Source organism: Caulobacter hibisci (assembly GCF_016135805.1).
Classification (GTDB): domain Bacteria; phylum Pseudomonadota; class Alphaproteobacteria; order Caulobacterales; family Caulobacteraceae; genus Caulobacter; species Caulobacter hibisci.
This window is the reverse complement of the sequence record NZ_JADWOX010000005.1, coordinates 110,611-166,582: the sequence shown is the minus strand read 5'-3', so window position 1 is coordinate 166,582 and position 55,972 is coordinate 110,611. Positions and strand designations below refer to the sequence as shown.

Annotated in this window: 49 protein-coding genes, 2 tRNA genes and 2 pseudogenes (2 of these 53 running past the window's edge); 28 read left to right on the top strand and 25 right to left on the bottom strand. The window is 68.4% G+C overall.

Annotated features, from left to right (window positions below):
* Together I4Q42_RS09750 and I4Q42_RS09745 are read right to left on the bottom strand one after the other, a co-directional pair.
* Positions 1-431, bottom strand: partial view of a hypothetical protein gene (locus I4Q42_RS09750; RefSeq protein ID WP_198575869.1) — the 5' portion only. It extends 85 nt beyond the left edge of the window; only the first 431 of its 516 coding nucleotides appear in the window; it begins with the start codon at positions 429-431; the stop codon falls past the left edge of the window.
* A gap of 105 nt (positions 432-536) precedes the next feature.
* Positions 537-1,157, bottom strand: a complete 621-nt coding sequence (locus I4Q42_RS09745) for a TetR/AcrR family transcriptional regulator (RefSeq protein WP_198575868.1) — start codon at positions 1,155-1,157, stop codon at positions 537-539.
* A 145-nt stretch (positions 1,158-1,302) separates the two neighbouring features.
* Between I4Q42_RS09745 and I4Q42_RS09740 the strand changes: the two genes are divergently transcribed.
* Entirely contained in the window at positions 1,303-2,802 is a 1,500-nt protein-coding gene (locus tag I4Q42_RS09740; protein WP_198575867.1) for a bifunctional aminoglycoside phosphotransferase/ATP-binding protein, read from the top strand.
* Between the two features lie 175 nt (positions 2,803-2,977).
* On the opposite strand, the gene I4Q42_RS25960 is transcribed toward I4Q42_RS09740, so the two are convergent.
* Together I4Q42_RS25960 and I4Q42_RS25955 are read right to left on the bottom strand one after the other, a co-directional pair.
* Positions 2,978-3,358: a response regulator gene (locus I4Q42_RS25960; protein ID WP_232793019.1), complete on the bottom strand. Its 381-nt coding sequence runs from the start codon at positions 3,356-3,358 to the stop codon at positions 2,978-2,980.
* A gap of 139 nt (positions 3,359-3,497) precedes the next feature.
* Positions 3,498-4,070, bottom strand: a pseudogene (locus tag I4Q42_RS25955) (sensor histidine kinase); the annotation flags it as partial.
* Between the two features lie 922 nt (positions 4,071-4,992).
* Between I4Q42_RS25955 and I4Q42_RS09730 the strand changes: the two are divergent.
* Positions 4,993-7,923, top strand: a complete 2,931-nt coding sequence (locus tag I4Q42_RS09730) for a long-chain-fatty-acid--CoA ligase (RefSeq protein ID WP_198575866.1) — start codon at positions 4,993-4,995, stop codon at positions 7,921-7,923.
* 118 nt (positions 7,924-8,041) lie between these two features.
* Here the strand turns inward: I4Q42_RS09730 and I4Q42_RS09725 are convergent, their stop codons facing one another.
* Entirely contained in the window at positions 8,042-9,583 is a 1,542-nt protein-coding gene (locus I4Q42_RS09725; RefSeq protein WP_198575865.1) for a GNAT family N-acetyltransferase, read from the bottom strand.
* Positions 9,584-10,067: 484 nt separating this feature from the next.
* On the opposite strand from I4Q42_RS09725, the gene I4Q42_RS09720 reads away from it, so the two are divergent.
* Entirely contained in the window at positions 10,068-11,093 is a 1,026-nt protein-coding gene (locus I4Q42_RS09720) for a heme-binding protein (RefSeq protein ID WP_198575864.1), read from the top strand.
* Positions 11,094-11,127: 34 nt separating this feature from the next.
* On the opposite strand, the gene I4Q42_RS09715 is transcribed toward I4Q42_RS09720, so the two are convergent.
* Positions 11,128-12,300 (bottom strand): DUF1624 domain-containing protein, encoded by a 1,173-nt coding sequence (locus I4Q42_RS09715; RefSeq protein ID WP_198575863.1) that lies wholly within the window; start codon positions 12,298-12,300, stop codon positions 11,128-11,130.
* Between the two features lie 51 nt (positions 12,301-12,351).
* Between I4Q42_RS09715 and I4Q42_RS09710 the strand changes: the two genes are divergently transcribed.
* Positions 12,352-14,397 (top strand): TonB-dependent siderophore receptor, encoded by a 2,046-nt coding sequence (locus I4Q42_RS09710; protein WP_198575862.1) that lies wholly within the window; start codon positions 12,352-12,354, stop codon positions 14,395-14,397.
* A gap of 156 nt (positions 14,398-14,553) precedes the next feature.
* Here the strand turns inward: I4Q42_RS09710 and I4Q42_RS09705 are convergent, their stop codons facing one another.
* Entirely contained in the window at positions 14,554-15,453 is a 900-nt protein-coding gene (locus I4Q42_RS09705; protein ID WP_198575861.1) for an MBL fold metallo-hydrolase, read from the bottom strand.
* Between the two features lie 69 nt (positions 15,454-15,522).
* Here I4Q42_RS09705 and I4Q42_RS09700 point away from each other — a divergent pair, with 69 nt between their 5' ends.
* The gene (locus tag I4Q42_RS09700) at positions 15,523-15,675 is read left to right on the top strand and encodes a hypothetical protein (RefSeq protein ID WP_198575860.1); all 153 of its coding nucleotides are present in this window, start codon (positions 15,523-15,525) and stop codon (positions 15,673-15,675) included.
* Between the two features lie 3 nt (positions 15,676-15,678).
* Here the strand turns inward: I4Q42_RS09700 and I4Q42_RS09695 are convergent, their stop codons facing one another.
* Positions 15,679-16,089 carry a TIGR01244 family sulfur transferase gene (locus tag I4Q42_RS09695; protein ID WP_198575859.1) on the bottom strand — a complete coding sequence of 137 codons (411 nt, stop codon included), beginning with the start codon at positions 16,087-16,089 and terminating at the stop codon, positions 15,679-15,681.
* An 85-nt stretch (positions 16,090-16,174) separates the two neighbouring features.
* Entirely contained in the window at positions 16,175-16,699 is a 525-nt protein-coding gene (locus I4Q42_RS09690) for a hypothetical protein (RefSeq protein ID WP_198575858.1), read from the bottom strand.
* Between the two features lie 454 nt (positions 16,700-17,153).
* Here I4Q42_RS09690 and I4Q42_RS09685 point away from each other — a divergent pair, with 454 nt between their 5' ends.
* Positions 17,154-20,021, top strand: a complete 2,868-nt coding sequence (locus tag I4Q42_RS09685; RefSeq protein WP_198575857.1) for a TonB-dependent receptor domain-containing protein — start codon at positions 17,154-17,156, stop codon at positions 20,019-20,021.
* 989 nt (positions 20,022-21,010) lie between these two features.
* Here I4Q42_RS09685 and sppA read toward each other — a convergent pair.
* Both sppA and I4Q42_RS09675 read right to left on the bottom strand, forming a co-directional pair.
* On the bottom strand, positions 21,011-22,789 hold the full coding sequence (sppA, locus tag I4Q42_RS09680; RefSeq protein WP_198575856.1) for a signal peptide peptidase SppA: 1,779 nt from the start codon (positions 22,787-22,789) through the stop codon (positions 21,011-21,013).
* Positions 22,790-22,970: 181 nt separating this feature from the next.
* A tRNA-Pro gene (locus I4Q42_RS09675) sits at positions 22,971-23,047 on the bottom strand.
* A gap of 187 nt (positions 23,048-23,234) precedes the next feature.
* On the opposite strand from I4Q42_RS09675, the gene I4Q42_RS09670 reads away from it, so the two are divergent.
* Together I4Q42_RS09670 and I4Q42_RS09665 are read left to right on the top strand one after the other, a co-directional pair.
* Positions 23,235-23,308: transfer RNA gene (locus I4Q42_RS09670), tRNA-Gln, on the top strand.
* 394 nt (positions 23,309-23,702) lie between these two features.
* The gene (locus I4Q42_RS09665) at positions 23,703-24,140 is read left to right on the top strand and encodes a MucR family transcriptional regulator (RefSeq protein ID WP_110120897.1); all 438 of its coding nucleotides are present in this window, start codon (positions 23,703-23,705) and stop codon (positions 24,138-24,140) included.
* 225 nt (positions 24,141-24,365) lie between these two features.
* Here I4Q42_RS09665 and I4Q42_RS09660 read toward each other — a convergent pair whose 3' ends face one another.
* The 4 genes from I4Q42_RS09660 to I4Q42_RS09645 all read right to left on the bottom strand — a co-directional run bounded on the left by I4Q42_RS09660 (position 24,366) and on the right by I4Q42_RS09645 (position 29,086).
* Positions 24,366-25,766: a hypothetical protein gene (locus I4Q42_RS09660; RefSeq protein WP_198575855.1), complete on the bottom strand. Its 1,401-nt coding sequence runs from the start codon at positions 25,764-25,766 to the stop codon at positions 24,366-24,368.
* 75 nt (positions 25,767-25,841) lie between these two features.
* Positions 25,842-26,189 carry a hypothetical protein gene (locus tag I4Q42_RS09655; protein WP_198575854.1) on the bottom strand — a complete coding sequence of 116 codons (348 nt, stop codon included), beginning with the start codon at positions 26,187-26,189 and terminating at the stop codon, positions 25,842-25,844.
* A gap of 49 nt (positions 26,190-26,238) precedes the next feature.
* Complete coding sequence (locus I4Q42_RS09650) at positions 26,239-26,793, bottom strand: GNAT family N-acetyltransferase (RefSeq protein WP_198575853.1); 555 nt, start codon at positions 26,791-26,793, stop codon at positions 26,239-26,241.
* Between the two features lie 112 nt (positions 26,794-26,905).
* Positions 26,906-29,086: a S9 family peptidase gene (locus tag I4Q42_RS09645; RefSeq protein ID WP_198575852.1), complete on the bottom strand. Its 2,181-nt coding sequence runs from the start codon at positions 29,084-29,086 to the stop codon at positions 26,906-26,908.
* A 104-nt stretch (positions 29,087-29,190) separates the two neighbouring features.
* Here I4Q42_RS09645 and I4Q42_RS09640 point away from each other — a divergent pair, with 104 nt between their 5' ends.
* Together I4Q42_RS09640 and I4Q42_RS09635 are read left to right on the top strand one after the other, a co-directional pair.
* Complete coding sequence (locus I4Q42_RS09640; protein WP_198575851.1) at positions 29,191-30,051, top strand: trypsin-like serine peptidase; 861 nt, start codon at positions 29,191-29,193, stop codon at positions 30,049-30,051.
* A gap of 90 nt (positions 30,052-30,141) precedes the next feature.
* Positions 30,142-30,344 (top strand): annotated as a pseudogene (locus tag I4Q42_RS09635) (CsbD family protein).
* Positions 30,345-30,379: 35 nt separating this feature from the next.
* Here the strand turns inward: I4Q42_RS09635 and I4Q42_RS09630 are convergent.
* Positions 30,380-30,829: a MaoC family dehydratase gene (locus I4Q42_RS09630; RefSeq protein ID WP_198575849.1), complete on the bottom strand. Its 450-nt coding sequence runs from the start codon at positions 30,827-30,829 to the stop codon at positions 30,380-30,382.
* A gap of 187 nt (positions 30,830-31,016) precedes the next feature.
* Entirely contained in the window at positions 31,017-32,555 is a 1,539-nt protein-coding gene (locus I4Q42_RS09625) for an acyl-CoA synthetase (protein ID WP_198575848.1), read from the bottom strand.
* Between the two features lie 210 nt (positions 32,556-32,765).
* On the opposite strand from I4Q42_RS09625, the gene I4Q42_RS09620 reads away from it, so the two are divergent.
* The 5 genes from I4Q42_RS09620 (at position 32,766) to mopJ (ending at position 38,463) form a co-directional block, all read left to right on the top strand.
* Positions 32,766-34,100, top strand: coding sequence for a cytochrome P450 (locus I4Q42_RS09620; RefSeq protein ID WP_198575847.1), 1,335 nt, complete (start codon positions 32,766-32,768; stop codon positions 34,098-34,100).
* Positions 34,101-34,160: 60 nt separating this feature from the next.
* Positions 34,161-35,045, top strand: coding sequence for a crotonase/enoyl-CoA hydratase family protein (locus I4Q42_RS09615; RefSeq protein ID WP_198575972.1), 885 nt, complete (start codon positions 34,161-34,163; stop codon positions 35,043-35,045).
* A 129-nt stretch (positions 35,046-35,174) separates the two neighbouring features.
* Entirely contained in the window at positions 35,175-36,386 is a 1,212-nt protein-coding gene (locus I4Q42_RS09610; protein ID WP_198575846.1) for a DUF2336 domain-containing protein, read from the top strand.
* Between the two features lie 934 nt (positions 36,387-37,320).
* Positions 37,321-37,740: a MucR family transcriptional regulator gene (locus I4Q42_RS09605; RefSeq protein WP_198575845.1), complete on the top strand. Its 420-nt coding sequence runs from the start codon at positions 37,321-37,323 to the stop codon at positions 37,738-37,740.
* 225 nt (positions 37,741-37,965) lie between these two features.
* The gene (gene mopJ / locus I4Q42_RS09600; RefSeq protein WP_198575971.1) at positions 37,966-38,463 is read left to right on the top strand and encodes a motility/cell cycle regulatory protein MopJ; all 498 of its coding nucleotides are present in this window, start codon (positions 37,966-37,968) and stop codon (positions 38,461-38,463) included.
* Positions 38,464-38,888: 425 nt separating this feature from the next.
* Here the strand turns inward: mopJ and I4Q42_RS09595 are convergent, their stop codons facing one another.
* From I4Q42_RS09595 to I4Q42_RS09585, 3 genes are read right to left on the bottom strand one after another with little or no spacing between them, the layout of a single operon-like run.
* Positions 38,889-39,800: a ribokinase gene (locus I4Q42_RS09595; RefSeq protein ID WP_198575844.1), complete on the bottom strand. Its 912-nt coding sequence runs from the start codon at positions 39,798-39,800 to the stop codon at positions 38,889-38,891.
* 42 nt (positions 39,801-39,842) lie between these two features.
* Entirely contained in the window at positions 39,843-40,640 is a 798-nt protein-coding gene (gene fliP / locus I4Q42_RS09590) for a flagellar type III secretion system pore protein FliP (protein ID WP_198575843.1), read from the bottom strand.
* Positions 40,640-40,951 (bottom strand): flagellar biosynthetic protein FliO, encoded by a 312-nt coding sequence (locus tag I4Q42_RS09585; RefSeq protein WP_198575842.1) that lies wholly within the window; start codon positions 40,949-40,951, stop codon positions 40,640-40,642. The genes fliP and I4Q42_RS09585 overlap by 1 nt, the downstream gene beginning before the upstream one ends.
* A 110-nt stretch (positions 40,952-41,061) precedes the next feature.
* Between I4Q42_RS09585 and flgB the strand changes: the two genes are divergently transcribed.
* From flgB to fliE, 3 genes are read left to right on the top strand one after another with little or no spacing between them, the layout of a single operon-like run.
* Positions 41,062-41,505 (top strand): flagellar basal body rod protein FlgB, encoded by a 444-nt coding sequence (flgB, locus tag I4Q42_RS09580; RefSeq protein WP_198575841.1) that lies wholly within the window; start codon positions 41,062-41,064, stop codon positions 41,503-41,505.
* Positions 41,506-41,516: 11 nt separating this feature from the next.
* The gene (gene flgC, locus I4Q42_RS09575; protein WP_198575840.1) at positions 41,517-41,936 is read left to right on the top strand and encodes a flagellar basal body rod protein FlgC; all 420 of its coding nucleotides are present in this window, start codon (positions 41,517-41,519) and stop codon (positions 41,934-41,936) included.
* Positions 41,937-41,947: 11 nt separating this feature from the next.
* Positions 41,948-42,253: a flagellar hook-basal body complex protein FliE gene (gene fliE, locus I4Q42_RS09570; RefSeq protein ID WP_198575839.1), complete on the top strand. Its 306-nt coding sequence runs from the start codon at positions 41,948-41,950 to the stop codon at positions 42,251-42,253.
* A gap of 117 nt (positions 42,254-42,370) precedes the next feature.
* Here the strand turns inward: fliE and I4Q42_RS09565 are convergent, their stop codons facing one another.
* Positions 42,371-42,556, bottom strand: coding sequence for a hypothetical protein (locus tag I4Q42_RS09565; protein ID WP_198575838.1), 186 nt, complete (start codon positions 42,554-42,556; stop codon positions 42,371-42,373).
* Between the two features lie 109 nt (positions 42,557-42,665).
* Here I4Q42_RS09565 and I4Q42_RS09560 point away from each other — a divergent pair, with 109 nt between their 5' ends.
* The 7 genes from I4Q42_RS09560 (at position 42,666) to cckA (ending at position 51,696) form a co-directional block, all read left to right on the top strand.
* Positions 42,666-43,430 (top strand): ATP-binding cassette domain-containing protein, encoded by a 765-nt coding sequence (locus I4Q42_RS09560; RefSeq protein ID WP_198575837.1) that lies wholly within the window; start codon positions 42,666-42,668, stop codon positions 43,428-43,430.
* Positions 43,423-44,967: a glycine betaine ABC transporter substrate-binding protein gene (locus tag I4Q42_RS09555; RefSeq protein ID WP_198575836.1), complete on the top strand. Its 1,545-nt coding sequence runs from the start codon at positions 43,423-43,425 to the stop codon at positions 44,965-44,967. Before I4Q42_RS09560 ends, I4Q42_RS09555 begins: the two co-directional genes overlap by 8 nt.
* 58 nt (positions 44,968-45,025) lie before the next feature.
* Positions 45,026-46,699 carry an alkaline phosphatase PhoY gene (phoY, locus tag I4Q42_RS09550; protein ID WP_198575835.1) on the top strand — a complete coding sequence of 558 codons (1,674 nt, stop codon included), beginning with the start codon at positions 45,026-45,028 and terminating at the stop codon, positions 46,697-46,699.
* Positions 46,700-47,329: 630 nt separating this feature from the next.
* The gene (fliQ, locus tag I4Q42_RS09545) at positions 47,330-47,593 is read left to right on the top strand and encodes a flagellar biosynthesis protein FliQ (protein WP_198575834.1); all 264 of its coding nucleotides are present in this window, start codon (positions 47,330-47,332) and stop codon (positions 47,591-47,593) included.
* 13 nt (positions 47,594-47,606) lie between these two features.
* Positions 47,607-48,362, top strand: coding sequence for a flagellar biosynthetic protein FliR (gene fliR, locus I4Q42_RS09540; RefSeq protein WP_198575833.1), 756 nt, complete (start codon positions 47,607-47,609; stop codon positions 48,360-48,362).
* A gap of 9 nt (positions 48,363-48,371) precedes the next feature.
* On the top strand, positions 48,372-49,454 hold the full coding sequence (flhB, locus tag I4Q42_RS09535; RefSeq protein WP_198575832.1) for a flagellar biosynthesis protein FlhB: 1,083 nt from the start codon (positions 48,372-48,374) through the stop codon (positions 49,452-49,454).
* Between the two features lie 178 nt (positions 49,455-49,632).
* Positions 49,633-51,696, top strand: a complete 2,064-nt coding sequence (gene cckA / locus I4Q42_RS09530) for a cell cycle histidine kinase CckA (protein WP_198575831.1) — start codon at positions 49,633-49,635, stop codon at positions 51,694-51,696.
* A 140-nt stretch (positions 51,697-51,836) separates the two neighbouring features.
* On the opposite strand, the gene I4Q42_RS09525 is transcribed toward cckA, so the two are convergent.
* Positions 51,837-52,379: a GNAT family N-acetyltransferase gene (locus I4Q42_RS09525; RefSeq protein WP_198575830.1), complete on the bottom strand. Its 543-nt coding sequence runs from the start codon at positions 52,377-52,379 to the stop codon at positions 51,837-51,839.
* 71 nt (positions 52,380-52,450) lie between these two features.
* On the opposite strand from I4Q42_RS09525, the gene I4Q42_RS09520 reads away from it, so the two are divergent.
* On the top strand, positions 52,451-52,831 hold the full coding sequence (locus I4Q42_RS09520) for a YybH family protein (protein WP_198575970.1): 381 nt from the start codon (positions 52,451-52,453) through the stop codon (positions 52,829-52,831).
* Positions 52,832-52,948: 117 nt separating this feature from the next.
* On the opposite strand, the gene I4Q42_RS09515 is transcribed toward I4Q42_RS09520, so the two are convergent.
* Positions 52,949-53,152 (bottom strand): hypothetical protein, encoded by a 204-nt coding sequence (locus I4Q42_RS09515; protein ID WP_198575829.1) that lies wholly within the window; start codon positions 53,150-53,152, stop codon positions 52,949-52,951.
* Positions 53,153-53,576: 424 nt separating this feature from the next.
* Between I4Q42_RS09515 and I4Q42_RS09510 the strand changes: the two genes are divergently transcribed.
* Positions 53,577-54,623 (top strand): cell wall hydrolase, encoded by a 1,047-nt coding sequence (locus I4Q42_RS09510; protein WP_408611062.1) that lies wholly within the window; start codon positions 53,577-53,579, stop codon positions 54,621-54,623.
* Here the strand turns inward: I4Q42_RS09510 and I4Q42_RS09505 are convergent.
* Both I4Q42_RS09505 and I4Q42_RS09500 read right to left on the bottom strand, forming a co-directional pair.
* Complete coding sequence (locus I4Q42_RS09505; RefSeq protein ID WP_198575827.1) at positions 54,586-55,383, bottom strand: SDR family oxidoreductase; 798 nt, start codon at positions 55,381-55,383, stop codon at positions 54,586-54,588. The two genes, I4Q42_RS09510 and I4Q42_RS09505, sit on opposite strands and share 38 nt — an antisense overlap.
* Before the next feature lie 75 nt (positions 55,384-55,458).
* Complete coding sequence (locus I4Q42_RS09500) at positions 55,459-55,641, bottom strand: YegP family protein (protein ID WP_198575826.1); 183 nt, start codon at positions 55,639-55,641, stop codon at positions 55,459-55,461.
* Positions 55,642-55,783: 142 nt separating this feature from the next.
* Here I4Q42_RS09500 and I4Q42_RS09495 point away from each other — a divergent pair, with 142 nt between their 5' ends.
* Positions 55,784-55,972 carry the 5' portion of a DUF1003 domain-containing protein gene (locus I4Q42_RS09495; protein WP_198575825.1) on the top strand. The gene runs 366 nt beyond the window's last position, so 189 of the gene's 555 nt are visible here — the first part of the coding sequence; its start codon is at positions 55,784-55,786; its stop codon lies off the right edge, out of view.

The following is a 55,972-nucleotide window of genomic DNA, read 5'->3' as shown; positions in this document are numbered from 1 at the left end:
GCGGCGGCGTCGCGGCGCGTCTCGGCGTCATAGCCCTGGGCCTGGAGGTCGGTGTCGACGCAGCGGGCCGAACCATCCTCCAGCGCCACGGCCAACCGGGCCAGTTTCGTCGTCTCGCGCGCCTGGGCGACCTGGCCCGCGCGCGCCTGCAGATAGGCGATCTGCGGCAGCAGGGCGTAGTTGGCCGCCTCATGCAGAGGCAGGCGGTCGGCGGCCCGCAAATCCTTCAGCGCCTGGTCGGCCCGTCCGGCGTCCAGGGCGTCGTAGGCCCGGGCGATGGCGGTGCCGTAGCGCGCGTCGTGCGCGCCGGCCTCGCGGCGCGCGAACAGGGCTTCGTCGGCGCCGGCGGCGGCCGGTACGAGGCTCGAGGCCAGGCCCGCCATGGCGAGCAGGGGAGGGGCGAGCAGGGTGGTGACGAGGAGGCGGCGCATGGGCGTCCTGCGGTGGGAATTGCCGGGATCGACGAACCGGAGACTAGCACCACGCGCCGACCCTTAAGTTGTACCGACGCCACGCTCTCGCTTTATTTCGAGGCGCTATCGCGTACCGTATCGCGCCAGGAAGGTCTCGACCGCGTCCTCGGCGATCTGGGCCACGGGTCGGTCGGCCTGCACCTCGTCGCCGGCCGACAGGCCCAGCACCAGGGTGGCGTGGTCGAGCATGCCCATCAGCTGGCCGGCCGCCCACGAGGGCTTGTCGACCCTGAGGTCGCCGGAAGCGCTCAGTTCCTTGACCACCTGGATCGTCGCCCCGCCCAGCGACTCCCGCGCCGCGCCCAGGAAGTGGTCGGCCACGCCCTCGAAGCGCCGCCGCTCGGCCGTCACCATCCGGAACATCGCCCGCGTTTCCGGGGTGGCGAAGAACTCGGCATAGGCGCGCGACAGGGCGACCAGCCGCGCGCGGGCGTCGCCGACCGCCTTGGTGCTTTCGCGCACCGGCTCGGCCATGCTGCGCACGCTGTCCAGCACCACGGTGCGGAACAGCTCGGCCTTGCTGGGGAAGTAGGCATAGAGGGTGGCCGTCGAGACCCCCGCCGCGCGAGCCACCGACTCCATGCCGGAGTCGGCATAGCCCTCCTTGAGGAAGATTTCCCGCGCCGCCGCCAGGATCTCGGCCTTCTTGTGCTCGGAGCGCTTCAGGCCAGAGCCGATCAGCATGGGGGCCTCAACATCAGACTGTGATTTTCAAACGCTACTATCGTCTAAGTAGACCATGCAAGCGTCGGCGGCGACTTACACCGAAGTTTGCGCTATGGGACGCCCCCGGCGCCGTCGAATGGGCGGCTGAAGACGAGGTTTTGGCGTGATCAAGGACGCGGAAGCGACGCGCGAGCAGGAAGTGGCGGCCTGGTTCGGCACGAGAGCCGACCAGACGATCGAAACCTCATGCGCGCGGGTGTTCCTGGTCGGCGAGTCAGCCTGGAAAGTGAAACGTCCGGTCGACTTCGGTTTCTTGGACTATTCGACCCTGGAACTGCGCCGCTGGTCGCTGCAGCGCGAATTGAGCTTCAACCGCGCCGCCGCGCCCGACATCTATCGCGCCGTCCGCCAGCTGACCCGCGCCGAGGGCGGCGGCATCGAGATCGACGGCGAAGGCGAGATCGTCGAATACGTGCTGGAGATGCGCCGTTTCGACGGCGAGGCCGTGCTGGCCTCCCAGCCCTGGGCCATCGACGACGCCCTGGAAGACTCGCTGGGCCGCACTGTCGCCCAGTTCCACGCCGGCGCGTCGCTGCGCCCCGAGGGCGGCGGCGTCTCGGCCCTGGGCTACACCATCGCCTCCAACGCCAACCTGCTGCGGGGCCTGGCCCCTCGTCTGGGCGCCCAGGCGGTCGAGCGGCTGGTCGAGGAAACCGAGATCGCCTTCAAGCGCCTGGGTCCACAGCTGGACTCCCGCGCCGCCGAGGGCTTCGCTCGCCACTGTCACGGCGACCTGCACCTGGGCAACATCCTGATCGAGGACGGCAGGCCGATCCTCTTCGACTGCATCGAGTTCAACGACGCCCTGTCGGATATCGACGTGCAGTACGACCTGGCCTTCCTGCTGATGGATCTCGACTTCCGCCGTCGCCGCGACGCGGCCGGCCGGGTGCTCAACGCCTATCTCGACGAGGCCGCCCGCACCTTCGGCGAAGGGCTGTGGACCGGGCTTGCCGCCCTGCCGCTGATGCTCAGCGTCCGCGCGGCCGTCCGCACCCACGTCTGGGCCTATACCGGCGACGACGAGTCGGCCCGCGCCTATCTGGCCGCCGCCATCGAGCATCTGGCGCCCAAGCCGGTCAGCCTGGTGGCCACCGGCGGCCTGTCGGGCTCGGGCAAGTCGACCTTCGCCCGCGTCTGCGCGCCGGGCCTGGGCGCGGCCCCCGGGGCGGTGGTGCTGCGCACCGACGAGATCCGCAAGCGCCTGTGGAACGTGCCCTCGCTGGAGCGCCTGCCCAAGGAGGCCTACACGGCCGAGGTCAGCGACAAGGTCTATGACGAGCTGTTCCGCGACGCCGAACTGGTCCTGAAGTCCGGCCGCTCGGTGGTGGTCGACGCCGTCTTCATCAAGCCCGAGCAGCGCGCCCGCGCCGAGGCTCTGGCCAAGTCGCTGGACGTCGCCTTCCAGGGCGTCTGGCTGGAAGCCCCGCCCGAAGTCCTCCGCGCCCGCGTCGCCGCCCGCGTCAACGACGCCTCCGACGCCGACGTCGCCGTCCTGGAAAGCCAGCTCTCCCGCGACACCGGCGACATCGATTGGCGCCGCGTCGACACCGTCAGCGCCTTCGAGGACGAGGCCCGGGCGCTGGCGGAACAGATGGGGTGATTTCCCTCTCCCCTTGTGGGAGAGGGTGGCCTGCGAAGCAGGTCGGGTGAGAGGTCTCTCAGAACTGAAAGTCGCATACAGCGATCCGACTGGGTGAAGTGTCTCGCATCTGAGAGACCCCTCATCCGTCGGCCTTCGGCCGCCACCTTCTCCCGCAAGGGGAGAAGGGGCCCGGCTACCCCACCGCCGCCTGGGGCGGCGGCGTGCGATCCAGCGTCGCCACGATCGCGTTGATCAGGTCCATCGGCTTGACCGGCTTGCCCAGGTGCTCGTCGAAGCCCAGCTTCAGGAAGCGCTCGCGGTCGCCGGCCATGGCCGAGGCGGTCAGGGCGATCACCGGGGTGTCGGAGGGGCCGGCCGCGCCGGAGCGGATTTCCGACAGGGCCGTGACCCCGTCCATCACCGGCATGTTGATGTCCATCAGCACGCAGTCGAAGCGCGAGGCGCGCAGGGCGTCCAGCGCCTGGCGGCCGTCCTCGACCACGGTCAGGTCGACGCCGGCGGCCTCCAGCATCAGCCGCACCACCATCTGGTTCATCGGATTGTCCTCGGCCATCAGCACGCGGGGCGTGGCCTCCTCGTCCTCGAGGGCCTCGGCGTTGGCGGCGGGCAGGGGCGGGGGGCGCGGGCCGGGGCGCGCGGATCTGGAACAGGAACCTCGCTCCCCGCGTCGCCGGCTCCAGGGTCAGGTCGCCGCCCATCCGCCGGGCCAGGGCCCGGGCGATGGTCAGGCCCAGCCCCATGCCGCCATGGGCGCGGGAAATGCTCTCGTCGGCCTGGGTGAAGCTCTCGAAGATCTTGTCGGCATAGGCCGGGTCGATGCCCGGACCGGTGTCGGCGATCCGCACCTCCACCCGCTCGACGCCATCGGCCGCCGCGCCCAGGCCCGAGACCTCGATCCGCACCCCGCCCAGCCGCGTGAACTTCAGGGCGTTGGACATCAGCCCGCCCAGCACCTGGCGGATGCGGGCCGGGTCGGCGTGCAGGCTCTGGGGCGCCGACGGATCGATGCGCACATCCACCGTCAGGCCCCGGGCCATGGCCATGTCGGTCCAGGCGTCGGCCACGGCGTGGACCAGATCGTGCAGGTCGAAGTCGCAGGCCGTCAGCTCGGTCTCGCCGGCGTCGAGGCGGGCGATGTCGAGCACGTCGGTCAGGAGCTGCATCAGGCTGTCGCCCGAATGCAGCATCAGGTCGACATAGTCGCGTTGACGCTCGTCGAGCTTGGTGGCCTTAAGGGCGTGGGCCAGGCCCAGCAGGCCGTTCATCGGCGTGCGCATCTCGTGGCTCATGGTCGCCACGAACACCGACTTGACCTGCGAGGCGGCCAGGGCGCGCTCCTTTTCCAGCCGCAGGCCGCGGGTCAGGTCGTCCATCCGGCGGGCGGCGGCGCGATTGAGCAGGATGGTGTTGACCGTGGTCGCCACCACCATCAGCAGCGCCCAGCGGTTGGTCGCCGCCTCGCCGCCGTGCTGGACGCTGGGGAACAGCGGAAACAACAGCAGGCAGGTCAGGGGCGGGGCGGCCATGAGTATCAGCAGGCTCAGCGGCTGGTGCCGGAAGTTCAGCGAGAAGATCACCTGGCCGGCGCAGACCGACACCGCGGCGATCCGCAGGTCCTGGTCGGGAAACAGCCACAAGGCGCAGGCCAGCCAGCTCCAGGCGCCGTTGATCGGGATCGAGCCCAGCACGAACAGCGCCCGCAGCCGGTCGGAGGTCTTGGCGGGGCCGCCGAACCGCCGGGTGATCAACCGGGCCAGCCCCTCGCCGGCGACCAGGGCGCAGAACCAGAGGGTCGCCTTGAGCGGTCCCAGGGCGCCGCCGATCACCACGGCCACGACCGCCGCCGTCGCCAGGCGCGTGACGAACAGGCGGTGGGTGTCGCCCGCCACCTCGTTCAGCCGTTCATCGGCGCCTAGTGCGTCGAGCCATTTCAAGGCTTACGCTCCCGGTTTCCGTTCCTGCCTGGGCGAACCAGGCTGCGCTGAAGCTATCTGCAAAACGCCGTTTGGGGAGTGAACGGTCGGTGCGGCCGATCAGCGCGGCCGTGTGTCCAGCCCTGAACTCTACACTTGCGTGCAGGCGGGCGCAAAGCGCGCTCGCCCAACGGGAGGCATGCGTTGCGCCCCGGGGCGGGCGCCGCTAGCCTCTTCTGAACAACGATAAGCAGGACGCGGGAGAGCGGGTTCGATGCAAGGATTGATGCAGCACGGCGCTCTGACGCTCGACAAGATCATCGACCACGCCGCCCAGTGGCACGGCGGCCGCGAGGTGGTCACCCGGTCGGTCGAGGGCCCCATCGTCCGCACGACCTATCGCGAGATCCACGATCGCGCCAAGCGGGTGTCGAACCTGCTACTGGCCCTGGGGATCAAGCCCGGCGACCGGGTCGGCACCCTGGCCTGGAACACCGGCCGCCACATCGAGACCTGGTACGGGATCATGGGCATCGGGGCGGTCTGCCACACCCTGAACCCGCGCCTGTTCCCCGAACAGATCGCCTGGATCGCCGACCACGGCGGCGACAAGGTCATCTTCACCGACCTGACCTTCCTGCCGATCATCGCGGGGATCATTCCGCGCCTGCCCAATGTCGAGCACGTGATCGTCTTCACCGATCGCGACCACATGCCGGAAAACTTCCAGCTCGCCGGCGAGGCCCCGCACTTCAAGGGCCTGCTCTGCTACGAGGACCTGATCGCCGAGCAGTCGGCCGACTGCGTCTGGGGCGGGTTCGACGAGGGCACGGCCGCGGGCCTCTGCTACACCTCGGGCACGACGGGCGACCCCAAGGGGGTGATGTACTCGCACCGCTCCAACTTCCTCCACACCTTCATCACCATGCAGCCCGACGTCATGGGCCTGTCGCAGCGCGACGTGATCCTGCCGGTGGTGCCTATGTTCCACGCCAACGCCTGGGGCGTGGCCTTCTCGGCTCCGGCCACCGGCGCCAAGATCGTCATGCCCGGCGCGCGCATGGACGGGGCGGCGATCCACGAACTGCTGGAGACCGAGGGCGTCACCTTCTCGGCCGCCGTGCCCACGGTCTGGCAGATGCTGCTGCAGCATCTGGAAAGCACCAACGGCACGATCTCGACCCTGAAGAAGGTGGTGATCGGCGGGGCGGCCTGTCCCGAGACCATCATCCGCGCCTTCCAGGAGAAGTACGGCGTCGAGGTGGTCCATGCCTGGGGCATGACCGAGACCTCGCCGGTCGGCACGCTGTCGACCATGACCGACGCGCTGGAAAAGCTGCCCTACGACCAGCAGATGCCCTATCGCCTCAAGCAGGGCCGCCCGCCGATGGGCGTGGAGCTGAAGCTGACCGACGACGATGGCAAGGCCCTGCCGCACGACGGCAAGGCCTTCGGGCATCTCAAGATCCGCGGGCCCATCATCGCCGCCGAGTACTTCCGGGGCGCCGGCGGCAAGATTCTCGACGAGGACGGCTTCTTCGACACCGGCGACGTGGCGACCATCGACGAGATGGGCTTCATGCAGATCACCGACCGGGCCAAGGACGTGGTCAAGTCCGGCGGCGAGTGGATCAGCACCATCGAGATCGAGAACATCGCCGTCGGCCACCCCAAGGCCGCCCTGGCCGCCGTGATCGGCGTGCCGCATCCCAAGTGGGACGAGCGGCCGATCCTGCTGGTCAAGCTCAAGGAAGGCGAGACCGCGACGAAGGAAGAGTTCCTCGACTTCCTGCAGGGCAAGATCGCCAAGTGGTGGATGCCCGACGACGTGGTCTTCGTCGACGAGATCCCGCTGGGGGCCACCGGCAAGATCGACAAGAAGGTCATCCGCCAGCGGATGAAGGACTACGTCCTGCCCACCGCCGTCGCGGCGGCTGGCGCCGCGACCCTGGCCGCCGCCGACGGCGCCGCCGCGCCGGTGCTCTACGCGCCCGAGCCGGCTTCCGAGGAGATCGGCGAGCCGGACGAGCCGGTGGAAGAGGTCGCCGCCGAGGCCGAGCCCGTCCTCGAACCGGCGCACGAACCCGAGGTGGTCGCCGCCCGGATCCTCGCCTCGGAAGCGGTCGCGACTGAGGCCGCCGAAGCGGAGGTCAGCGAACCGGAGCCCGCGTCCGAACCCGTCACCGCCGAAGCCCTGGCCGCTTCGCTGCCCGATCCCGAACCGGTCGCCCAGGCCGTGGCGCAGGATCCGGAAGACGTCTTCCCGCACGCCCCGCTGGTCGAGCCCGACGCCAAGCCCCTGGCCCCGACCCCGGAGGCGGCCTTCGACGCCCCGCCGGTGTTCGTCGCCGAGGAGGCGCCGCTGGCCATGCCGATCCAGCCGGGCCGCAAGGCCAAGGCGGCAAAGCCCGACAAGGCCGCATCCGGCGGCAAAGGCGACTGGGCCTCGCCGATCCTTCTCGTCGCGGTGCTGGTCGCCGCCCTGCCGGCCGTGCTGATCGTCGGCGCGGCCCTGGGCGCGCGGTTCGGCGGGCTGGACAAGGCCATCGCCTATGACCTGCTGACCCGGGACCTGGCCCCGCGCATCGCCTGGCTCAGCTTGGGCACGGACGTGCTGGCCCTGATCGTGGCCATGATCGGCGGCATCGGGCGTCACTGGAAGCGGGCCGTCCTGGCTCTGGGCATGACCGCCGCCACCCTGGGCGTGCTGCTGGTCGCCACCAGCCTGGGCGGCCGCGCCGCGCCCGTCGGCGATGTCGCCACCGACTGGAAGGCCCCGCTGGCCTTCTCCGAGGCGGTGATGAACGCCCGCGGCGAGGCCGCCGCCCCGGTGCTCGACGATCCCAGCCTGCCGGTCGGCTCGGAGCTGTTCGCCGGCCGTCGGGTGGCCGAGGTCAATGCCGAGACCTGCCCGGCCGCCCGCACCCTGGTGCTGGAACGCTCGCCCGCCGACGCCTACGAGGCCGCCAAGACCGCCGTCCAGGCCAAGGGCCTGAAGCTGGTCACCGACGATCCGATCGACGGCCGCCTGGAAGCCGGCGGCGAGAGCTTCTGGTTCGGCATGCGCGACGACCTCGTCATTCGCGTCCGTCCCGATACCGCCGGCGCCCGCGTCGACATCCGCTCGGTCGCCCGCGACGCCGGCGGCGATCTGGGTCGCAACTGCGGCCGGGTGAGCGGGATCCTCAAGGTGATCGGCGGATAGGGAGCTCTTCTCCCTTCCCCCTTTGATGGGGGAAGGGTCGGGGATGGGGGTGACACGGCGGCTCAGCCGGCAAAGCCGCACCACCCCCACCCAACCCTCCCCCATCAAGGGGGAGGACTTAGAGCGCCAGATGCAGGAACTGGTTGAAGTCGCTGGCCACATAGTCCCCGAACGCCTCGCCGTCGACGAAGCCGCGGCGGCGATAGAGCGACAGCGCGGCATCGAAGGCCGGGCCGCTTCCGGTCTCCAGGCTCAGCCGGTTCAGGCCTTGGGCTCGCGCTTCGTCGATCACACGCTCGAGCAGGGCGGCGGCCACGCCCTTGCGCAGGTGATCGGGGTGGGTGCGCATCGACTTGACCTCGCCGGTCCCGTCGTCGAGCCGCTTGAGGGCGCCGATCCCGATGATCGTCTCGCCCGACCAGGCGCTCCATACGCTCACGCCCGGCGCTCGCAAGCCCGACAGGTCGAGCGCGAAGACGTGGCCGGGCGGCGAGTTGGCGTGCATGCCGGCCAGGTGCAGCCGCAGCAGGTCCTGCGTGCGCGCTTCGCCCAGATCGGCCTCTCGAATGTCCATGCCGAAGTCCCCCGTATTCGTCCGCCAAACCGCCGCCTCCGGCAGCGTCACCGTGAAGGTCGAGCCCTCGCCGGGCGTGCTCTCCACGGTGATGTCGCCGACCGCCAGGGCCAGGCCGCCGTCCCGCGCCGCGATGCGCAGCGAAACCTCGCCGGCCTGCGTGAACTTCAGGGCGTTGCCCAGCAGGTTGACCAGGATCTGGCGCAGCCGCGCGGCGTCGCCGCGCACGGTCGGCAGGTCCGGCCCGATCTCCAGGACCAGGGCCACGCCCTTGTCCTGGGCCCGTTCGGCGAAGAGCTCGATCGCCGAGCGGGCGGTCTGGCCGATATCGATCGACTCGTCGTTCAGGCCCGCGCCATCGGCCTCGAGCCGGGCCAGGTCGAGCACGTCGTTGACGATGGTCAGCAGCTTCTCGCCCGCCGACTTGGCCTTGGTCGCCAGCATCCGCTCGCGCTCGGGCAGGTTGGGCGAGGCCGCCAGCAGGCCGTTGAAGCCGATGACGCTGGTCAACGGCGTGAGCAGCTCGTGGGTCATGTTGGCCAGGAATTCCGACTTGGCCTCGGTCGCCGCCTGGGCCTGGCGGGTCAGCAGTTCGCTGCGCGCGGCCAGCAGGCGCAAATCCATCTCGTTGACGACGATCTGGGCCAGAGCCTTCAGCCGGCGCTTTTCCTCTGCGGTCAGCGGCGCGCGCGGACGCTGGTCGATGACGCACAGCGCCCCCAGCCGATGGCCGCTGGCCAGTTGCAGCGGCGCTCCGGCATAGAAGCGGATGTTGGGATCGTCGGTGACGAAGGGATTGTCGCGGAACCGCGCGTCGCCCTCCGGATCGAGCACCTCCGTCACCTCGTCGGACTCGATGGTGTAGTGGCAGAAGGCGTCCTCGCGCGGGGTGCCGCCCGGCTCCAGCCCGACGATCGACTTGATCCACTGGCGGTCGGCGTCGATCAGGGTGATGGCGGCGATCGGCGTGCCGAAGATCTCGGCCGCCAGGGCCGTGATGCGGTCGAAGGCGGCCTCGGGCGGCGTGTCCACCAGGCCGTATTCGTGCAGGGCCGCCAGGCGCGCGCGCTCGTCGGTGCTGAACATTGGACCCGGCTGTTCGACCTCGGCGCGGAGAGGGCGCCGCAACGGCTATTTCACCTACGGGAAGGGCGTCTGTCGAGTATCGGACAAAGCCCTGGCGAAGCGTCTTTGTCTCGCCCGCACGCTCGAGTGTATAAATTGACAATGCAACTTTTCGGCGTTAACTTTGCCGCTGATCAACGCGATGCGCTGAAGGAGTGAAATCCTCCTGAGCGGCGCGCCGTGATCCCGAGGCAATGTTGACTGCAACTGTGCCGCATATTTTCGTGAAGTAACGCTTAGTAACGGGAAGGGCTTCGTTCGCTCTTCTTGTCTGCTGTCTCAGTGTTACGTCGAATGAATTAAATGAATTTGGTGATGGCGCGCCAGTCGATGGGCGTCGTGAACGCGTGTGTGGCGTCCTCGTCCGCAGTGAAGTTCGTCAGATGCATTGATGGAGATACGCAAGGTGGAACAGGCCTACGACGAGAACGAATACACAAACGCCGTGCGCAAGATCGAGCAGGCGCAGTCGGGGGATCCAGACCTCGGGCCGCTCGCCCTGCTTCCCGGCATCTGGGCCAATCTTCGCGACCCGCAGAAGCCGGACGAAGGTCCGCTGAACGGCCGCGGCTGGAACATGATCGCCCTGCCGTTCGCCACGGCGCCGGGGGAGGGCTTCAACTACCGCCTGCTGATGAACCAGTACAATGAGCGGCTGGTCATCACCACCAAGGACACCGGGGTTCCGAACCGCGGCATCCAGCCCAACCCGCCCGTCGCGCCGACCACCGAAACCGACCAGGCGCTGGTCGCTTTGGATTACGAACAAGGGGTCGTGCACATCGCGACCGCCGACTTTCCAGCCAGTCCTCTGAAGCAGCCGGTTCCCTCGGCGATCCATCACGAACCCGGTCTTTTCCTCTTCATGAAGAACCAGACCGACGGCCCGATCGACATCGCGCGGCTCGGAACGATCCCCCATGGAGATTCGATCCTGGCCCTGGGCGACAGCGAGCCGCCGACGCCGGGGGCGCCGGTCATCCCGCCGTTCAGCGGGCTGCCGATCGGCGTGGGCAATCCGGATCCGGAGACCTCTCGCTACTTGGCGCCCTACAAGCACTTCATAGACAACCCGTTCGAAAACCTGTTCAGGCCGGATCAGACGCACGCGCTGCTGGTCGCCAGCCTCGGCGCGCTCGGGCCGATCAAGCAGACGACCACCTTGCGGTTCTCGACCAAGATCTCGACGGCGGGGATAATCAACATCCCGTTCGTCGTGGACCAGGCCAACCCCACCGAGATGGAATCCACCTTCTGGATCATGGAACTGGAAGAGCTCGGATCGGACGGACTGCCCCGTCTCATCATGATGTACCATCAGGTCGTCATGCTCGACTTCTTCAAGCGGACCGACAACGTTCGGGGCCTGATCAAGTGGCCGCATGTGAGCATCAATACGATGGAGCGGATCTCGGCCGAGCCGCCGCCGGCGCCGCTCGCCAGCGCCGAGATCACCTGCGACGCTCTCTGACCGACCTGTGCGGGCGACCGGAAACGGACGCTCGCTACAGATACTTCATCCACGGCTGCCGGCTGGCGCGCTTGACCGGCCCGAACCAGCGGCAGGCGTACCAGCAGGGGATCGCCACCACCCCCGCCGTCAACCAGATCGCCCACACGCCCGGCAGGCTCCAGACCTCGCCCTGGTTGGGACCCAGCGCCGCGACCGCCGCCAGCTGCAGCAGGTGCAGAGCATAGAGGTGGATCAGGTAGAAGAACAGCGGCGCGCTTCCCAGCACGGCCAAGGGAGCCAGCAGCCGGGACGGGACCTTCTCAAGCACCACCAGTAGCAGCGCGCCTAGGCCCAGGGTCAGCAGCAGGAAATCGGCCGAGGGCGGGTACTTGGTGAAATTCAGCCAGCTCATCGCCGTGCGGATCGGGCTGGCGTCATGCACCCAGGGCGCCTCGCCGTAGCCGTTGAGGTTCCGCAGCAGCAGAAGCAGGGTCAGGGACGCCAGCCCCGTCAACAGCAGGCGGTTGCGGCGGTCGCGCCAGGTCGCGACGAACCAAGGGCCGATCGCGTAGCCCAGGGCCGCCACGCCGATCCAAGGCAGCAGCGGGTAGGAGGTCCGCGCCCGCGCGCCCCACGGCAGGTCGATGAAGCCCCGGTCGTGCAGGATCGCCCAGATCGCGTGTCCGGGCTGGCCCTGGGCGATGGCAATCGGGTCCAGCAGGTTGTGACCCAGAACGACTGCCAGGCCGACGACGGCGATCGCCGCGCGCGGCAGATGGACCAGCGCCGCCAGGGCGATCATCGACAGGCCGATCGCCCAGATCACCTGCAGGTAATAGGTCCTCGGCGTCAGGTCGAAGGTCCAGGCGAAGCTGACGAAGGTCAGCTCCAGGAACACCAGGAACAGGCCGCGCTTGAACAGGAAGCCGCTGGCCGCCCGCGCCGCCGCGCGCGGATCGCCGTCGCCCTGCTTGCGGCCATAGAGCCAGGCGGCCAGCCCCGTCAGGGCCACGAACACCGGCGCGCAAAGGTGTGCGGCCAGGCGGGTGAAGAACAGGCTCGGCTGAGTGGCCTGCACGTCCATGGGGTCCGAGACCTGGGCGTGGATGAAGAAGAACTCCCGCACGTGGTCGACCATCATCAGCAGCATGACCAGGCCGCGCAGGGCGTCGATGGCGGCGATCCGGCCGGAAGAAGCGGCGGGGGAGGGGGCGGTTGACAGCATCGTGTCTGCGGCATAGCTGATATGTAATAACATTACAAATGGAGTCGCCTCTTGCCCCTGTCGTGGAGCTGCGTCAGCGCGTGCCTGCTGTCCCTGTCGGCCGCCGAGCCCGCCATCGAGCCAGCCGAGCTTGAGCCCCACGCGGTGGGCGAGATCGTCATCCTGGGGCGTCGCGGCGCGGCCCGTGACGCCACCCTCGGGGCGGGCGAGATCACCCAGGCCACCTCGCCCTCCAGCCGCTCGGTCGAGCGCGACCTGCTCGACGCGGTCGGGGCGGGCCGCCTGGCCGACGCCTTGGAGCTGACCAGCGGCGTCAGCCAGCAGAACAACCGCGGCGGCTTCCTCGACAACTTCGCCATCCGCGGCTTCCTCGGCACGCCCGACGGCGGGGCCGAATATTATGTCGACGGCTTCCTGGCCAATCGCGGCCTGGCGCCGCCGCGCGACCCGGCCACGGCCGAGCGGATCGAGATCCTCAAGGGCCCGGCCGGCGCCCTGTTCGGCGACATCGACCCGGCCGGCCGCGTCAACATCGTCTCCAAGACCCCGCAGTTCACCCGCGCCGGCAGCGTCGCGGCCACGGTCGGCTCCTACGGCCTGCGCCGGGCCGAGCTGGACGTCACCGGCCCGCTTTCCGACACCCTGGCCGCCCGCCTGGTCGTCGCCGACGAGCGCAGCGACGGCTGGCGCGACCATGTCGATCTGCACCGTCGCGCCATCGCCCCGTCCCTGACCTGGCGGCCGACCGACGTCCTGCGCCTGACCTATGTGGGCGAGTTCACCGTCTTCGACGCGCCCTTCGATCGTGGCGTCCCGGCGGTAGGCGGCGACGCCCTGGCCATTCCGCGCTCGCGCTTCTTCGGTGAGCCGGGCGACGGCACGACCCGCTTCCGCAACGAACGCCATCAGGTCACCGGCGAGTATGAACTCTCGCCCGACTGGCGACTGACGGCGGGGGCGGCCTACCGCACCGGCGACATGCAGGGCTTCTCCAGCGACCAGTCGCGCCTCGTCGGCCGCGAGCTGTGGCGCCAGCGCCGCCAGCGCGACTACAGCGTCGAGGACCTGTCGGGCCGCCTCGAACTCGACGGCCGCCTGGGCGCCCACCACCTCAATATCGGCGTGAAGGGCTACACCCTCGATTATCGCGAGGGCCTGCTGCGCCGGAACCCGACCGCCGCCGCGCCCTACGCCATCTCGATCGACGCCCCGGTCTATGGCGGCGCGGCCCTGTCGCTGCTGCCTTTCACCGACAATCGCGAGACCCGGCGGGTGGCGACCCTCTACGCCCAGGACCTGTGGCAGGTCTCCGATCGCCTCGGCGTCTTCGCCGGCGCGCGGGTGGACGGCTATCGCCAGACCATCCGCAACAACCGCACCGGCGCGGTTGGACGCGGCGAGGGCTCGCCCGTCGATTACCGCTTCGGGGCTCGCTACCGGCTGAGCGACGCCCTGACCGCCCACGCCAGCTACGGCCGCTCGTTCCTGCTCAATTCCGGCACGGGCCGCGCGGGCCAAGGCTTCGCGCCCGAGAAGGGCAAGGGCTGGGAGCTGGGCCTGGCCGGCGCCTGGCCGGGCGTCGACGTTGCCGTCTCGGTGTTCGACATCGAAAAGCGCAACATCCTGGCCAATGACCCGATCGACGCCTCTTTCCTCGCTCCCGTCGGCAAGCTGACCAGCCGCGGCGTCGAGCTGGACGGGTCTTTCGAGGTCAGCGCGGCCTGGCGCGTGGTCGTCAACTACAGCTGGACCGACGCGGCCGCCGACGACGTCGCCTTCGCCACCGACGCGGTGCTGAACGTGCCCGAGCATTCCGGCGGGGCCTTCGCCGTCGGCCGGTTCGACAAGTGGTCGGTGACGGTCGGCGGATCCTACGTCGGCGACCGGGCCGGGGCGCTGGACGGCTCGGGCCTGATCCTGCCCTCCTACTGGAAGGCCAAGGCGGCGGTGGAATATGCCATCACCCCCAAGCTCGACGCCCGCCTCGAGGTCGACAACCTGCTGGACGAGCACTACGCCCAAAGCTCCTACAGCCCGGTCTGGATCTTCCCCGGCGCGCCCCGGACGGTGCGAGCGACGGTGAGGGCGCGGCTGTAGCCGTTAGCCGATCCTTTTCTGCCTTCCTGGGCCTTGTGCCCAGGACCCATCGTTCAGCCGCTCAGACCTCTATCGAACGGCCAAGGTCTGAGCGGTCGTCGGCATGGGCCCTCGCCACAAGGGCGAGGGAGGCAAAAAGGGGAGCTGGGGAGGGGATTACTCCGCCAACCGATACTCACTCTCCAACCCCGGCTCGCCGTCGCAGCTTACCCGCCCCTCGCGCACCAGCTGGATCAGATGCGCCAGCATCGACAGCGCCGCCGCCGGGTGCAGCCTGGGATCCACGGCGGCGTAAAGCACCGGCACCATCTGCCGGATCCTCGCCGGACCGTTCGCCAGGGCAGCCAGCACCTGAGCTTCCCGCGCCCGGCGGTGCTCGACATAGGCCTGCAGGAACGGCGCGACCTCGCGCACCGGCGAACCGTGGGTCGGCCACAGGGTCTGGAACCCCCGCGCCTGGATCTTGGCCAGGCTGGCGAAATAGTCGCCCATGTCGCCGTCGGGCGGGGTGATCACCGTCGTCGACCAACCCATGACGTGGTCGCCGCTGAACAGGGCGTTCTCCTGCTTCAGGGCGAAGCAGACGTGGTTGGAGGTGTGTCCGGGCGTGGTGATCGCCTCCAGCGTCCAGCCGGGACCTTCGAAGACGTCGCCATCGGCGATCTCGATGTCGGGCCGGAAGTGGCCGTCGTCCTCGGCGTCGAGCTTCACGCCCGTCTCCTCGGAGACCGACACGGCCGGGGCCGTCCGGCCCCAGATCCGCGCCCCCGTCCGCGCCGCCAGCGGGCCGGCGAGGGGAGAGTGGTCGGCGTGGTGGTGGGTAACCAGGATGTGGCTCACCGTCTCGCCCTCGATCGCCGCCAGCAGGGCGTCCAGGTGGGCGGGCAGGTCGGGGCCGGGGTCGATCACTGCCACCGTCCCCGAGCCGACGATGTAGGTGCCCGTGCCGGTGTAGGTGAACGGCCCCGGATTGTCGGCGATCACCCGCCGGATCAGCGGCGAGACCGGGTCGCAGCGGCCGTACTCGAACTCGATCTCGCGGACGAAGGGGATCATGGCGGCGTCTCACCCCAAGCGGCGCCGGTCTTGCGCTTAACGAACCGTAAACCCTGCGGAGTACGGACCATGGCGGCCGACACGGCGATTTTTGTCTCAAAACGGCTCCAGCGTGCGGCCTTCGCCGTGCTGTGTCTCATTGCGGCGCAGTTCGTCCTGGCCTCGTGCGAGCCCGAACCCAGCCCGATGGCCGCCCGCGTCAGCACGCTGGGCGGCTACTGAGGCCTAGTGCGGCAGGACGCCCGAGAGGTCGTAGCCGGCCTCATAGCCCTGCCGCACCAGGGTCTCGCGATCGGCCGCGCCCGACAGGGCCTGGCCGATCGACCAGGTGACGATCGAGCGCGTGCCCGAGCGGCAGAAGGCCAGGACCGGACCGTCGGCGGCCTGGACCGCCTCGCGCACCGCGTCCACCTGCTCCTGGGTCGGCCCGCCGCGCACGGGCACGTGCACATAGGCCAGCCCCGCGGCCGCGGCCGCCGCCTCGATCTCCGCGCTTGCCGGCTGGCTGGGATCCTCGCCGTCGGGGCGATTGTTGATGATCAGCGCAAAGCCCTCGGCCTTGGCCCGGGCCACGTCCTCGACGGTGATCTGGGGGCTGACCGACAGGCTGTCGGTGACGCGGCGAAAATCGGTCATGGGCATGGGCCTTCGGCAGGGAACCTCTAGGAGTCCCCAGATGCGCGGCGCGCGCGCCTTGGGCAAGCCCTTCCGGCCGATCCGCCTAGTCGATCCGCCGGGCCCGGATCGCGATCTGGCCGTCTATATTGAGGAAGTAGGTCCCCATCGACGCCTTGCGGATGGCGATCTTCGAGCCGGGCTTGGGGCTGCGGCGCACCGGCTCCTGATCGATCTGCTCCCATTTCGCGCCGCTCTCCAGCACGATGATCCAGGCGCCGCCGGCCTTCTGGTAGGCCTGCTTGGCGACGCTCTCGATCCGGTCCAGCGCCGGGGCCTTCTCGTCCTTGCCCTCGAAAAGCGCGAGCTTGGGCAGGTTGAAGCCGAAAGCTTCGCGCCGCACGCTTTCCACCTTCTGGCGGTCCAGCACCACGATGTCGCCGGCCGCGTCGGCGGTCGCCAGGTCGGTCGCGGCCTTGTCGTAGCAGGCCAATCGCCGGTCGGCCTCGCCGATCGCACGGCAGGCCGTGATCGTTTCCAGGGCGCCGGTCTTGCCGGCCGGACCGGCCGCCGCGGCCATGGTCGCCGAGGCAAGAATCAGCAGGACGAGGGGCAGGCGAAGCAGGGGCATGGGCTGTTCCGGAGACGGGGAATGGATGGCGCGTGATCTAAACGACACGGGGCAGATTGTTTCTCACCAGTAGCGATCACTCCCGGCGTGGAGGCATGAACTTCCAAAAATCCGTTTCAGGGAATGAACATCTTCCGGTAGCTACGTTATTTCAAGGCGGAGAAATTTGCTATCCTGAGGACTCAAACGAACACCCATCGCCAAGCTTGACCTTGGGTCTTGGGTGGAATGCGCACCTAATTGCCGCAAAGGCGACAGCGGTGTGTTCAATTTGCGACAGCAAGGATGCTTCGCGTTACATAACGGTAATCGTAATTGACCGCTTCGATCGGCCGCACCTAACGTCCCCGCCAACCGGGCTGTGAGCAGCCTGGGATTGCAAGACGTGGGCGGGTCGCCGGCGACATCGTCCGGGGCCAGGCCCATTCTCGGAGGGATTCCATTGAAGATTCAGATGACGCGTAAGCGCCTGCTGACGACCACCATCATCAGCGGCCTCGCCATCGCCGCCGCCAGCGCTGGCGTGGCGTCGGCGCAAACCGCGCCCGAAAGCGACTCGACGGAAATCGAAGCCGTCGTCGTCACCGGTTCGCGCATCGCGCGCCCGGACTACGTCTCGAACAGCCCGATCGTGTCGGTCGGTCAGGAGCAACTGGCGAAGACCGGCTCGGTCACCGTCGACACGCTGCTGAACCAGATGCCGCAGTTCGTGCCGGGCGTTTCGTCCACCTCGAACAACCCGTCGAACGGCGGCCAGGCCAACATCCAGCTGCGCGGTCTGGGGTCGAACCGCACTCTGGTGCTGATGGACGGCCACCGCATCGTTCCGTCGAATTCTGACGGCACGGTCGACGTCAACCTGATCCCCAGCGCCATCCTCCAGAACATCGAAGTGATCACCGGCGGCGCCTCGGCGACCTATGGCTCGGACGCCATGGCCGGGGTCGTCAACTTCAAGCTCAACAACCGCTTCTCGGGCCTGCAGGTCGACGCCTCGTACGGCATCACCGACGCCAAGGACGGCAAGGAAACCTCGGTCAGCGTCACCGGCGGTTCCGACTTCGCCGAAGACAAGGGCCACGCGATCATCTCGCTGAGCTACTCGCAGCGCGGCGAAATCCTGAACGCCGCCCGCGAGTTCTCGTCGGTGTCGGGCGCCTCGGCGACCTCGCCCTACGGCCGTTACGATGCTTCGGGCACCAACCTGCCCACGCAAGCGGCGATGAACGCCGTGTTCGCCAAGTACGGCATTGCCGCGGGCACTGTGGCCGCTGGCGCGAACCTCGGCTTCAACAACGACGGTACGCTGTTCCGCAACGGCACCAACTACCGTGGTTCGACCGCGATCGACTACTCGACGATCCCGGTGACCGGCAACTACAACACCGGCCCGCTGAACCTGCTGCAACTGCCGCTGACCCGCTACTCGGCGTTCGGCACCCTCGACTACGACGTCACCGAGAACATCGAGGCCTACACCTCGTTCAACTTCACCCACTACGACTCGCGCACCGTGCTGGCCCCGTCGCCGGCCGCGGCCGCGACCGGTTTCTCGGTGAAGGCCACCAACCCCTTCATCCCGGCCGACCTGGCGACCCTGCTGGCCAGCCGCGCCAACCCGACCGCCAACTTCCTGCTGCGCAAGCGCTTCTCGGACCTTGGCCCGCGTATCTCTGAGACCACGTTCAACGTGTTCCAACTGACCACCGGCGTTCGCGGCAAGACCAGCTTCCGCGACTGGACCTGGGATCTGTTCGGTTCGTACGGCAAGTCCGAGCAGAACGAAATCCAGCGTGGCAACGTGAGCCGTTCGTCGGTTCAAAGCCTGCTCGACGCCGCCGATGGCGGCGCCAGCATCTGCGCCGGCGGCTACAACCCCTTCGGCCTGCAGCCGCTGTCGGGCGAGTGCGCCAGCTACATCGGCCGCACGACCAAGAACTGGACCAGCTACGAGCAACGCTCGGTCGAGCTGAACCTGCAAGGCGGCCTGTTCACCCTGCCGGCCGGTGAAGTCCGCGCCGCCGCCGGTACGAGCTACCGTTCGGACAAGTACGACTACGTTCCGGACTCGCTGCTCTCGACCGGCGACGTCATCGGCTTCAACGCCAACGACGCCTTGGCCGCTTCGGTCGACGTCTACGACCTCTACACCGAAGTGCTCGTGCCGGTCCTGAAGGACCTGCCGTTCATCAAGGCTCTGAACGTCACGGGCGGCTATCGCTTCTCGGACTACAACACCGTCGGTTCGGTCTCGGCCTTCAAGGTCGACGGCGACTGGGAAGTGGTCGACGGCGTCCGCTTCCGCGGCGGCTACTCGCGTGGCGTTCGCGCTCCCAGCATCGGCGAACTCTACTCGCCGCAGGCCCAGGGCTTCCCGCAGATCATCGACGATCCGTGCGCCATCGACAGCCGCGCTCGCACCGGCTCCAACGCGGCCGCCGTCCGCACGCTCTGCCTGGCTCAAGGTGTGCCGCAGGCGATCATCGACACCTACACCTACCCCAACACCCAGGTTAACGCCCTGCTCGGCGGCAACCCGGACCTGAAGGAAGAAACCGCCGACACCTACTCGGTCGGCGTGGTGTGGACCCCGCGCTTCGACAACCCGCTGTTCGAAAAGCTGTCGGCCTCGGTCGACTACTACTCGATCAAGATCAAGGACGCGATCGGCACCGTCGACGCCGGCCTGGCCCTGGACAAGTGCTATGGTGGCGGTACGGGCGCCTCGTTCTACTGCGGTCTCTTCAACCGCAGCACCGAGACGGGTGAAATCCTGACCCTGACCCTCACCAACCTGAACCTCGCCACCTACGAGACCTCGGGCGTCGACTTCCAGCTCGACTGGGGCTTCGGTCTGGGCGCGGTCGGCCTGAGCGACGACTATGGTTCGCTGGCCTTCAACGTCGTGGGCAACTACCTCGACAAGTTCGACGTCCAGAGCCTGCCGGGCGAGCCCATCGACTCGCTGAAGGGCACGATCGGCAACACCTCGGTCAGCAGCGTCGCCGTCGCCAAGCCGGAGTGGAAGGTCATGACCTCGGCCACCTACTCGTTCGGTCCGGCCGAGCTGGGCGTCCGCTGGCGCTACATCGACTCGATGCTCGACGCTGGCGACAGCTCCGAGAAGATCAAGTCGTTCAACTACTTCGATCTGAACGGCGCCTGGAAGATCACCGACATGGTGCAAGTGCGCGCGGGCGTCTACAACGTCGCCGACAAGCAACCGCCGGTCTTCTCGTCGAACATCCAGGCCAACACCGACCCGTCGACCTACGACGTGCTCGGCCGCCGCTACTACGTCTCGCTGAAGACCCGCTTCTAGTCGAAGCGACCTTCAACCTGGCGGCCCTTCGGGCCGCCAGGCGCGAAAACGATCACGGCGGGTCCTCCGGGGCCCGCCGTTTTTGTTTGCGCGTTCCGGAGGGAAGGAGCGCGCGGGTCGGGCCGACGGGGATAGAGCGCCGTCGGTCCCCGGCGAACTCGCCGCGAAATCCAATGAATTCAACCGCTTACAACTTTCTCACGCCCGTGGATCAGACGCGTCCAGATCACCCGCATAATCACAGCTGTCCCGTTGCAGGGAGAGGGCGCAAGGATCCGGCCCGAAGCGTGCGACGGCGATGCGATCGAGCGGGGCCGCCGGAGTTGCGTGAGCAGGACCGGGCCGGGCTTAAATGAGGATGGGGGACGTAAACCCATCCATCGGGAGCTTGCCTAAATAGGCTCCCGCCCGTCCGAGGGTCCGCGCCGCATGCACGCCTGGCCGCCAAGAAACGGGGCGCATTGCATGGGGAAGGGGCACAGGGCGGAAGAGGCCCGCGCGCCCCGGCCTGAGGGATAACGATCGCGCGGGGCGTCAGAGCTTCGTCGAAACGGTATTCAAAACTCACACCTCCGGGCGATGCCCGGACGCCCCGCGCCCTCTCCAATCAACTCGTAGCGAAAGCGCGAGGACGAAGCGCCGTGCCTGCCCCCTCCGGCCCTAGGGGCCACCTCCCCCAGAGGGGGAGGATCTTGAGCGCCTAGATGCTCCCCCTTTGGGGGAGCTGCCGCGGAGCGAATGAGGGGGCCGCGCCAGCGGAACCCTCCCCGGTGGAGGAGGCGGCCGAAGGCCGGTGGGGGGACGTTCTCAGCTTCCGAGGCGTGGGCAAACCTCGCACAAACTCCCCCCTCCGATCGCTGCGCGATCGCCTCTCCCACAGGGGGAGGTTCCTCGTGAACGGCCGCCACCTTCCCCCGCAAAGGGAGAAGGACAACGAAAAAGGCCGCCCCTTTCGGAGCGGCCTCTCTCTCGTCACCTGCCGGAGCGGATCAATGCAGCGGCGTATCGGCCAGCACGCTGGCGCCCTGCGACCGCAGGCGGCTCTTGGCCATCTCGTCCATGATCGCCTGGGAGCGCGGGTCGCCCAGGATCCAGGCGGCGGCCGCCACGGTGCGCATGGAGGTCGAGCTGACCCCCAGGGCGCGTTCCAGGGCGTCGAACGGCGACTTGGGGCCGCCCATCTTCTTGAGGCGGACATCGCCCTTCAGGCCGGCCAGGGCCTTGGCCTTCTCGACGGCGTCGTAGAAGCCGCCCAGTTCGTCCACCAGGCCCAGGTCCTTGGCCTGGGCGCCGGTCCAGACGCGACCCTTGGCGATCTCGCGCACGCGCTCGGGCGGCAGCTTGCGGCCCTCGGCCACGCGGGTGATGAAGCCGGCGTAGATATGGTCCATCCAGGCCGCGAACCGGGCCCGCTGGTCGGCCGTGAAGCCCTCGCCCGTGCCGAAGGCGCCGGCATAGTCGCCGCCCACCGTCACCTGGCGCGTATCGACGCCAAAGCGGCTCAGGGCGTCGCCCAGGGCGAACTTGCCGCCGAACACCCCGATCGAGCCCGTCAGGGTCGAGGGCTGGGCCACGATCGACGAGGCCTGGCTGCTGATCCAGTAGCCGCCGGAAGCGGCGTAGGTGCCCATGCTGACCACGACCGGCTTTCCGGCCGCCTTGGCGGCCCTGACGGCCGCCAGGATCTGTTCCGAAGCCGTGTCCGACCCGCCGGGCGAGGAGACGCGGAAGACGATGGCCTTGACGTCCTTGTCCTCGATGGCGTCGTAGATCGCCTTGGCGGCCTCGTCCGAATAGATCGTGCTGTCGCCGCCGAACGGCGAGGACTGGGCGTTCGAGCCGGTGACGATCGGGCCCTCGGCGCCGATCACGGCGATGGCCGCGCCGGTCTTGGCCGCGTCCTTCTTGGAGCGCGAGGCGTAGTCGTCGAACTCGATCAGCTTGCCGCCCTTGCCGGCGCGGCCGAGCAGGTCGTCCTGCGCTTCCTTGACCTGGCCGACCTTGTCGATCAGCCCCAGCCCTTGTGCCTGCTGGGCGCTGTAGGGGCCGGCCTCGATCGCCTTGATCAGGCGGGCCGGATCCAGCTTGCGGTCCTGGGCGGCGGCGGTGAGGGCGCTGGTATAGATCGAGCCCATCCACGACAGCGTCGCCTCGCGGTGCGCGGGGGTGAAGTCGTCGTGCAGGTAGGGATTGACCGCGTTCTTGTATTCATAGCGCTGCTCGAAGTCGGCCTTGACGCCGTACTTGTCGAACAGGCGCTTGTAGAACATCGTCTCGCTGGACACGCCGACGGCCTGCAGCGAGCTGTCGGGCTGCATCCAGAAGGCGCTGGCGGCCGCGCCCAGGCGGTAGGTCGAGGTCGCCATGCCCGAGGGATAGAGGCCCTGGCTGTGGGCGAAGATCGGCTTCTTGCCGACGCTGCGGAAGTGCTTGAAGGCCTGGGCGAGCTCGTCGGCAGAGGCCGGGGCGATGCCGCCCTCGGGCAGGCGCACCAGCACGCCCTTGACCTTGTCGTCGGTCTCGGCGCGGCGCAGCACCTCTATGATGCCCAGAACCGAACGGCCGCCGCCGCCGAAGGCCGCGAAGGGGTTCTGCGATTCCTGGTCGGTCAGGCCGCCGCGCAGGTCCAGCTGCAGCACCGAATGGGCCGGGACGGGGGCGGGGCGGGCGGCGCCGGCCGCCAGCACGATCAGGATGAAGGGGACGCCGACGAGAAAGAGCACGAGTCCGACGAAGACGCCGGCCACGGTCATGAGAAACTGCTTCATCGAAAATCCCGTTGCGAAGGCTCACGCGTGATGCCGAAAGCGTCTGCGATTTCGACGGCTGCAGCGCGTGTAGACCGATGCAAGCTAACGACTGTCGCGGCGCGGTCAAATGAACTGCGCGCAACCTGCGACGCCTTGCGGCGTCATCGTGCAAATAAGGGAAATTCTTCGGGAAAGAAGATGGTCGGAGTGGCAGGATTTGAACCTGCGACCCCTGCGTCCCGAACGCAGTGCTCTACCAGACTGAGCCACACTCCGACTTTTCCAAATCCGCCGCCCCGAGGGGCTACGCTTCGACTTGGGAGGCGCCTTATAGGGGGAGGGGTGAAGCGCCGCAAGCGCGAAAATGGAGCCAAAAAAAGAATTTGGAGGCGTTGCCACCGTCCGAATCCTGAGCTATCTCCACCGCCTCGCCGCGGCCCCCTGGGTCGGCAGCCGTTCCTGCTGGGGAATGGTGTAATGGTAACACTGCGGTTTTTGGTACCGTCATTCTAGGTTCGAGTCCTAGTTCCCCAGCCACTTCCTTCCCTATCAAGTCAGATGACGTTCCCCACGGGAACGCCCGGCAGTTTCTTCTGATCTGTGCGCCTGGCGGACAGTTCTGAAGTCCAGCCGCGCCCAAGCGCGGCCGAGTCCCCAAACATTCTCGATACCGTCGTTATCGGCGGAAATTTTCAGTGCGCGCCTCTTCTTGCTGGTCTTCGCATCTGCGAGATGGCTTGGCCGTACAAACTGCACTTGAACGTGTGCCTTGGCCTTGATCTTTTCGGTATCCGAAAATCGGCCTCGTCATTGTTTCCACGAAATAAAGCTTGTTTTGGCGGAGCGTTGGTCGGCGGTTTTGATATTTGTGTACTTGTATTTCCACCGGGCGGGTGTATTTCCGAATTTAAAGTCATTGTGGAGTGACGCCGTGGAAGACAAAGCTACCCTGATCGAACTGACCGCCGAGATCGTGGCGAACTATGTGGCCAACAACACGACCTCGGTCTCTGACCTGCCGGCGTTGATTCGTGCGACGCACGACGCCCTGGCTGGAATTGGCTCGCCGGAAGCCCCGGTGGCTGAGACCGTTACCAAGGCTACTCCGGCCCAGATCCGCAAGAGCATCACGCCCGACGCGCTGATCAGCTTCGAAGATGGCAAGCCCTACAAGACCCTGAAGCGTCACCTGACGACCCACGGCATGACCGTCGCCGAGTACAAGTCCAAGTGGGGCCTGCCGGCCGACTACCCGACCACCGCCCCGGCCTACAGCGAAGCCCGCTCGGCCATGGCCAAGGCCCTGGGCCTGGGTCAAGGCGGCCGCAAGGCCAAGGCCCCCGGCAAGGCTCGCGCCCGCAAGGCCTGATCCTTCGGACCTCCGAAACATGAAAAGCCCCGCCGGCGACGGCGGGGCTTTTTGTTTGGGGCAGCGGAGTTCGAAAACTCGCTCCCCCTTTAGAAGTCATCGCCCGGCTTGTCCGGGCGACCCAAGCGGCTTGTCGGGACTTGGCAAATTCGGCTTGGGTCGCCCGCATGAAGCGGGCGATGACGTCTTGGTAGGGGACGTCATCTGACGCTTGGCTTTGGAAGCCTAGCCGATCCTCAACCGGACGAAGGCCATGCCGCCGGTCGGATCGCCGTAGCCGAGGACCTCCGGCGCGTCATAGGCGCTGACCAAACCGCCGACGCCGAACTTCACGCCGGGCGCCAAGGCGAAGTCCCGGATCGCCCCCAGCGAGACGCGGCGGACCGTATAGACCTCGCCGTGATGGGTGCCGTGATGATCGGCCAGCTCGTCCTGCTCCACCTGCTCGGCGCGGGCGAACAGGGTCCAGCGGTCGTTCGGCTTGACCGCCCCTTCGGCCAGCCAGGCCTGTAGGGCGTCGCCGGGGATCCGGTCCTTGCGCGACCAGGCCAGGGTGGCGCTGATCGAGCCGTCCTGCCCCAGCGGCCGGGCATAGAGCGCGCTGGCCGAGGCGCGGGCCTCGTCGCTGTCGGGATCCAGGGCCTCGGGGCTGTTGATCTTGGCCCAGCTGGTCTGCAGGGCCAAGTTCGGCGTCGGATTGTACGACAGCCGGGCCGAGACGCTGTCCAACTGGCCGGTCTCGATGTCGTAGCGCTTCTGGTCGGGCTCGCGGCCCCGGAAGGCGCTGGTCTCGATCTTCCAGTCGTCATGCGAGAAGCCGGCCGTGACGACGCCGAAGGTAATGTGCGTCGAGTCGAACCAGTGGTGGCTGATCGGCGCTTCTGGGCTGTCCATCGACGAGGCCCGGTGCATGAAGGCCGGCGGGCCGTAGGCGGGCGAGCCGGGCAGGCCGGCATAGAGATAGACGTCGGATTTCTCTCCAACGCTGAGGCTGTAGCTGGCCGACAGCTCCATGAAGAGATCGTGCGGATGCTGGCGGTCGACCAGCGGATGCTCGCCGTCGGCCGTCTCGCCCACGGCCATCAGCAGCGGATAGCCGCTCTTGCCCATCAGCGGGTCGGGACTGACCATGGCCTTGAAGCCCAGCATGCCCGGACCGAGCTGGCGCTGGGCCATGCCCATGAACATGCCGGCCGCGAAGGCCTTGGAGCCGCCACGCGGTCCGCCCTGATCGACATAGACGCCGTTCAGCAGGGCGTGGCCCATCAGCATCCAGTCGCCGCTGTGCTTCATCAGGCCGAAGTTCGGCGTGGCGTCGGGCTGCCAGGCGGTGCCGCCGGCGTCGCGGGTCATCGCATAGGCGCCCAGCGGGCTGACCATCATGGCCGAAGCCATGTCGCCCATATCGTGACCGGACATGGCCTGGTCGTCCTCGGGCATGGCCATCTGGTGGCCCGCATGCGGATCGGCTGGCGGGGCGTCTTGGGCCGGAGCGGCGGTTGGAGCGGCGGCGGGCATGGCGTGGCCCGCATGGTCCTGATGGTCCTGCGCCAGGGCAGGAGAGTTGATGGCCAGGCAGAAGGTCGCGCCGGCCAGCAGCCGCGCACGGAAGGAGAGGGCGGTCATGGGACTGCCTTTCTTGGAACTGTGATCGTAAGACGTTTCGAGAGGGCGCGCCTGATGCGGCGCGCGGTCTTGCGATCAGCCGCGCGGAGGGCGGGGCTCCGGCGTGGCGTCCAGGCCGTCGAGGGCATGATTGAGGGCAACGAACTCCACGGCCGTGGCGGCGCGTGAGGCGAGCTCACCGGCGACGACGCGCTGGCCGGCCGGCAGGCAGCCGACGCAGCAGCTGGTCGCCATGGCCCCGGGCTTGGACTTGTGGTCGGCGTCGGCCGGAGCAGGCGCGTGATGCATGCCCGCCATGTCGTCCATCGCCATCTCGTGGCAGGGCGGCATGACCGAGGCCTGCGCGGGCGCGGCGCGCATGATTCCGCCGGCCGCGAAGGCGACCGCGATCAGGACCAGCAAGGCAAGGCGAAGGCCGCGCATGGGGCGGAAACTAGGGATGGTCGCGACAAGGCGCAACCATCCCGCAATGTCACACCCCGCTGAGGGACATTCCTGGCGCGTCGGGAGGCGTCTGTCCGCCGCCGTTTAGCGACCGCTGCATCCAGACCAGATCCACCCAGCGACCGAACTTGTAGCCCATGTCGGGGAAGACGCCCTTGTGCTCGAAGCCCAGCGACGCGTGCACGCCGATCGAGGCGGCGTTGCCGCTGTCGCCGATCACCGCGCAGATCTGGCGCAGACCCAGCCCCTCGCAGGCCGCGATCAGGGCGGCGAGCAGCGTCTTGCCGACGCCTTTGCCAGCCGCCTCGGGGGCGACATAGATGCTGTCCTCGACGGTGTAGCGATAGGCCGCCCGCAGCCGGAACGGGCCGGCATAGGCATAGCCCAGCACCTGGCCGTCCTGCTCGGCGACCAGATAGGGCAGGCCGCGCTCGAGGAAGGTCGCACGCCGACGGGCCATCTCGGCCTCATCGGGGGGGATCTCCTCGAAGGTGCCCAGGCCGTTGAGCACGTTCCAGCCGTAGATGGCCGTGATCGCCGGCACGTCGGCGTCGGTGGAAGGGCGGATGATCAAATCGGACATGTGGGAAGACCCCTCAGTCGGCTTCGCCGACAGCTCCCCCAGAGGGGGAGCATCTACGCAATCAGATCCTCCCCTCTGGGGGAGGTGGCCCGGAGGGCTGGAGGGGGAAGGCTTAAGCCGTCCAGCCCTTGTCGACCGCCCAGACCGCGAAGGCGTAGTCGAGCGCGATCTCCTTGAGGAAGTCGAAGCGGCCTGAGGCGCCCCCGTGGCCGGCTTCCATGTTGATCTTCAACAGGATCGGATCGCCGCTGGTGGTGTGCTCGCGCAGCTTGGCGGCCCACTTCTCGGGTTCCCAATAGGTGACGCGCGGGTCCGACAGGCCGCCGGTGGCCAGCACGGCCGGATAGGGCTTGGCGGTCACGTTGTCATACGGCGAGTAGCTGGCGATGTAGTCGTAGGCCTCCTTGTCCTCCAATGGATTGCCCCATTCGGGCCACTCCGGCGGGGTCAGGGGCAGGGAGGTGTCGCTCATGGTGTTGAGCACGTCGACGAACGGCACCGCTCCGATGATGCCGGCCCAGAGGTCGGGCCGCAGGTTGGTGATCGCGCCCATCAGCATGCCGCCGGCCGAGCCGCCATAGGCCACCGTGCGGCCCGCCGCCCCGTAGCCGGCCCCGTGCAGGTGCTCGGCGCAGGCGATGAAGTCGGTGAAGGTGTTCTTCTTCTTGAACTTCTTGCCATCCAGGAACCAGCCGTAGCCCTTTTCCGAGCCGCCGCGCACGTGGGCGGTGGCCCAGATCCAGCCGCGGTCGACCAGGCTGAAGTTGCGGATCGAGAACGACGGATCCATCGACATGCCATAGCTGCCGTAGCCGTACAGCAGTAGCGGCGCCTTGCCGTCGAGCTTGACGTCCTTCTTCATCAGCACGGTCACCGGCACCTGCGCGCCGTCCGGCGCCGTCGCGTAGAGGCGCTTGGTCACGTACTTGCTGGGATCGTGGCCCGAGGGAATTTCCTGGGTCTTGCGCAGCACCTTGTCGCCGGTGCGCATGTCGTAGTCGAACCACTGCCGGGGCGTGGTCGGCGACTGGTAGACGTAGCGCAGGGTCGGGGTGTCGAACTCGTAGCCGCCCTCGACGCTCAGCACATAGGCTTGTTCGTCGACGACGATCGGCTTTTCGGCCTTGCTTGCGCGGTCGGTGATGACGATGCGGGTGTTGGCGTTGACCCGCTCGACCCGGACCAGGTGATCCTTGTAGGCGGCATGGCCGGTGATGAAGGTCCCCGGCTTGTGGGCCACGAAGTCCTTCCAGTGGGCGCGGCCCGGATTGTCGACCGGGGCCTCGACCAACTTGAAGTCGATGGCGTCATCGGCGTTGGTCAGGATGACGAACTTGCCGTCCCAGTGCTCGACCGAATAGCGCAGGCCCGGCGTGCGGGGCTCGACCGCCTTGGGTTTGGCGGAAACGTCGCCGGCCGGGATCAGCAGGGTCTCGGAGGTCTCGTGGTCGCCGGCGCTGATGACGATGAAAGCGTCCGACCCGGTGACGCTGACGCTGACGAAGAAGCCGTCGTCGGGCTCGTCATAGACCAGAACGTCGTCCTTCAGCCCGCCGCGGGCGGGGCGGCGATAGATCTTGTCGGAGCGGCCGTTGTCGTCGCGGTGGGTCCAGAACAGCCATTGCGAATCGGGCGACCAGGTAAAATCGCCGGTGCTGCTCTCGACCGGTTCGGCCAGGATGGCGCCGTTCGCCAGGTCCTTGACGTAGATCTTGAAGACTTCCGAGCCTTGAGCGTCTTCGGCATAGGCGAACAGCTTGTGGTCGGGGCTGTGGTCGGCGGCCGCCACCTGGCTGTAGGCCTTGCCCTTGGCCAGGGCGTCACTGTCGAGCAGCACCTCCTCGCCATCGGTCTTGCCGCGAGCTTTGCGTGCATAGATCGGATGCTGGCCGCCGATGGCGAAGCGCGAATAGTAGTCAAACGGGCCGTCGGGGGAGGGGACCGAGGAGTCGTCCTCCTTGATGCGGCCCTTCATCTCCTCGAACATCGCCTTCTGCAGGTCTTCGGTCGGGGCCAGCATCGCTTTGACGTAGGCGTTCTCGGCGGTCAGGTGCTCCTTGACCTCGGCCTTGATCAGGCTCGGGTCGCGCAAGACCTTCTGCCAGTTGTCGTCCTTCATCCAGGCGTAGTCGTCGACCCGCGTGCGCCCCAGCTGCTCGATGCGCTTGGGAACCTTCTTGGCGACGGGCGGAACGGGCTTGGCGGTGGCGGACATGGAACTCCCGGGGATCAGGGCGACGGAGGAGGCGGCGGCGACAGCGGTAGCGCTCGTCATCATTTCGCGCCGGTTCATGGACAGATTCCCCCTCGGATGCGTCAGAACGCCAACTTGTTGCGACCGGGGCGTCTGGTCAAACTCATACGGCGTCGCAGAGTGAATCGGAGGCGAGGGCATATATGGCTTGGGACCTGTCGGTCGATCTGATCCAGGCGACGGTGCAGTTGGAGCAACCGCTCGCCGATGGTTCGCGGACGGTCGGCACCGGCTTCCTGATCGAGGACCCGACTCCGGACGGGCGCCCGCGCACCATCCTGGTCACCGCCGCCCATGTGTTCGACCGCATGCCCTCGGTCTCGGCCAAGATCGGCTATCGGGTGCAGGGCTCGGACGGCGTCTGGCGCTACGACCCCCGCACCCTGAAGATCCGCGACGGCGACCACCCGCTCTGGACCAAGCACCCCAGCCGTGACGTCGCGGCCATCGAGGTCGAGGCTCCGCCCGAATTCGCCAAGGCCGCCATCCCGCTGGCCTGGCTGGCCCAGGACGACACCTTCAACAAGTACAGCCTGGGTCCCGGCGACGAGATGATGGCCCTGGGCTTCCCACGCGGGCTGTCGGCCAACACCGCGGGCTTCCCGATCCTGCGCTCGGGCCGGGTGGCTTCGTATCCGCTGGCCCCGGCCAGCGTGTTCCCGACCTTCCTGATGGATTTCTCGGTGTTTCCCGGCAATTCGGGCGGACCGGTGTTCATGGCCGAGGGCGCGCGCCGCCGGCCGGGCTCGACCGAAAGCCAGGAGGTGCAGTTCGTCGCCGGCATGCTGACCCAGCAGGTCGAACTGTCGGGCGAGCGCCTTGAGATCGGCATCGTCACCCACGCCAAATATATCCGCGAGACCGTGTCGCTGCTCGACAAGGCCGCCGGCCCGCCGGTGATCCAGGCCGCCCCGGCCAAGCCGCCGACCCAGGCGACCGCACAATCCGGCGCCCAGGGCGTGGTCGCCGTGCAGGCCGTGTCGGTGACCGGATTCAATCGCTGAAATAGCCTGCGTGGCCTCTGGTCACGCTAGGAACCTTTGCTCCAAGGCCACCGTTTGCATGGGGACTTCAATGCCAACTAGGAGCAAGCCATGAGCACCAATCGTGTGGAAGGCGCCGTCGACAAGGGCGTGGGCGCCGTGAAGGAAGCCGTCGGCAAGGCCACGGACAACGAACGCCTGGAAGCCGAAGGCGCGGCCCAGAAGACCAAGGGCGATGTCCAGAACAAGGTCGGCCAGGCCCAGGACAAGATCGGCGACGCGATCAAGCACTAGGCTCAATCGACGCTGAGTGAACGAAGGCCCCGGGAGCGATCCCGGGGCCTTTGTCTTAGGCGCCGTAGAGGATCGAGATGGTCTCGGCCACGCAGGCCGGGCGTTCCTCGCCCTCGATCTCGATGGTGCATTCGTTCTTCAGCTGCAGGCCGCCGGCCTTGGGCTCGACGCTCACCAGCTTCTGGCGCATCCGCACCCTCTTGCCGACCCGGACCATGCCGGTGAACCGCACCTTGTCGCAGCCGTAGTTGATGCCGCGCGTGACGCCCGTGACGTGCAGGATGCCCGCGCCCAGCATCGGGATCAGTGACAGGGTCAGGTAGCCGTGGGCGATCGGGCCGCCGATCTCCCGGGTCGCCCGCTCGACGTCGATGTGGATCCACTGATGGTCGCCGGTCGCCTCGGCGAACTGGTTGACCCGCTCCTGGCTGATCTCGACCCAGTCGGACACCCCGACCTCCTGGCCGACCAGGCTGCCGATGTCGGCGAAGGCGATCTCTTTCATACGGCGCTCTCCCAAACGTTTGTTTGGATGAGATCATGCGGGGAAGCTCATCACAACCCCTCCCCCTTGATGGGGGAGGGGCAGGGGGGGATGGTTTGCTGAGCCAGACGCTTCTCCACCGTGTCCGGTCGAAGCGCCGCGCCACCCCCATCCCCGACCCTTCCCCCATCAAGGGGGAAGGGAGAATTCACACGATCCGCCCCTCCGCCTTGCCCCAGTACGTGTCCCGCACAAGCCGCTTGTAGAGCTTGCCCGTCGGGTGCCTGGGCAGTTCGCGGACGAAGTCGATCTGACGCGGGGCCTTCACGTGGCTAAGGTTGTCGCGGGCGAAGGCCAGCAGTTCAGCCGCGAAGGCCGGGTTGGCGTCGTCCCAGTCGAGGGGCTGGATCACGGCGACGACCTTCTCGCCCATCTCCTCGTCTGGCGCGCCGACCACGGCGGCGTCGGCCACGCGGGGGTGGGTGATCAGCAGGTTCTCGATCTCCTGCGGATAGATGTTCACCCCGCCGGAGATGATCATGAAGCTCTTGCGGTCGGTCAGGTAGAGATAGCCGTCCTCGTCGGCCCAGCCGACATCGCCCAGCGTCGTCCAGCCGTGCTTGTTGTAGCTCTCGGCCGTCTTCTCCGGGGCGTTGTGGTAGCTGACGGCCGGGCCGTTGGCGAAATAGACGACGCCCTCGGCGCGGGCGGGCAGGGGATCGCCGGCCTCGTCGCAGATGCGCAGCTCGCCCAACGCCGCCTGGCCCACCGAACCGCGCCGTTCCAGCCAGTTGCCGCTGTCGATCCAGCAGAAGCCGTTGCCCTCGGTGCCGGCGTAGTACTCGTAGATCACCGGCCCCCACCAGGCGATCATCTGTTCCTTGACCGGGATCGGGCAGGGGGCGGCGGCGTGGATCGCCGATTTCATGCTGGAGACGTCGTACTTGGCCCGCACCGCCTGCGGCAGCTTCAGCATCCGCACGAAGTGGGTCGGCACGAACTGGCCGCAGGTGGCCTTGTGCCTTTCGATCAGGGCCAGGGCGGTCTCGGGATCGAACTTCTCCATCACCACGACCGTGCCGCCCAGCTTGTGCACGCTCATGCACCAGCGCAGCGGGGCGGCATGGTAGAGCGGGGCGGGCGAGAGATAGACGCTGTCGCCGTCCAGCTTGAACAGGTGCTGGGCCATCATCTGCAGGGCCGTGGGCGCATCGATCGGCGCGCCGTTCAGGGCCGGCTTGACGCCCTTGGGCCGTCCCGTGGTGCCCGACGAATAGAGCATGTCCGAGCCTGAGGTCTCGTCGGCGATGGGCGTGGCCGGCATGGCCGCGCGCTCGGCGTCGAAGTCGGCGTAGGGGGCGAGCGGGCCGTCCACGCGCAGCAGGGCGACGCCGGGGATCAGCGGGGCGAGCGCCTGGGCGACGGCGTCCAGCGCCGGGCCGGCGATCAGCGCCTTGGCCCCGCAGTCCTTGACGATGTACTCGACCTCGGGCGCGGTCAGCTTGGTCGAGATGCAGGTGAAATAGAGCCCCGCTCGCTGCGCCGCCCAGGCGATCTCCAGATAGCGCGGATGGTTGTCGAGCAGGATAGCCACCACGTCGCCGACGCCCAGACCCATCGCGCGGAACAGCTGCGCCCCCTGGTTCGAGCGGTCGTCGAGCTCTCGATAGGTCACCGTCTCACCCGAGCCGGCCATCACGAAGGCGGGCTTGTCGGGCTGGCTGCGGGCGTGGACGCTCGGATGCATGGACGCGCCTTCCTTGAGGGCCGTCCCGCCAGGGCGAGGCCGGCCGTTTCTCTCCCTGAGGCCGTCCGCGTGTTCCCCGCGTGATCGGCGTTCAGCTGAAGCATGCGTCAGGCGCCGACTGTCGCGCAAGTTGCCGTAGGGGCGCCGTTGGCGTCGGCGCGTTCCTGGGTGATCGTGTCGCAAAATAACGATGTTCAGCGGAAGGCGCGGATGGAATTGATCAGCAAGACGGTGGTGGACGGCCGGCCGGGGCCCGGCGCGGCCAGGGCCTATCCGACCCTCGACGGCGTCGACCTCGCCGACATCTTCCGCTTCACCCAGGGCCAGCCCTTCGCCGACTTCGCGCGGATGCGACAGGAGGCCCCGGTGATGTGGCACGGCGAGCCGTTCGGCGGGCCGGGCTTCTGGGCCGTCACCCGCCACGAGGACGTCATGCGGATCAATGGCGATCCGGAGACCTTCTCGTCGCAGAAGGGCGGAATCCTTATGTCGATGGGTCCGCCCGACAAGCGCCACGCCCTGCTGTTCCGGGCGTCGATGGACACGATGATCAATCTCGACGCGCCGCATCACCTGCAGCTGCGCCGCGAGCACATGCCCTATTTCACCGCCAGCTACCTGCGCGGCCTGACCGAGCGGGTGAGGGCGGAGGTCACCCGGCTGCTCGACGAGATGGAGCCGTTGCTGGCCGGCGGGGCCGAGATCGACATGGTCGAGCACTTCTCGTCGATCCTGCCGCTGTTCACCCTGTGCGAGATCCTCGGCGTGCCCCCGGAGGACCGCGGCAAGTTCCTGACCTGGATGCACTATCTGGAGCGGGCCCAGGACCTGGCGGCGCAGCAGGCCATGGCCCCGATCACCCCGACCCTGGAGCTGATGCAGTTCGTCTCGGACTTCAACGACAACGTCGAGGCGATGTTCGACTACGGCCGCTCGATGCTGCTCAAGCGCCGCGAGGAGCCGCAAGCCGACCTGATGACGGCGATCGCCCGGGCCCAGGTCGACGGCGACTTCCTGGCCGACGAATATCTGGACGGCTCGTGGCTGCTGATCGTGTTCGCCGGCAACGATACGACGCGCAACACCCTGTCGGGCGCCATGAAGCTGCTGACCGAGTTTCCCGAGCAGAAGCAGCGGCTGATCGAGGATCCGTCGCTGCTGCCAGGCGCGGTGGACGAGTTCATCCGCATGGTCAGCCCGGTGATCTACATGCGCCGCACCGCCACGCGCGACGTCGAGGTGGCGGGCCAGACGATCGCCGAGGGCGAGAAGGTGGTCATGTACTACGGCGCGGCCAACCGCGATCCGGCGGTGTTTCCCGATCCCGACCGCCTGGACGTGACCCGCGCCAACGCCGGCAAGCACGTGGCCTTCGGCTACGGGCCGCACACGTGCCTGGGCAAGCGGGTGGCGCAGATCCAGTTGGAGGAGGCCTATCGCCAGATCCTGGCGCGGTTCCCCGACCTGGAATGGACCGGAAGCCAGGAGATCGCGGCCAACAACTTCGTGCACGCGATCAGCAAGCTGGGGGTGCGGCGGGCGTAGGGGAGGGGTTGTGCATTTGTCCGCGGCGATCATACGATCGTTTAAAATCGCTCCAGGGAGATCCGCATGCCCGCCTTCGAGACCCTGCTCTACGCCGTCGAGGATGGGATCGCGACGATCACCCTGAACCGGCCCGAGAAGCTGAACGCCTTCACCGCGCGGATGATGAAGGACCTGCTGGAGGTGTTCGACCTCACCGACGCCGACGACGCGGTGAAGGTGGTGATCGTCACCGGGTCGGGGCGGGCCTTCTGCGCCGGGGCGGACCTGTCGAGCGGCGGGGCCACCTTCGACCGCACCTCGCCCCAGGCGCTGGAGCGGGAAGAGGGCAAGGTCGGCGACGTCTATCGCGACGGCGGCGGCCGGGTGACCCTGCGGATCTATGACAGCCTCAAGCCCGTGATCGCCGCGGTGAACGGTGCGGCCGTCGGCGTGGGGGCGACCATGCAGCTGGCCATGGACATCCGGCTGGCCAGCGAGGACGCCAAGTTCGGCTTCGTGTTCGCGCGGCGGGGCATCACGCCGGAGGCCTGCTCGTCGTGGTTCCTGCCGCGGCTGGTCGGGATGCAGACGGCGCTGGAGTGGTGCTACACCGGCCGCGTGTTCCCGGCGTCCGAGGCCAAGGAGCGCGGCTTCGTGCGGTCGCTGCACGCGGCCGAGGACCTGCTGCCGGCGGCCAGGGCCCTGGCTCGCGAGATCGCCGACAATACCGCCCCGGTCTCGGTGGCCCTGACCCGGCAGTTGCTGTGGCGCATGGCCGGGGCCGACCATCCGATGGAGGCCCACAAGGCCGACAGCCGGGCGATCCAGTCGCGCGGGGCCTCGGGCGACGCCAAGGAGGGGGTGACCTCGTTCCTGGAGAAGCGACCGCCGGCCTATCCCAACCGCGTCTCCACCGACCTGCCCGACATCTGGCCCGAATGGGAACCGCGACAATTTCGCTGAGGCTCTGGCGGAGCAGGGCCGTACGCCGCACATTCGCCCGGCGGGAGAATCCCTGGCGCCAATTCGGAATAAGGACGTTTACCGTCTAGTTTCGACTCCGGCGACCGGGGCTTCGCCGCCAGGAAGATCATGACCGACCCGACCTCGCCCTTCGCCAAGCCGATCGCCGTTCCGCCCAAGTCGCGCGCCGCCCTGCTCAAGCGGCTGGCCGACGTGGTATGCCTGCCCGCCAGCCGGATCAACGCCTTCGAGCGGGCCATGTGCGCCGACCTGCTGGTCGAGATGCTGCGCGAGGCGGTGGTCGAGGAGCGCGAGAAGGTCTCGCGGCGCCTGGCGACGCTGTCGGACATGCCGGGCTCGCTGGTGCGCCTGCTGCTGCGCGACGAGGTGGCGGTGGCCCGGGCGCTGCTGGAGAACTCGCCCAACCTGTCGGACGCCGACCTGATCGACTGCCTGTATCACGCCAGCCAGGAGCACCGCCGGCTGATCGCCATCCGCCGCGGGGTGGGCGAGGTCGTGGCCGACGCCCTGGTCGACATGGGCGAGATCCAGGTGGTCGAGGCCCTGCTGCGCAACGAACTGGCCCGGTTCAGCCACCAGGGCGTCGAGAACGTCGTGGCCATGACCCGCGACAATCCGGGGCTGGTGGCCCTGCTGCTGAAGCGCGCCGAGCTGCGGCCCAGCCACGCCTATGTGATGTTCTGGTGGTCGGACGCCGAGGCGCGGCGAACCATCCTCCAGCGCTTCGCCGTCTCGCGCGAGATCCTGCAGGACGCCGTCGGCGACGTGTTCTCGGTGGCCTCGGAGGAGGGCTGGCAGGACCCGCTGTCGCGCAAGGCCCTGCAGTTCATCGAGCGCCGGCAACGCAACCGGGCGGCCATTGCCAAGAGCCCGTTCGACAGCCTCGAGGACGCCGTCGCCGCCGCCCAGACCGGCCTGACCCGCGAGACGGCCGAGGAGATCTCGTACCTGGCCGGCCTGAAGCCGATGACCGGGGCCAAGATCTTCACCGATCCGGGCGGCGAGCCGCTGGCCATCCTGTGCAAGGCGACCGGCCTGCCGCGCGCGGCCGTTCGCGCCCTGTGGCGCGGCCTGCGCCGGCCCGAGACCGACCCGAACGGCGCGACCTCGCCGGGGCTGGAGCGGGTGCTCGGCGTGTTCGACGCCATCGCCGTCGACCGGGCCCAGACCGTGCTGCGCTACTGGAACTGGTCGCTGTCCTCGGCCCTGACGCCGGCCCTGCTGAAGGCCATCCGCGAGGGCGACGAAGACGCCATCGACGAATATTCGGTGCCCCAGCGGGCGGCGATGCTGGCCCTGTCGCGGGATTTTGGGCGTTGAGGTATTCCTTCTCCCCTTGCGGGAGAAGGTGGCGGCCGAAGGCCGTCGGATGAGGGGTCTCTCAGACCTTTCAGCCTCCGCATCCGGTCGATCCGCCGTCGCGGCGGGCAGGACTTTCGACCCCTCACCCGACCTGCTTCGCAGGCCACCCTCTCCCGCAAGGGGAGAGGGAACGGGTGAGCGATCTCACGCGGAAAACCGCTGAGTTGATCGGAGAGGGCGCGGGGCGTCCGGGCTGCGCCCGGATGTGTGAGTTTTGAATACCGTTTCGACGAAGCTCTGACGCCCCGCGCGATCGTTGAACCTCAGGCCGGGGCGCGCGGGCCTCTTCCGCCCTGTGCCCCTTCCCCATGCAATGCGCCCCGTTTCTTGGCGGCCAGGCGTGCATGCGGCGCGGACCCTCGGACGGGCGGGAGCCTATGGCAGGCAAGCTCCCGATGGATGGGTTTACGTCCCCCATCCTCATTTAAGCTTTCAGGCCCTGCTCACGCAGCTCCGTCAGCCCCGCTCGATCGCATCGCCGTCGCACGCTTCGGGCCGGATCCTTGCGCCCTCTCCCTGCGACGGGACGGGGTCTATTGTGCGGGGGATTTGGACGCGTCTGATAAGTTCGGGCGAGAAAGTTGCAGGGTGTTGATTTTGCTGGATTTCGTTCTTGTGGCGACGGGGATGGACTTGGCTCTATCCCCGTTGAACCGAGAAGCTCTCCCGGTAGGGTGCGGATCGACTGAACGTGTTCAATCAAAATCCAAAAACTGAAACGTTCAACTTGCGACATTAAGTCGCTGGTCAAAAGAGCCGTAAGGCTTTCGCCGGCCAATATTCCGCGATCTCAGCTATTGCCGAGCTTTACTGCCGAGATTATCCCTGGGTGGACTTCGCGCACAGGCTGAAGCGCGTCGAATAAAGAGAAATGGAAATCGGGAGAGGCGTCATGGAAGAAGAAATCCCCCTCGTCGAGCTGACCGCGAGCATCGTCGCGGCCTTCGTGGGCGGCAACGCCGTGTCGGCGGCCGACATGCCGGGCCTGATCCGCAGCGTGCACGGGGCCCTGGCCGCGGTCGGCGCGCCCCAGGCCGCCGCGCCCGAGCCCAAGGAGCCGGCCGTGCCGGTGCGCCGCTCGGTCACGCCCGACTATCTGGTCTGCCTGGAGGACGGCCGGCGGTTCAAGTCGCTGAAGCGCCACCTGCGCACCCAGTATGACCTGAGCCCCGAGGACTACCGTGAGAAGTGGGGCCTGCCGTCGGACTACCCGATGGTTGCGCCCAACTACGCCAAGGCGCGTTCGGATCTTGCCCGGCAAATGGGCCTGGGTCAGGCCGGCCGCGGGGCCCGCACCGCCCGCAAGGCTTGAGTCTGAGCGTTCATTTACCCTAAATCAATCAATCGCTTGCGGTTAAGCTTGGCGAAAAACATCGACGCCCGGTCGCCCTCTCGGCGGCCGGGCGTTGTGCTGAAAGATTGACTCGCCAGCAGAATCTTTGTTGGCGGCGGCGATTTTTCGCTTCCGCCGATTCGGTCCTTAAGACATAGTGAATTGGCGGTGAATCACCGTGATTCCAAAGACTTGTTAAGGACTCTGAAGATGTCCGCGCAATTGAGCGCATCCGCCACGGCGGCGCGCGCTCATCAGGAAATGTTCGCATACTGGGCGTCCCTGCGCCGCGGGGCGAACCTGCCTGCGCGTGTCGATCTTCAACCTTCCGGCATCAAGCGCCTGCTGCCGACCGTCAGCCTGACCGACGTGGTGCGCGAGCCGCGCGACTATCGCCTGCGCCTGGCCGGCACCGGCCTCTACGGCGTCTATGGCCGCGAGATCACTGGCCGCAAGCTGGACGAGGTCTACAACTCCGCCGCCGCCGACTACTGGCGCGCCGAACTGGACAAGGTGGTCGACGAGCGCCGTCCGGGCGTCGGCGTCCACAACCTGGGTTGGCGCGGCGCTCCGCACGTCTCGATCCTGTGGCTGCGCCTGCCGCTGGCCAGCAACGGCAAGGACGTCGACATGATCCTCGGCTACGACGCCGTGGTCGGCTCGCAGGCCGAAAGCGGCTTCAGCGGCATCCGCGCGGCCTGAAGGCGGCGCGTTCCAAAGCCTCCCGTCAATCCCGCCACAAGGGCGGGTGTTGACCGAAACAAACATTCGCTCGCGACACCGATCTGAGCGTCCGAAACAGGCGGCGGGACGAACTTCGGTTCACGACCCTTTGTGGACGTCAGGCGCGAGAACCCTCTCTCTTAGAGAGAGGGAGGGGCCCATCGCGTAGCGATGGGAGGGTGAGTGGTTACACCTTCAGCCGGCGTGCCGGCACGTCGCCCGCAACAGCGCCAAGATCGTCCAGGGGCTTCGCCTACCCTCTCACCCTCCCACGCCTTGCGGCGCGGGCCCCTCCCTCTCTCCATGAGAGAGGGGTCGAAACCCGCTTCCCGCCCATAGCCGTCGCCAAATCCGTTCGCTTGGGCGCGGGTTGTCGTTAGCGGTGGCCCGGGGGCGGTAGCGCCTCACCCCTCCAGGAAAACCTCGACTTCGCGCTTGCCCGGCATGGACGGGGCGGCGCCCGGCTTCTGCACCGACAGGGCGGCGGCGGCGTTGGCCTGTTCGACGGCTTCGCGCAGGTCGAGATTGGCCGACAGGCCGGCGGCCAGGGCGCCGCAGAAGCAGTCGCCGGCCCCGACAGTGTCGACGGCCTTGACCTTGCGGCCCTCGACCAGGAAGGCCTCGTCGCGGCGCACGGCGGCGACGCCGGCCGAGCCGAGGGTGACGATGATCGTCTGGTCCGGGCGGCTCATCAGCTTGCGGCAGGCCTTGGACACCTCTTCCAGCTTGGCCGGCTCGCGGTCGAGGCGGGCGTAGGTGGCCAGTTCAGTCTGGTTGAGGATCAGGATGTCGGTCAGCGGAAACAGGGCCGCGCCCTGGGGCAGGGCGGGGGCGGCGTTCAGCACGCGCAGGCCGCCCTTGGCCGCGCCGGCCTTGAACAGGGCCTCGATGGCGGCGGCCGGGGTCTCCAGCTGGGCCAGCAGCACGCGCTGGCCCTCGAGCGGCGTGGCGGCCACCTGCTGGGCGGTGACCATCATGTTGGCGCCGCCGGTGACGACGATCATGTTCTCGCCGCTGTTGGACACCCAGACATGGGCCTGGCCGGTGGGGGCGCCCGACAGCTCGGCGACGTCGGCCACCTGCACGCCGTAGCCGGCGAGCTTGGCCTTCAGGCCCGCGCCGCTGTCGTCCTTGCCGACCGCGCCCATCAGGCGGGTGGGCGCGCCCATGCGGGCGGCGGCGACGGCCTGGTTGGCGCCCTTGCCGCCGAGGAACAGCTCCAGCGACAGGCCGGCGACGGTCTCGCCCGGCCGCGGCAGGTCGTCGACCCGCGCCACGGCGTCCAGATTGATCGAGCCCAGTACGAAAACGCCCATCGGTCTTGGTCTTCTGTTCTTGTCGTCAGTGAGTATAGCGCGTCAGCCGCCGCCCGCGCCGCGCTGGAAGCTTTCCACCAGGCTGCCGCAGACGAGTCGCCAGCCATCCACTAGCACGAAGAAGATCAGCTTGAACGGCAGGCTGACCGAGGCCGGGGGCAGCATCATCATGCCCATGCTCATCAGCACGCTGGCCACGACCAGGTCGATGACCAGGAACGGGATGAACAGCAGGAAGCCGATCTCGAAGGCGCGCTTCAGTTCCGAGATCATGAAGGCCGGGGTGACCACCTTCAGCGGGGTTTCCTGGGCGGTCTTGGGCTTCTCGATCTTGGACAGGCGGATGAACAGGGCCAGGTCGTCCTCGTCGACCTGGCGCAGCATGAAGGTCTTCACCGGCTGGCCGGCGGCCTCGAAGGCCTCGGGCAGCTCCATCTGCTTGTCGAGCAGGGGTTTGACGCCGGCGTCGTAGGACTGCTCGAAGGTCGGGCCCATGACGATGGCGGTCAGGAACAGGGCCAGGCTGATGATCACGGGGTTGGGCGGGCTCTGCTGCACGCCGATCGCCGTGCGCAGCAGGCCCAGCACCACGACGATGCGGACGAACGAGGTCGTCATGATGACGATCGACGGGGCCAGGGACAGCACCGTCAGCAGGCCGACCAACTGGACGACGCGCTCGGACAGGCCCGCGCCGGTGCCGAGGTCGACGTTGATCGCCGACTGGGCCATGGCCAGGGACGGGCCCAGCGTGGTGGCGAAGCCGGCCAGCACGGCGATCAGGGCCGCGCGGCGCAGCTCCTGCGGGGTGGCGCCGGAAAGGGACTTGAGCAGGCGCATCAGGCTGCGGGCTCCGGCTGGATCTCGGAAGAGGGCGGGGCAGCTTGCGGGCCGGCCGGGATCCAGTCCAGCAGGCGGCCTTCGCCGAGCAGGACCAGGCGCTCCTCGCCGTCGAGGCGGCACAGCACCAGGCGGCGGGCCGGGTCGAGCACCAGGGTCTCGACCACCCTCAGCCGGCGCTCGCGGCGCTGGGAGACCAGGCGGTTGAGGGCGTCGGGCCCGAATCGACGCAGGGCCACGGCGGCCAGGCCGATCAGGCCCAGGGTCACGGCGAGCGCGGCGACGGCGCGGATCAGAAGAAAGACGTCCATGGCGCGCGGACTGAAATCCAAGAAGAGGAAAGGCGCGGCGAGGCGCCGCATCCCTGGTGTGCCCCACGGTTCTTAATTCGGGATTAACCCTGTTTCTTCACCATGATCGCATGGGTCCCGACGATATCCCCCTCTTTGCGATGCTCAAGAGCCGGCTCGGCTATCTGAACGAGCGGCAGAAGGTCGTATCGCAGAACGTGGCCAACGCAGACACCCCCGGCTACCAGCCGCGGGACCTGAAGGCCTACACCTTTCAGGCCTCGCTCGACGCCCAGGCGACCGGGTCGTCCTATCGCGGCGGCGGCTCGGCTCCGGCCGGTCCGGTCCGGATGCTGGCGACCAGCGGTGGCCACATGGCCCCGGCCAGCCAGGCCACGCCGTGGCGCTCGCCGCAGGGCGCCGACAGCGAGACCACCCTCGACGGCAATTCCGTGAGCCTCGAGGACCAGATGCTCAAGATGACCGATGCGCGCATGAACTACGACGCGGCGGTCTCCTTCTATCAACGCTCGCTGGCGATGCTCCGCACCGCCTCGCGCCGCCCGAACGGTTGAGGACACGCTAGATGCCCGAGATCAGATCCCAGTCGGCGGCGGCGATGGCCGTGGCGGCCAGCGCGCTCAAGGCCCAGCAGGGCCGCATGCGCATCATCGCCGAGAACATCGCCAACGCCAATTCGACGGCCCGCACGGCCGGCGGCGACCCCTATCGCCGCCAGGTGCCGGTGTTCCGCCCGACCAAGATCGAGGGCGGCGAGGGCGTCAGCATGATCCGCGTCGAGGGCGACGAGAGCGCCTTCAAGACCGAGTACGATCCCGGCAACCCGGCCGCCGACGCCAAGGGCTACGTCAAGCTGCCCAACGTCGACACCCTGGTCGAGGCGCTGGACATGAAGGAGGCGCAGCGCGCCTACGAGGCCAATCTCAACGTCATCGAGACCGCACGCAGCATGCAGTCGCGCACCCTCGACATCCTCAAGAAGTAGGGGCGTAAGGGATGATCACCGCGCTCGCCGCTTCCAAGGCCTACGCCGCCACGGGCTCGACGCCGCTATCGCTCGGCAAGAGCGTGGGCGAGCCCAAGAAGATGGACTTCGGCGACATGCTGAAGTCGGCCATGACCGACACGGTCCAGGCCTCGCGCCAGGCCGAGCACAAGATCGCCCAGCAGGCGGCCGGCAAGGCCGAGATGCTCGACGTCGTCACCGCCATCTCGTCGGCCGAAGCCAGCCTGGAGACGGTGATCTCGATCCGCGACCAGGTGATCTCGGCCTATCAAGAGATCATGCGGATGTCGATCTGACGGCCCTTCTCCCCTTGCGGGAGAAGGTGGCGCGCAGCGCCGGATGAGGGGTTCTGCAGACGCAAAACGCCGCGACTGGCCGATCGGCCGTCGCGGCGTTTTTGTTCGTGCGGCTCTCTAAGAGAGAGGGGGCAAGGTCGCCAGCAGCCCCGCCACGTCGATGCCGCGCAGGGCGGCGACGACGCCGGCCCAGACGGCCAGGTTCAGCAGGACCATGCAGACGACCGCGACGCGCAGGCGGCGCTGGACGATCTTGCGGCGTTTGCGGGCCTTGAAGCCGGTCGCATAAAGGGCCGTGGCCATTTTTCTGCTCCTGATCCGCCCCCGTTAATCACCATTAACGCGCTTGATTTGGCTTGGTGCAAGCGGGACGGGTTGTCGCGGCGTCCGTTCGCGGGGAAGGTGACGACGCATGAACCCCGCCATAAGTCTCCAGCAGGTCGGCAAGACGCACGGCGAGGCCGTGGCGCTGGAGGCCGTGGACCTGTCGATCGAGAGGGGTCAGTTCGTGGCCCTGGTCGGCGGATCGGGGGCGGGCAAGACCACGCTGCTGAAGACCATCAACGCCCTGGCCCAGCCGACGTCCGGCGAGGTGCGGATCGACGGCGAGGCGGTCGGCGGACTGGACGGGCCGGTGCTGAGGCGTCGGATCGGCTACGTCTTCCAGGAGATCGGGCTCTTTCCGCACATGACCGTGGCCGAGAACATCGGCGTGGTCCCTGGCCTGCTGGGCTGGAAGCGCGAGGAGATCGCGGCGCGGGTGGATGAGTTGCTCGACCTGGTCGGCCTGCCGCGCGCCGTGGCGGGACGGGCGCCGGCGGCGCTGTCGGGCGGGCAGAGGCAGCGGGTGGGCGTGGCCCGGGGGCTGGCCGGGCGGCCGTCGATTCTGCTGATGGACGAGCCGTTCGGGGCGCTGGATCCGATCACCCGCACGGCCCTGGGCGACGACGTGCGGCGGCTGCACGAGGCGCTGGGCCTGACCACGGTGATGGTCACCCATGACGTGGCCGAGGCCCTGCTGCTGGCCGACCGGGTGGTGGTGCTGGAGGCTGGGCGGATCATCGCCGACGCCGCGCCGCGCGAGCTGATGGCCGGCCACGCCGATCCGCGCGTCGAGGCCCTGATGGCCGCTCCGCGCCGCCAGGCCGAGCGGGTGAGGGCGCTGCTGGATGGCTGAGCTGCTCGCGCTCCTGCCGCAGCGCCTGGCCTGGCACGCGGCGCTGTCGGCGGCCGCCCTGGCCTTGGGACTGCTGATCGCCCTGCCGCTGGGCTTCGCGGCCGCGCGGCGGCCGGGGCTGCGCTGGATCGCCCTGGGCGCGGCCAGCCTGGTGCAGACCATTCCGAGCCTGGCCCTGCTGGCGCTGTTCTATCCGCTGCTTTTGCTGCTCTCGAACCTGACGAAGGCGACCTTGGGCTTCGGCTTTCCGGCCCTGGGCTTCCTGCCGGCGTGGCTGGCCCTGGCGCTGTACGCCATGCTGCCGATCCTGCGGAACACGGCCGCGGGCCTGGCCGGCGTCGATCCGGCCGTGACCGAGGCGGCGCGAGGCGTGGGCATGACCCCGCGCCAGAGCCTGTGGAAGGTCGAGCTGCCCCTGGCCGCGCCGGTGATCCTGGTGGGTGTGCGGACGGCGGCGGTGTGGACCATCGGCGGGGCAACCCTGGCCACGCCGGTCGGCCAGACCTCGCTGGGCGACTATATTTTCTCGGGGCTGCAGACCGAGGCCTGGGACATGGTGCTGGTCGGCTGCGCGGCCTCGGCCGTGCTTGCCATGGTCGTCGATCAGGGGCTGGGCCTGGTCGGGCGCGGGCTGGAGCAGCGCCGGCCGGCGCTGTGGATCGGGGCGCTGGCGGCCCTGGGCGTCGGACTGCTGGCCGCCCTGGCTCCGCTGGCGTTGCCGGCCCTGACGCCGCGGCCGCAGGCCTATGTGGTCGGGGCCAAGAACTTCTCCGAGCAATATGTGCTGGCCGAGCTGATCGCGACGCGGCTGGAAGGGCAGGGGGCGCGGGTCGAGCGGCGGATCAACCTGGGCTCGGCCGTGGCTTACCGGGCGCTGGCCGCCGGCGAGATCGACGCCTATGTCGACTATACCGGCACGCTGTGGGCCAACGTCCTGCACCGCACCGACAATCCCGGCCGCCAGGCGGTGCTGGAAACGTTGAGGACCGAGCTGAAGCGCCGCGACGGCGTGGTGCTGGCCGCGCCGCTGGGCTTCGAGAACGCCTACGCCTTCGCCATGAAGCGCGAGCAGGCCGAAAGGCTGGGCGTGAAGAGCCTGGCCGATCTCGCCGCCAAGGGGCCGGACCTGGTGATGGGCGGCGACATGGAGTTCTTCTCGCGGCCGGAGTGGAAGGCGGTCGAGGCGGCCTATGGCCTGAAGTTCAAGGCCCGCCGGCAGTTCCAGCCGACCTTCATGTACCGCGCCCTGGGCTCGGGCGAGGCCGACGTGATCTCGGCCTTCTCCAGCGACGGGCGGATCGCCGCCGACGACCTGGTGGTGCTGGACGATCCGAGGGGCGCCCTGCCGCCCTATGACGCCGTGCTGCTGGTCTCGCCCCGGCGGGCCGAGGATCCGCGCCTGAAGGCGCTGGCGGCGCAGCTGTCGGGCAAGCTGTCGGTTCAGGCCATGCGGGAGGCCAACTACGCCGTCGATCGCGACACCGACAAGCGTTCTCCAGCCGATGTCGCGCGCGAATTGAGCGACGACATTCCTTGAACATCGTCCGCCCAAGCTTCGTTTGCGACGCTTTTATGAATGGGGCAGGGTGCCGCGCATGAGCAAGCTTACCCCCACGGCCGCGCTTACGGCGCTGGCCGGCGTCGCCCTATTCGCCATCCAGCCGGCACAGGCCGCGGAACAGGTGAAGCCCAATCCCAAGCTGGTCGTGGTGATCTCGATCGACCAGTTCAGCGCCAACCTGTTCGAGCAATGGCGCGGCCAGTGGAAAGGCGGCCTGGGCAAGCTGGGCCGCGAGGGCGTGGTCTATCCCAACGGCTATCAGTCGCACGGCATGACCGAGACCTGCCCGGGCCATTCGAGCCTGCTCACCGGCGCCTATCCCAACCGCACCGGCATCGTCGGCAACAACTGGTACGACCCCGAGACCGGCAAGAAGTCGTACTGCCTGCTCGACACCTCGGTGACCCTGGCCGCCCCGTCCGACCAGGACCCGGTCAGCGACAAGAACCTGCTGGTCGACACCTATGGCGACTGGCTCAAAGCGGTGTCGCCCAAGAGCCGCGTCTATGGCGTGTCAGGCAAGGATCGCGGCGCGATCACCATGGCCGGCCACAAGGCCGACGGGGCGTTCTGGTACCAGGCCGGCTACGGCTTCAACACCTTCGTGCGTCCGGGCGAGGACGCGGCGAGCAAGCTCAAGCCCGTGGCGGCGATGAACGCGCGCCTGGCCGCCGAGCAGAAGAAGAAGCCCTTCGTCTGGACCTATGAGAACAAGGCCTGCGCCGCGCTCGAAAAGACCTGGGTGACCGGCGATCGCACATGGGACGCCAAGCTGCCGCGCCCGCTGCCGACCAACGAGGCCGAGACCCTGCGCGATCTGGCCGCCAGCCCCTATACCGACGCCGTGACCCTGGAAGCCGCCGCCGCCCTGCGCGACGAGTTCGGCCTGGGCGACGGCCCGCAGGTCGACGTGCTGACCGTCAGCCTGTCGGCCACCGACTTCATCGGCCACCGCTACGGCACGCGCGGTCCGGAGATGTGCGATCACCTCAGCCGCCTGGACGCCCGTCTCGACACCTTCCTGAGCCGCATCGGCAAGGCCAAGGGCGAGGTGCTGGTGGTGCTGAGCGCCGACCACGGCGGTTCGGACTTCCCAGAGCGCCTGCACGACGAAGGCTACGACGTTTCGCGCATCGCCACCTCGGCCTGGCTGAAGGGCCTGAACGCCCAGCTGCGCACCGATCTTTCATTGGACTTCGATCCGCTGATCGCGCCGGGCGGCATCGACACCCTGGTGATCGTCGGTCCCGACAAGAAGACGCTGCCGGCCGCCGAGCGCGCCCGAGTCGCCTCGGCCGCCCTGGCCCTGGTGCGCAGCCGCGGCGAAGTGGCCGAGGCCTATGAGATCAACGACCTGCTGACCACGCCGCCGGTGGCCAAGGGCACGCCGCCGGACGCCATCAACGTCAAGGAACGCCTGCGCCGCAGCGCCTATCCGGGCCGCTCGGGCGACATCCTGGTGGCCTTCAAGCCGAACCTGGTGCCGGCCACGGCCGCGGCGACCTATGTCGCCACCCACGGCACGCCCTGGGACTACGACCGCCGCGTGCCGATCCTGTTCTGGTGGAAGAGCGCCCAGGCCCGCGAGCGCATCCTGCCGATCGAGACCGTCGACATCGCCCCGACCATCGCGGCGGTGACCGGCGTGCCGGTTCCGGCCCCGATCGACGGCCGCTGCCGCCCGCTGGGCGCCGGGCACGATTGCTGAGAGTGAACCCTCTTTCGTGGGAGAGGGAGGGGCCCGTCCCGACGCATGTCGGGATGGGAGGGTGAGGGCGTACGCCTTTGGCCGTCCGATCACCGATCCGCGCTCTTTCCGGAAGAGTTCCTAACCCCTCACCCTCCCAGGCTATCGCCTGGGCCCCTCCCTCTCCCTTTGGGAGAGGGGGTTATTTAGCGCGCCAGCCAGAACCCCACGACGTCCACGCCGACGGCGGCGATGATCGCCCAGCCGACGAAGAGACCGATGAAGGGGTGGCGTTGCCACCAGCGCAGTTTGACTTCCAAGTGCATGACAGTTCCCCAACTGATGATGGCATTGTGGATGCAACCGGATAGTTTCACCAGCAACCATCGCGCGGCGCCGTAGGGGAAGATCTGACAAATGGCTGCGGCGCGATGTCGCAGCTGGTATTGGCGCGGCGTGCAGCGACCATGCGCCGCGCCCGGCTTACGCGCGAAGGCGGGCGCGTGTTAACAGTCCCTAACCCTCCGTTAACCATGTCGGCGGCATCTTCCGGCGCAGAGCGTGATAGCCGAAAGTGTCCGCGGTTTCGGCGGTCGTCACGCTCCAGAATTTAAGTTGAAGCCGTCCAGAGCGCTCGCAGAAAGCCCGTTCATGACCGGATCCGAAGTTCTTGATGTGGGTCGTGACGCGATCTGGCTGACCCTGCAGCTGTGCGCGCCGGTGCTGATCGTCGGCCTGGTGGTGGGCGTCGCCATCGGCCTGTTCCAGGCCCTGACCCAGATCCAGGAAGCGACCCTGGTCTACGCCCCCAAGATCGTCGCCATCTTCATTTCGCTGCTGCTGTTCCTGCCGCTGATGGGCGCGCTGATGTCTGGCTTCATGCGCCAGATCGCCGCCCGCATCGCGAACATGTAGGGAAGGGCCGGGCGTGGACAGCTTCGCGACGACCGCTCAGGTCTATGTCGCCGGTCTGGTCTTCGCCCGGATCGGGGCCATGATCATGCTGATGCCGGGCATCGGCGAGACCTCCGTGCCGCCCCGCATCCGCCTGGGCCTGGCCCTGCTGATCTCGATCATCCTAGCCCCGCTGGTCGCCAAGGGCGTCGGTCCGCTGCCGACCACGGTCGGCGGCCTGGCCGGCCAGGTGATCCACGAGATCTTGATCGGCCTGATGATCGGCGCGGTGCTGAAGATGTTCATGAGCGCCATGACCACGGCCGGCGAGATCATCTCGATGCAGACGACGCTGTCCTTCGCCCAGACCACCAACCCGATGGGCGTGCAGACGAGCACGGCGGTGGCGACGTTCCTGTCGATGCTGAGCCTGACGCTGCTGATGGCCACCAACCTGCATCACCTGTTCATCGGGGCGATGGCGCATTCCTACGAGCTGTTTCCGTTCACCAAGGCCGTGCCGGTCAACGACGCCGCCGCCCTGGCCGTGCGCACCGTGGCGCAGAGCTTCATGCTGGGCGTGCAGCTGGCCGCGCCGGTGATCGTGTTCTCGCTGGTCTTCAACCTGGCCACCGGCCTGGTCGGACGGGTGATGCCGTCGTTCCAGATCTTCTTCGTCACCTCGCCGCTCAGCGTGATCCTGGGCCTTTCGTTGCTGGCCCTGTCCCTGGGCGGCATCGCCATGGTGTGGAGCGATCGCTACCGCGATCTGCTCGGCGTCTTCAACTAGGAGGGCGCCGTGGCCGACGACACAGACGACTCCTCGAAGACAGAAGAACCAACAGCCAAGAAACTGTCGGACGCCCGGCAGAAAGGCGACGTTCCCAAAAGTCAGGACTTCTCGCAGCTGGCCTCGCTGGCCGGGGCGTTCAGCGTCATCGCCATCGCCGGCGGATGGCTGACGCGGGACCTCGTCTCGGCCCTGGTGCCGTTCATCGCCCACGCCGGCCAGATGGACGTCGAGGGCGGCATCCAGATCATCGCCAAGAAGGTGGTGATGGCGGCCCTGCCGCCGCTGGTGCTGGTGATGGTGGTCTCGGGCCTGATGGGGGCCGCGGCCAACGTCGCCCAGTCCGGGTTCATGTTCTCGGCCGAGAAGATGAAGCCCGACCTCAACAAGCTGAACCCGATGAAGGGCCTGGGCCGGATCTTCGGGCCGGACGGCATGATGCAGTTCGCCAAGTCGGCCCTGAAGTTCCTGGTCACCGGCGTCATCGCCTGGTTCGTGCTCAAGCCCGACGCCAAGATGGTGATCGGCCTGGTCGGCATGGACCCGGCGGCGATGCTGCCGCTGGCCATCGAACTGTCGAAGAAGCTGTTCTGGGCGGTGCTGATCTTCCTGGTCGTCACCGCCGGCTTCGACTGGTTCTGGCAGCGGATGCGCTTCAACAAGCGCATGCGCATGACCCTTCACGAGGTGAAGGAAGAGCACAAGCAGTCGGACGGCGACCCGCACATCAAGGCCAAGCGCCGGCAGATCCAGATGCAGCGCTCGCGCCAGCGGATGATGCAGGCCGTCCCGCAGGCGACCGTCGTCGTCATGAACCCGACCCACTACGCCGTGGCGCTGAAGTACGAGCAGGGCGAGACCCCGGCGCCGATCTGCGTGGCCAAGGGCGTCGACGAGCTGGCCCTGAAGATCCGCGGCGTGGCCGAGGAGGCCGGGGTGCACATCCTGGAGGATCCGCCCCTGGCCCGCGCCCTCTACGCCGCCGTCGAGGTCGACCAGCAGATCCCGGCCGAGCACTTCGAGGCCGTGGCCAAGGTCATCGGCTTCGTGCTGAGCAACAAGAAGAAGAACAAGCGCGCCTGGGCCAACTGATCGGCCCGCCCGCGACCGTTTCCCGGCTTGTCCAGGATCACCGGAACATCACATTTCCGCCGTAGAATCAGCGGCCTGCTTTCTAAACGCGCTCTTGCGCCGCGTAAGGAGTATCCTTACCGGACGAATCGTCGGGGAGCCTCCCGCCCCGCCAAGTTGCAGAAGGATTTCGGTCGGCATGGCCGAGACGCCCGCGAAAGACATGACGGTGACCCGTCGCCGCGCCGATCCCCTGATCTGGGGCGCGGCGATCTTCTTCGTCCTGGCCGCCGGCTTCGCCACGGCGCCGGCGCTGAGCGCCGGCCCGGCGACCCTGGCCGGCCTGCTGCTGTTGGCGGGCGTCGCCGGCGTGGCGATCCTGGGCCTGGTGGCCATCCGGGGCTCGGCCGCGCACGACAGCGGCCTGGACGTGGCCGACAGCTTCATCGAGGCCCTGGGCGAGCCGGCCGCCCTGACCGTCGCCGACGGCCGCGTGCTGGTGGCCAACCAGGCCTGGCGCGACACCGTCGGCGAGGCCCGCCGCCTGCCCAAGGACGCCTCGCTGTTCTCGGCCTTGGTCCGCGCCCGCAAGGGCGAGACGGTCGAGGCCGTGGTCGTGCTGGCGGGGCAAGAGCGTCCGGCCCTGGCCGCCCGCGTGGCCGGCGGCCGCCTGCTGGTGCGTCTGCCCGCGGTGGTCGAGCCGGTCGCCGCGCCCCTGCCGCCCGTCGCCGTTCCCGCCGCCCAGGCCGCCCCGCCGCCGCGGGCCCTGGACGCCTTCTCCGGCGCCTCGCCGTTCGGCGCGGCCCTGCTGGAGGGGCTGGACCCCTTCAACTCCAAGGTTCTCGAAGCCAATCCGGCGCTGTCGGCCATGACCGGCGCGGTGCGCGCGGGCATGACCCTGGGCGAGCTGATCGACCCGCCGTCGCGCACCGAGGCCGAAACTCGCCTGGCCGAGGGCAAGGCCGGCCCGTTCGAGGTGCGCCTGGCCCGCGATCCCACCCGCATCGCCCATCTCTATCTGTACCGCGCCGAAGGCCGCCTGGTGGCCTATCTGATCGACGTGTCCGAGCAGAAGCAGATGGAATTGCAGCTGGCCCAGGCCCAGAAGATGCAGGCCATCGGCCAGCTGGCCGGCGGCGTGGCCCACGACTTCAACAACCTGCTGACCGCCATCCAGCTGCGCCTGGACGAGCTGCTGCATCGCCACCCGGTGGGCGACCCGTCCTACGAGGGCCTCAACGAGATCCGGCAGACCGGCGTGCGGGCCGCCGACCTGGTGCGCAAGCTGCTGGCCTTCAGCCGCAAGCAGACCGTGCAGCGCGAAGTGCTGGAGCTGGGCGAGCTGATCTCGGAGTTCGAGGTGCTGCTGCGTCGCCTGCTGCGCGAAGACGTCAAGCTGATCACCGACTACGGCCGGGACCTGCCGCAGGTGCGGGCCGACAAGAGCCAGCTGGAGACGGCGGTCATGAACCTGGCCGTCAACGCCCGCGACGCGGTGCGGGCGGCCAAGGGCGGCGGCGTCGTGCGCATCCGCACGGCGCGCCTCAACGAGGACGAGGCCAAGAGCCTGGGCTTCCCGGGCGCCGAGGGCGACCAGGCCTTCATCGAGGTCAGCGACGACGGCCCCGGCATCCCGCCCGAGGTGATGGGCAAGATCTTCGACCCGTTCTTCACCACCAAGCCGGTGGGCGAGGGCACGGGCCTGGGCCTGGCCACCGTCTACGGCATCGTCAAGCAGAGCGACGGCTGGATCCACGTCCACAGCCGTCCGGGCGAGGGCGCGGCCTTCCGCATCTTCCTGCCCGTGCACGAGCCGACCCCGGCCCAGGCCGCCGCGGCGGCCGTGGTGGCCGCCGAGCCGCCCAAGCCCCGCGCCGCCCGCGACCTGTCGGGCGCCGGCCGCATCCTGTTCGTCGAGGACGAGGACGCCGTGCGCGGCGTCGCCGCCCGCCTGCTGCGCGCCCGCGGCTACGAGGTGCTGGAGGCCAGCGACGGCGAGGAGGCCCTGATCATCGCCGAGGAGAACGCCGGCAAGATCGACCTGCTGATCAGCGACGTGATCATGCCGGGCATCGACGGCCCGACCCTGCTGAAGAAGGCGCGCGGCTATCTGGGCAATGCGCCGGTGATGTTCATCAGCGGCTATGCCGAGGCCGAGTTCAGCGATCTGCTCGAAGGCGAGACGGGCGTCACCTTCCTGCCCAAGCCGATCGACATCAAGACCCTGGCCGAGCGCGTGAAGCAGCAGCTGCAGGCGGCTTGAGGCTAGATCCCTAGATCCGTAAAATCCCCGCGAAAGCGGGGACCCAGGCTTTTCTCAAACCCGCGGCGCTCGACGATAAAACACCTGAGTCCCCGCTTTCGCGGGGATTTTACGGGGAGGGGTGTCGAGAGCGAAGGCTGTCACCCCCGCTGCAGCAGCACCGTCGGGCTTTCCTTGTAGGTGGTGCGGGTGCGCTCGACGAAGCCGGTCTTGGCCGCCAGGGCCAGGGAGGCGGCGTTGTCGGGGTGGATGATGCAGACGACGGGATCGGCGCCCCAGCGGGCCTCGCCCCAGGCCAGGCAGGCGTTCACCGCCTCGGTCCCGAAGCCCTGGTTGTGGATGCGGCTGCTCAGCACCCAGCCCATCTCCGGCAGGCCTTCGAAGGAGGGTTCGATGTCGCGGTGGAAGTCGGCGAAGCCGACCTCGCCGACATAGCGGCCGGTGGCCGTCTCGCGCGCGGCCCAGTAGCCGTAGCCGAGCAGGGCCCAGAGGCCGCGGGCGCGCAGCAGCCGCGCCCAGCTTTCCTCGCGCGTCGAGGCCCGGCCGCCGACATAGCGATAGACCTCCGGCTCGCACCACATGGCGACGCTGTCCTCGAAGTCGGTGATCTGCGGCGGGCGCAGGGTCAGGCGCGCCGTGGTCAGGACGGGCGGGGCGGGGGCGGCGAGGTGGTCGAGGGGCATCGGGGTCCGGTTTGCGGAGGATGGACGGCGCAGCCTATATCGACCTTAGCCAGGAAGGGACCCGCAAGTTCATGATCGCGCCGCAGGACGCCGTCGCCGCCCGCCGCAAGCTCACCAACCGGCTGATCGCCGGCAAGGACGCCGCGCGGCTGGTCCCGTTCTTCCTGCCCGAGGCCCGGCTGATCGCCGGCGACGGCTCGCTGCTGCTGGGCCGCGACCAGATCATCGAGGCCTTCGCCGGCCAGTTTGCCGATCGCGACTTCGTCTCCTACGTGCGCACCAGCGCGCTGATCGAGCTCGACGCCGAGGGCGCGCGGGCGGCCGAGCAGGGGCGCTGGGTCGGGACCTGGAAAGGTGAGGGCGCGACCCAGAGCGGGACCTACCTGGCCACCTGGCGCAAGGTCGCCGGGCAGTGGATGATCGAGAACGAGCTGTATGTGACGCTGGGGTGAGACCGCCTGCGGCGGCCCCTCAGTCGCTCCGCGACAGCTCCCCCAGAGGGGGAGCATCGATCACGCCGACCAGATCCTCCCCCTCTGGGGGAGGTGGCCCGGAGGGCCGGAGGGGGTCTAGCGCCGCTTCTTCGGGGCGGGCTTGGAGGCCGTGTCCACCACCGCGCCCGCGCCGGCGCCGACGACAGCGCCCACGGGGCCGGCGACGACCGCGCCGGCGATGGCGCCGCTGGCCGCGCGCTGTTCCATGTTGTGGCCGCAAGCGCTGGTCAGGGCGGCCAGGGCGAGGACGGCGAGGAGGCTGATGGCGGGGCGGGTCATGGGGTCTTCCGGGCGGCGAATTTACTGCACCGGTTAACGGTGAGGCTTGGTCGAGGTTCCGACACAAGGCGTTCGATCGCGTCGAAACCTGGCTGCTGCGGCGTTTTCTCGCGCGTCGAGGTTTTTCCTGTGAATCAAAGTGTTAATGGCCCGGAACGCCAAAAAGCCGGGCAAAATCAATGCTGCGGTGCAGCAGCGGCTTGCGACTCGGTCATAGTTCGGTCATAAGACCTGCCATAAGCAGGATCTCGGCCTTATTGCGAACGGTCGAACCTCCGCTTCCAGACCGGCCCGACAGTGCTTTTTCCGGGTGTCTTGGGAGCGTTTTTGTCGGGGGGCCGCAGCGCCCTCGCCGCGCAGGACGCAAGTTTTGAATATCAAGTCGCAGACGTGCGCTGACGCGCGCGGGCTGATCGGCGCTGTATTGGTCGGGTCCGTCACGGGTCTGGCCTTGGGCGGCGTCTATCTGGCGGGGGGCATGGCCCAGACCGCCTCTCAGCACGCTCGCGTGACGCGCTTGGCCGATGGCGCCGCGGGGAGCTACTCCGAAGCGGCGCTGCATCAGGCCGCGTCGCGCATGGACGCCGGGGCGCTTGCTATCGCCCGTCGCCATGACCCCTATACTGTCGCCGGCGACGCCCAGCGCGATCGCCAGGCGGCCCTGCTGGCCGCTCGCCTCGGCAACGGCGCCGACAAGGCCGACGACCAGCCGCTGCTGCTGCGCGCCAGCCTGGGCGGTTCGTTCAGCCCGGCGGCCGCGCCGTTCCACCTCGCCAACGCGCTGGAAAGCTCGCGCGAACTCGAGTGCCTGGCCCAGGCGGTCTATTATGAAGCCCGGGGCGAGACGCCCAGCGGCCAGGCCGCGGTGGCTCAAGTCGTCTTAAACCGCGTACGCCACCCTTCGTTCCCCAAGTCGATCTGCGGCGTCGTGTTCCAGGGCGCCTACGCCCGCACGGGCTGCCAGTTCAGCTTCGCCTGCGACGGCTCGATGCGCAGCCCGCACGAGCGCGGCGCCTGGAACCGAGCCAAGAAGGTCGCCTCGCGCGCTCTCGCCGGCACGGTGATGTCGGAAGTCGGCGCGGCCACCCATTTCCACACCACGGGCGTGGCTCCCAACTGGGGCCCGCGCCTGATGCGCGTCGCCCAGGTCGGCATGCACGTGTTCTATCGCTTTGGCGGCCGCGCCGGCGCGCCGGGGGCCTTCACCGGCCAGCCGCGCCCCTCGACCGTGGACGACCTGCCCGACGCCCCCGTCCTGACCAGCCTGCCGCAGGCGCCGACCGCCGACGGCAAGCCGGTGATCTATGTCGCCAACGCCATGGCCGTGGCCAAGGACGGCGGCGGCATGGGCGGCCCGGAGAAGGTCGGTCCCGAACCGGCCTCGGCCCCGGCCATGCACCCGACCAAGACCGGCGCCGACAAGAGCGACGCCGTCAGGCCGGCCGCGGCTGCGACCGGAGCCGCTTCCTGAGGAAGCCTGGGGCCAGGCGGGCCATGAACTTCATCTGCCTGGCCCGCTTGCCCACCAGATAATAGAGCTCGCGGCCGTGCGCCGCCCGCCACACCGTCTCGGCCGCCTCGTCGACGCCGTAGACGGGCAGGCCGCTCTTGCGCAGTTCCTCGCCCATGTCGATGTTCTTGCCCGGCTGGGAGCTGTGCAGGATCGGTGTCTCGACGAACCACGGCATGACGCAGGTCACGCCCACGCCCAAGGGCGCGAATTCCGCGTCCAGCGCCTCCGACAGGCCCCGCACCGCGAACTTGGTGGCCGAATAGACCGCTAGGCCCGGCGAGCCGTAGATCCCCGCGCACGAGGCCATGTTGACCAGCCGCCCGCCGCCGGGCGTGGCTTGCAGGAAGGGCAGGGCGGCCCGCGCGCCATTGACGACGCCGCCGATATTGACCGCCAGCATCAGGTCGTCGCCCTCGGCGCCGATCTCGGCGAAGGCCCCGAAGCGGGCGACGCCGGCATTGTTGAAGAGGACGTCGAGCCGTCCGCCCGAGCGGGCGACGAAGGCTTCGAGCGCGGGCGTCCAGGACTCGCGGTCGCGCACGTCGAGGGGGTGGACCGAGGCGTCGTCGACGCCGAGCTCGGCCTGGGCGCGGGCCAGGCCCGCCTCGTCGATGTCGGACAGGCCGACCAGCCAGCCCTCGGCGACGAACCGCCTGGCGCTGGCCAGGCCGATGCCGCTGGCCGCGCCGGTGATGAAGATGGCCTTGCGAGCCGCCATGGCCGCCTCCCCGTCGTTGTTGATTATCGCCGATCAGACAGCGACCGACGGGGAGGGGTCAAGGTCGCGCGAGCGTCAGTCGTCGGTCTGGTCGTCGATCTCGGCCGGCGGGCCGTTCTTCTTGATCGACTCGATGGCGTTCTTGGCCCCGGCCTTCGAGGAATAGCCCTCGGTCCAGAAGATGTTCTCGCTGTTGTAGACGAAGTAGGCGACGAACTCGCCGCCCTTGTTCTTCTTGATCACGAACTTATGGGCCATCTGGAACTCCCAGTATGATGGCGGGCCGTTGGTCGACCAGCCGACGGAAGCGAGCCTCGCGCCGCGGGCGTGATGGTGTCAACCGCGTTGCCGTGACGCTCGGGCCGTCGGATGATGCCGCTTCGGCAGACCGGACGGATTCATGAGCGCGGAAAAACTCGACCACCTCTCGCGCACCCTGCTGGGCGAGCCCTATGGCGACCTGTCGGACGTCAAGCGCAGCGTCATCGACCTGATCGCCGCCGAGGCCCCGACGGCGATCGAGCCTGGCCTTCGGGAGAAGGAAGGGAGTTATTGGGAGCGGCTGGCCGACCGGGTGGCGGCGATCGGC

Coding starts and splice junctions, on each gene's coding strand:
- I4Q42_RS09640 (WP_198575851.1), top strand. CDS start 29,191: ATGGCTTGGGACCTGTCGGTCGATCTGATCCAGGCGACGGTGCAGTTG.
- I4Q42_RS09725 (WP_198575865.1), bottom strand. CDS start 9,583: ATGTTCAGCACCGACGAGCGCGCGCGCCTGGCGGCCCTGCACGAATAC.
- I4Q42_RS25960 (WP_232793019.1), bottom strand. CDS start 3,358: ATGGCCGAGGACAATCCGATGAACCAGATGGTGGTGCGGCTGATGCTG.
- I4Q42_RS09505 (WP_198575827.1), bottom strand. CDS start 55,383: ATGGCGGCTCGCAAGGCCATCTTCATCACCGGCGCGGCCAGCGGCATC.
- I4Q42_RS09700 (WP_198575860.1), top strand. CDS start 15,523: ATGGCGGCCGACACGGCGATTTTTGTCTCAAAACGGCTCCAGCGTGCG.
- sppA (WP_198575856.1), bottom strand. CDS start 22,789: ATGAAGCAGTTTCTCATGACCGTGGCCGGCGTCTTCGTCGGACTCGTG.
- fliQ (WP_198575834.1), top strand. CDS start 47,330: ATGACCGGATCCGAAGTTCTTGATGTGGGTCGTGACGCGATCTGGCTG.
- I4Q42_RS09515 (WP_198575829.1), bottom strand. CDS start 53,152: ATGACCCGCCCCGCCATCAGCCTCCTCGCCGTCCTCGCCCTGGCCGCC.
- I4Q42_RS09555 (WP_198575836.1), top strand. CDS start 43,423: ATGGCTGAGCTGCTCGCGCTCCTGCCGCAGCGCCTGGCCTGGCACGCG.
- flgB (WP_198575841.1), top strand. CDS start 41,062: ATGGGTCCCGACGATATCCCCCTCTTTGCGATGCTCAAGAGCCGGCTC.
- I4Q42_RS09520 (WP_198575970.1), top strand. CDS start 52,451: ATGATCGCGCCGCAGGACGCCGTCGCCGCCCGCCGCAAGCTCACCAAC.
- I4Q42_RS09525 (WP_198575830.1), bottom strand. CDS start 52,379: ATGCCCCTCGACCACCTCGCCGCCCCCGCCCCGCCCGTCCTGACCACG.
- I4Q42_RS09655 (WP_198575854.1), bottom strand. CDS start 26,189: ATGCGCGGCCTTCGCCTTGCCTTGCTGGTCCTGATCGCGGTCGCCTTC.
- I4Q42_RS09660 (WP_198575855.1), bottom strand. CDS start 25,766: ATGACCGCCCTCTCCTTCCGTGCGCGGCTGCTGGCCGGCGCGACCTTC.
- I4Q42_RS09630 (WP_198575849.1), bottom strand. CDS start 30,829: ATGAAAGAGATCGCCTTCGCCGACATCGGCAGCCTGGTCGGCCAGGAG.
- I4Q42_RS09690 (WP_198575858.1), bottom strand. CDS start 16,699: ATGCCCCTGCTTCGCCTGCCCCTCGTCCTGCTGATTCTTGCCTCGGCG.
- I4Q42_RS09565 (WP_198575838.1), bottom strand. CDS start 42,556: ATGGCCACGGCCCTTTATGCGACCGGCTTCAAGGCCCGCAAACGCCGC.
- I4Q42_RS09650 (WP_198575853.1), bottom strand. CDS start 26,793: ATGTCCGATTTGATCATCCGCCCTTCCACCGACGCCGACGTGCCGGCG.
- I4Q42_RS09595 (WP_198575844.1), bottom strand. CDS start 39,800: ATGGGCGTTTTCGTACTGGGCTCGATCAATCTGGACGCCGTGGCGCGG.
- I4Q42_RS09705 (WP_198575861.1), bottom strand. CDS start 15,453: ATGATCCCCTTCGTCCGCGAGATCGAGTTCGAGTACGGCCGCTGCGAC.
- I4Q42_RS09645 (WP_198575852.1), bottom strand. CDS start 29,086: ATGAACCGGCGCGAAATGATGACGAGCGCTACCGCTGTCGCCGCCGCC.
- fliE (WP_198575839.1), top strand. CDS start 41,948: ATGATCACCGCGCTCGCCGCTTCCAAGGCCTACGCCGCCACGGGCTCG.
- I4Q42_RS09620 (WP_198575847.1), top strand. CDS start 32,766: ATGGAATTGATCAGCAAGACGGTGGTGGACGGCCGGCCGGGGCCCGGC.
- I4Q42_RS09610 (WP_198575846.1), top strand. CDS start 35,175: ATGACCGACCCGACCTCGCCCTTCGCCAAGCCGATCGCCGTTCCGCCC.
- I4Q42_RS09695 (WP_198575859.1), bottom strand. CDS start 16,089: ATGACCGATTTTCGCCGCGTCACCGACAGCCTGTCGGTCAGCCCCCAG.
- I4Q42_RS09585 (WP_198575842.1), bottom strand. CDS start 40,951: ATGGACGTCTTTCTTCTGATCCGCGCCGTCGCCGCGCTCGCCGTGACC.
- cckA (WP_198575831.1), top strand. CDS start 49,633: ATGGCCGAGACGCCCGCGAAAGACATGACGGTGACCCGTCGCCGCGCC.
- I4Q42_RS09745 (WP_198575868.1), bottom strand. CDS start 1,157: ATGCTGATCGGCTCTGGCCTGAAGCGCTCCGAGCACAAGAAGGCCGAG.
- I4Q42_RS09605 (WP_198575845.1), top strand. CDS start 37,321: ATGGAAGAAGAAATCCCCCTCGTCGAGCTGACCGCGAGCATCGTCGCG.
- I4Q42_RS09560 (WP_198575837.1), top strand. CDS start 42,666: ATGAACCCCGCCATAAGTCTCCAGCAGGTCGGCAAGACGCACGGCGAG.
- fliP (WP_198575843.1), bottom strand. CDS start 40,640: ATGCGCCTGCTCAAGTCCCTTTCCGGCGCCACCCCGCAGGAGCTGCGC.
- flgC (WP_198575840.1), top strand. CDS start 41,517: ATGCCCGAGATCAGATCCCAGTCGGCGGCGGCGATGGCCGTGGCGGCC.
- I4Q42_RS09625 (WP_198575848.1), bottom strand. CDS start 32,555: ATGCATCCGAGCGTCCACGCCCGCAGCCAGCCCGACAAGCCCGCCTTC.
- phoY (WP_198575835.1), top strand. CDS start 45,026: ATGAGCAAGCTTACCCCCACGGCCGCGCTTACGGCGCTGGCCGGCGTC.
- I4Q42_RS09500 (WP_198575826.1), bottom strand. CDS start 55,641: ATGGCCCATAAGTTCGTGATCAAGAAGAACAAGGGCGGCGAGTTCGTC.
- I4Q42_RS09715 (WP_198575863.1), bottom strand. CDS start 12,300: ATGCTGTCAACCGCCCCCTCCCCCGCCGCTTCTTCCGGCCGGATCGCC.
- I4Q42_RS09685 (WP_198575857.1), top strand. CDS start 17,154: ATGACGCGTAAGCGCCTGCTGACGACCACCATCATCAGCGGCCTCGCC.
- I4Q42_RS09730 (WP_198575866.1), top strand. CDS start 4,993: ATGCAAGGATTGATGCAGCACGGCGCTCTGACGCTCGACAAGATCATC.